The following is a 57,671-nucleotide window of genomic DNA, read 5'->3' as shown; positions in this document are numbered from 1 at the left end:
CTCTTGGAAGTGGTGCTGTAACCCACCTGCACCTGCTTCTGCGCGGCGGCCCGCGAACCCACGTTGGAGGTCATGATGATAATCGTGTTGCGGAAATCGACCTTGCGGCCCGAACCGTCGGTCAGGTGCCCCTCGTCGAAAAGCTGCAACAAAGTGTTGAAGACCTCGGGGTGGGCCTTTTCGATTTCGTCGAACAGCACCACCGAGTAGGGACGGCGGCGCACCGCTTCGGTCAGCTGCCCGCCCTCGCCGTAGCCGACGTAGCCCGGGGGCGAGCCTATCAGCCGCGCAACATTGTGCTTCTCGCTGTACTCGCTCATGTCGATGCGGATCAGCCCCATGCGCTCGTCGAAGAGCCACTTGGAAACCTCCTTGGCCAGGAGGGTCTTGCCCACGCCCGTGGGACCCACGAAGAGGAAGACACCGATAGGACGGTGCTCGTCCTTGAGCCCGGCGCGCGAACGGCGGATCGTGCGCGAAATCTTTTCGACCGCATCCTGCTGCCCCACGACGCGGCCCGACAGGTGGTCGCAGAGGGTGCGGAGCCGCCCGGCCTCGCCGTCGGTGACCCGCTCGGCGGGGATGCCCGTCATGACGGTGATGACCTCGCGGATGTCCTCCTCGGTAATCTCCGCAGGATTGGTTTCGAGCGAACGCCGCCACTCCGAACGCGTCTCGTCGATTTTGGAGCGGAGCGCAATTTCGCGCATGCGGGCCGAAGCGGCCTTGTCGTAGGCCATCGCCCCGACCGCTTCGCGCCGCTCGCGCTGCACGTCGCCGGCGGCCGTCTCCATGCGGCGCAGCTCGTCGGGCTCGCAGGCCGAACGCAGATACACGCGCGACCCGGCCTCGTCCAACACGTCAATCGCCTTGTCGGGGAAAAAGCGGTCGGTGATGTAGCGCTCCGTCAGCGCCACGCAGGCCCGCAAGGCCCCGTCGGTATAGCGCACCTTGTGGTGCTGCTCGTAGTGGGGCGCGATGTTGCGCAGGATGGCGAGCGTCTGCTCGGCCGTGGTCGGCTCGACCACCACCTTCTGGAAACGGCGTTCGAGGGCCGAATCGCTCTCGATGTTCTCGCGGTACTCGTCGAGCGTCGTGGCCCCGATGGTCTGGAGCTCGCCGCGCGCAAGGGCGGGTTTGAGGATGTTGGCCGTATCGAGACTGCCCTGCGTAGACCCGGCGCCGACGATGGTGTGGATTTCGTCGATGAAGATAATCGTATCCTTGGCCTTGCGCAGTTCATCTAACAGCTGCTGCATGCGCTCCTCGAACTCGCCGCGGAACTTGGTCCCGGCCACGAGCGACGAGACGTCGAGCGAAAACAGCGTCTTGTCGGCGATGGTATAGGGTACCTTTCCGGCGGCGATGCGCAGGGCCAGCCCCTCGACGATGGCGCTTTTGCCCACACCGGCCTCGCCGATGAGGATGGGATTGTTCTTCTTGCGGCGCGAGAGAATCTGCACCACGCGCTCGATCTCCTCCTCGCGCCCGACGACGGGGTCGATGCGCCCCTCGCGGGCCATGCGCGTGAGGTTGACCCCGAACTTGTCGAGCAGGTGCGGCTCGTCCTTGGGCTCGGGCCGGCTGTCCGCCGAGAAATCGAGCATCTGCACCTGGATGCCGGAGCGGAAGTCGTCGGCGACGGCGAACTTCTGCAAATCGGCCGCGATGATTTCGGCCGTGACGCCGTACATCTCCAGCACGCGGGCCGTAATGGTCTGCGTGTCGGCCGCGATAAGCCGCAGGGCATGAATCGTCGAAATACTGCGCACGGCCCCCGACTTCTCGCACAGCTCCTCGCGGAAAGCGCGGAAGAACGTTTCGGGGTCGAGCTCCTCCGCGGGCTGCGCGGCGGCGATTTCGTGTTCGATGCGAAGACGTATCTGGTACACCTCCCAGTCCTTGAGACGCGACGAGAGGAGCTGGAAAGCCAGCGATCCCTCCTCGCGCAGCAATTCTACGGCCAGGCGGTCCTTGAGCGAATGGGTGATGCCCGCTTTAGCGGTGTCGAACGCCGCGCGAGCAAGGACGCTTTCGAGCGTCTTAGAAATTTTCATCTGCATGTTGCGTCGTTTTTGGTTGAATTCGCAGGAAAAACGCCGCGCAAAGGCCCTTTATTGTATGGGGCGGGAGCGTCGCGGATACGGTCCGGACGGATGCGCTGAACGTGCGCAGGTTACGGCCGAAAAGCCCACGAAGAAAAAAAGCAGCCGCAGATGCTGGACGCAGCGCACGGAGAGACCGTCCGCACGGTAGGTGCCGCTGAGCGGGCCCACGCTGGCCGACCAGAAGACCAGACAGCCCACGTAGAGACTGCCCGCGCAGTAGGACGACGAAGACCAGGAACTGCCCCCGGTGCCGACACTCGTCAAGGCTCCCGACTCACGGGCGCGGTAGCCCGCAGCAGGCGCTGAAGCAATCGCTCGGATGAATGACAGAAAAAATGAATAATGAATAGTTAATAGGGAATAATTGGCAAAGACATGAAAAAGCAATTATTCACTATTCATTGTTAATTATTCATTAACCCAAGTTTCCTGTCAGACTGGGATGTATAGCTGGCGGCGTGCCGTGACGTTTCAGCGGTTTGCTAAAACGTTTTAACGGCCCGGAAATCCCTGCCGTCAGCGGATTGCTGAATCTGCGTGGCCACGCTGGCAGCACCCTTTCGACGAACCGAAACGTCAAGGCGAAAAAGGGGCGTGAATGAACCGTAGCCCATGCCACTCCGGACCAAAACTGCCTGAATCTATGAAGTGAAAAACGATTTGCGGATGAACCGCCCGGCTATTTCGCCGGGACGACGTTGGCGAGAATGGTATCGGTGAGGGCACGGATGATGGAACTCTTCACATAGGTGCGCCGCACGGCGATGGCAATCTTGCGCGAAGTAGCCCCCTTGGCCAGCGTCTTCAGCCGGTCGCGCCGGTCGGCGGGGATATACTCGACGGCCATTTCGGGAATGATGGTCAGGCACGACGTGCAGTCGACGATGCGCATGAGCGTGTCGAGCGACCCCGACTCGAACGAATAACGGGCGGGCAGCCCGCGGCGCGCCTGGCACAGCTCGATGATCTGGTCGCGCATGCAGTTGCCGGGACTGAGGATGACCAGGTCCTTGAGGTCGATGTCCTCGATGCGGACGTTCTGCCGCTCGTAGAGCGGATTTTCGGGCGAGACGTAAGCGAAAAAACGGTCGTTGAACAGCTCCTGCTCCAGGATGCCCTCGCCGCAGGTACCGCTGGCGACCAGCGCGGCGTCGATGCGGTCGCGCTTGAGCGCCTCGATGATGTCGGCTGTGACCATCTCGGAAATCTCCAGCTCGACCTTGGGAAAATCGCGCACGAACGCGGGGATGAACTTGTGGAGCAGGTAGGGCGCGATAGTCGGAATGACGCCCAGCCGCAGCTTGCCCGCCGTTTCGCCCTTGAGCTCGGCCACAGCCTCCTTGATATAATTGTAGGCCGAGAGGGTCTGCCGGGCCTGCTCCAAAACCACCTCGCCCGCCTCGGTGGGGATGACGGGCTTTTTGGAACGGTCGAGCAACACCACGCCCAGTTCCTCTTCGAGCGACTTGATTTGCATGCTCAGCGAAGGCTGGGTGACGAAACAATGTTCGGCGGCCTGCGAAAAACTGCCGCAGTTGGCCACGGCGAGGAGGTATTCGAGCTGAATGATAGTCATAACAACGGTTTATTCCGACATGCAAAAGTATAAAAAAAAACGATATTCATCAACTTTATTAGGCCGCGCGCGCGGATTTTCGTAAGTTTGCGCAGATAAACCGCGCCGGAAAGGGTTCGGAGCGGGATATTCCCGACACAAACGAAGACTATGGGCAAAATCATACTGACGGGCGACCGCCCCACGGGGCGTCTCCACCTGGGCCACTACGTAGGCTCGCTGCGCCGCCGCGTGGAGTTGCAGAACTCGGGCGAATTCGAGAAGATATTCATCATGATCGCCGATGCGCAGGCGCTGACCGACAATGCCGACAACCCCGAGAAGGTGCGGCAGAACGTCATCGAAGTAGCGCTGGACTATCTGTCGGCGGGTCTCGACCCCGAGCGCTCGACGCTGTTCGTCCAGTCGCAGGTGCCGCAGCTGTGCGAACTGGCGTTCTACTACATGAACCTGGTGACCGTGCAGCGCTTGCAGCGCAACCCGACGGTCAAGGCCGAAATCCAACTGCGCGGATTCTCGGAAAACACCGCCGAAGGCGACACGACCCAACGCCAGGGCATTCCGGTGGGCTTCTTCACCTACCCCATCAGCCAGGCGTCGGACATCACGGCGTTCCGCGCGACGACCGTACCGGCGGGCGAAGACCAGGAACCGATGATCGAACAGACGCGCGAAATCGTCCATAAATTCAACTCGACCTACGGCCCGACGCTGGTGGAGCCCGAAATCCTGCTGCCGGACAACGCGGCGTGCATGCGTCTGCCAGGCACCGACGGCAAGGCCAAGATGTCCAAGTCGCTGGGCAACTGCATCTACCTGTCGGACACGGCCGACGAAGTGAAGAAAAAGGTGATGGGCATGTACACCGACCCGGACCACCTGCGCGTCGAAGACCCCGGCAAGGTCGAGGGCAACACGGTATTCACCTACCTGGACGCGTTCTGCCGCCCGGAACATTTCGGGAAATACCTGCCCGAATATGCGTCGCTCGACGAACTGAAAGCCCACTACCGCCGGGGCGGACTGGGCGACGTGAAGGTCAAACGGCTGCTGATTGCGGTGCTCAACGAAGTGCTCGACCCCATCCGCGAACGCCGCCGCCACTACGAAGCCCGCATCGGCGAAGTCTACGCGATGCTGGAGGAGGGCTCGCGCAAAGCCCGCGAAGCCGCGGCCGCAACACTCGACGATGTCCGCGAAGCCATGAAAATCAACTACTTCGACGACAAGGAACTGATAGCGGCGCAGACACAGGCGTTTGCAGAGAAAATTAAAAATCAAGAATGAAAAATTAAAAATTCCCGTCTCTGAAAATACCTGCCGCGAGGAGAGCTGCCCGCAAAATCCGTACATGAATCCGGCTCCCGACCGAGGAGGGTGACCTGCGGACTGCGGCCCTCGCAACACGCAGGAAACGACCGACTGCGATTTTCGATTCTTAATTTTTCATTTTTAATTCCGGCAAGCATGCGTCTGCGCACCGAACGAATCTACACCTACTTCCTGCACCTGACACGCAGGCTCTCGACGCGGCAAATCATGATGCTGCTGGCGGTGCTGGTGGGTGTGCTGGCCGGGGTGGCGACCTACCTCTTCGAGATGCTGCTCTACGCCATCAAGGGCGGGCTGACGCGCTGGTTCCCGGTCGAAAGCGCCCACCTGCTGTTCCTGATTTATCCGGCGGTCGGCATCATCCTGGCCTCGCTGTTCGTCAAATATGTCGTCCGCGACAACATTTCCGAGGGGGTGACGCGCGTATTGCAGGCCATGTCGCGCAAGAATTCGCGCATCGCCCGCCACAACTGCTGGACCTCGCTGGTGGGCGGCGCCACGACCATCGGCTTCGGCGGCTCGGTAGGCCCCGAGGCCCCCATCGTGCTGACGGGGGCCGCCATCGGCTCGAACGTGGGCAAGCTGTTCCGCCTCAACTACAAACACACCACCCTGCTGCTCTGCTGCGGCGCCGGAGCGGCCATCGCGGCCATTTTCAAGGCCCCGATAACGGGCATCGTCTTCGTGCTGGAAATCCTGATGCTCGACATCACCGCCGCCTCGGTCATCCCGCTGCTGATAGCCTCCATCACCGCCACGACCATGGCTTTCATCCTGCGCGACTTCGACCCCATTCTGGCCGTGACGCTGCGGCCCGAAGACGCGTTCGAGCTGTGGCAGATTCCGCTCTTCATCGTGCTGGGCATCTGTTGCGGACTGATGGCGTGGTACTTCACGTCGATGAACTCGCGCGTGGGCACGTTCTTCAAGGGGCTCGACAAGCAGTACAAGAAATGGATTGCGGGCGGCGCGGTGCTGGGCATTCTGATTTTCATCTTCCCGCCGCTCTACGGCGAGGGCTACGAGGGGATGACCGCGCTGATGCACGGCCACCCCGAAGAACTCTTCGACAGCTCGCTTTTCTACCGCTTCCGCAACATGGACTGGGTGGCGATTCTGTTCGTCGTGGCAATCATGTTCTTCAAGGTCATCGCCATGTCGGCCACCAATGCGGCGGGCGGCGTGGGCGGAACGTTCGCCCCGTCGCTGTTCGTCGGAGCCTTCACGGGCGCGGCCCTGGCGCTGACGTGCAACGCGCTGTTCGACTGGCACGTGTCGCTCGTGTCGTTCACGCTCGTGGGAATGGCTGGCGTCATGGCAGGCGTCATGAACGCCCCGCTGACCTCGATATTCCTTATCGCCGAACTCTCCAACGGCTACGGCCTCTTCATCCCGCTGATGATTACGGCCTGCATCGCCTTTGCGGTGGGCTACTGGCTCGACCCCGACTCGATCTACACCAAGCAGCTGCGCCTGCGGGGCGAACTGCTCACCCACGACAAGGACCAGTCGGTGTTCGTCTTTCTGAAACTCGACTCTCTGATGGAGACCGACTTCATCCGCATCCGCCAGCGCATGACCCTGGGCGACCTGGTGCACATCATCTCCACGGCGCGCCGCAACATATTTCCGGTCATCGACGAATTCGGACGCCTGCTGGGCGTGGTGCAGCTCGACGACCTGCGCGAAGACATGTTCAAGCGCGAGAAATACGGCCACCCCATAACGGACTACATGATCCAGCCGCCCGACCGGATTCTGGAACACGAAACCGTGCAGAGCATCCTGCCCAAATTCGAGGACAAACACACGTGGATGCTGCCCGTGGTCGACAAGCAGGGGCGCTACTTGGGCTTCATCTCCAAGTCGCGCATTCTGAACGCCTACCGCGAACAGCTGGTCCGCATCCAACAATAAAGAGATGATATTTCCGAAAATACGCGTACTGCACAGCCACGGCAGGCAGGCGATTCCCGACCTGGACGCCGTGGAACTGACCCCCGAATTCCGGGGACGGCCCGTGCTGACCTCCACCGACGACCTCGCCGAACTCGAACAGGCCGCGGCCATCTGCCCCACGGGCGCCATCACGACGGCGCCGTTCACGCTCGACCTCGGGCGCTGCGTCTTCTGCGGCGAATGCGCCCGCCGGGCCCCGCGCAACATCCGCTTCACGAACGACTACCGCATAGGCTCGCCCACGCGCGAGGGGCTGGTCATGCACCCGGGGCAGGAACGGGTGGAATTCGACCCTGCGGCCGTGCGGCCCGAAGTGCGCCGCTGTTTCGGCCGTGCGCTGCAGCTGCGCGAAGTCTCGGCGGGCGGCGACGCGTCGGTCGAAATGGAACTGGGCGCCACGGGCAACGTCAACTTCGACTTCGGCCGCTACGGCGTAGGCTTCACCGCCTCGCCACGCCATGCCGACGGCGTAGTCGTGTCGGGCCCGATAACGGCCAACATGGCCGAAGCGCTCGAAATCTGCTACGAAGCGGTAGCGGAACCCAAAATCGTGGTAGCCTGCGGCACCGACGCCTGCTCGGGCGGCCTGCTGGCCGGAAGCCGGGCGCTGGACCGCTCGTTCCTGGACCGCCACGCGGCCGACCTCTGGCTCCCGGGCGCCCCGACCCACCCGATGATTTTCATCGACGGCATCCGCACCCTCCTGGGCCACAAAACCCGCAAGTGACATGCAACGGCTGCCCATCATCTTCGGCACGTTCTTCAAAATCGGACTTTTCACCTTCGGCGGCGGCTACGCCATGATTCCGCTCATCGAACAGGAGGTCATCGACCGCCGGGGATGGGTCGAACGGCGCGAATTTCTGGACCTGCTGACCCTGGCCCAATCAGTGCCGGGCCCCATAGCGGTCAACACGGCGGTCTTCGTGGGCTACCGCATACGCGGCCTGCGGGGCGCACTGGCGGCGCTGACGGGGACGATTCTGCCCTCGTTCACCATCATCCTGCTGATAGCGCTTTTCTTCGCCGACATCCGGCAGAACCCGGTCGTGGACGCGGCGTTCAAGGGGATGCGCCCGGCGGTGGTGGCGCTTATCATCGGCCCGGTCATCTCGCTGGCGCGGGGCATGCACTGGACCATGTTCGCCGTAATCGCGGCGGCCGCGCTGGCCATCTGGGGGCTGGGCTGGTCGCCCATCTATGTGCTGGCGGGCGCGGCCGTAGCGGGCATGGCGTGGGAACTGGCCGCGGCTCACAGGAAAGGAGGCACCCGATGATAGTGCTGTGGCAACTTTTCGTCAGCTATCTGAAAATCGGATTCTTCGGATTCGGCGGCGGCTACGCGATGCTGTCGCTTATCCAGAACGAAGTGGTCGTGCAGCACGGCTGGATGACCAATGCCCAATTCGCCGACATCGTGGCCGTGTCGCAGATAACGCCGGGACCCATCGCCATCAACTCGGCGACCTACGTAGGCTATACGGTGGGCTTGCAGACGGGCTACACGTGGTGCGGCATCCTCGGCTCGGTCATCGCCACGCTGGCGGTGTGCCTGCCGTCGCTGACGCTGATGATGCTGGTGGCGCGCTTCTTCCTGAAGCTCAAGGGCAACCGCTGGGTCGAGGGGGCCATGCGGGGCATGCGGCCTGTGGTCATCGGCATGATTGCGGCCGCGGCGCTGCTGCTGATATTCCCCCGCAGCGACAACCCCGACGACCTCAACTTCATCGACGGCTGGAGCTGGGCGCTGTTCGGCGCCGTCTTCGTCGGCTCGTGGCGCAAGGTCAACCCGATTCTGCTGATATGCCTTTCGGCCGCGGCGGGAATAGCGATTTACTATCTGTTTTAGATACCGCTAAAACGTTTTAGCAAGGCGGGGATAAGGTGTCGTCTGAGCGAGAGCGAACCGACGAACGCAACATGACATTCTGCCGTTATTCCGAACGCAGTTAAGAATCTTTTCGCCCGTCTGCAGTCCACTCGCGGGCCCGGCTGGGGCGGTCGCGCGTAAGCGCGAGCCGGGCGCCGCGCAGGGCTATTTCACCGAATAATTAATAGTAAATAATTGCGGCATATGTCCGCAACATCTGTACAGGCACAATTATAGATTCTTCGCTTCGCTCAGAATGACAAGCGATTACGATGGGACCTTTCACCTTTAAGCCCTCTTCGAGGGCTTGACTTTGCTCCCGCTCGGCATAATCTACCTATGGTAGCTTCTGCCCTCGCTTACTCGCAAAGTTCACCTTGTAAACCGATAGTAAGTGCCCAAGGGCAGCTGCTTGCCGGCGCGGTCGGAGAAACAAAGCTCGCCCCACTGCTCGTCGCGCGGAGCACCGAAAGCCTGCCGCACGGCCGTGCGGGCCAGCGTGGACGAAAGCCCCATCGAATAGAGGTTGAGCACCAGAAAGGCCCCGGCAGGTTCCAGCAGCTGCGCACAACATTCGAGCATCTCGCAGATGTTGTCCTCCAAAATCCATTTTTCGCCGTTGGCACCGCGCCCGTAGGCCGGAGGGTCGAGGATGATGCCGTGGTAGCGGTTGCCGCGCCGGACCTCGCGCTGCACGAACCGGAGCGCATCTTCGACAATCCACCGCACACCGTCCAACCCGCTGGCCTCCATGTTCTCGCGCGCCCACGTGACGACCTGCCGCACCGAATCGACATGCGTGGTCTCGGCCCCTGCGGCCCGGGCCGCCAAGGTGGCGCCGCCCGTATAGGCGAACAGATTCAGCACGCGCGGCCGCACGCCCCCGCTCTTCAAACGCAGGCAGCTGTCGTAGATGAAATCCCAGTTGGCCGCCTGTTCGGGGAAGATGCCCACGTGCTTGAACGACGTGAGTCCCAGCCGCATGCGCAGCTCCGTACTGCCGAGCCGATACCCCACCGACCAGCGGTCGGGAACGCCGGGCCGCAGCCGCCACTCGCCCCGCTCGTCGCTGCGGGCGTCGCGCAGGAAAGCGGCATCGGCCCGCTCCCACTCCCCGGACGGGAGCGACGGCCGCCAGATGGCCTGCGGCTCGGGACGCCGCGTAACGAAACGGCCGAAACGTTCGAGCTTCTCGAAATGGCCGGTGTCGATGAGTTCGTAGTCCCCGAAAAGGGGTGTGAGTTGTTCCTGCATATGTTTTATTTATGGGCAGCTCCGAGAGCCATGCGTTATTTTTCGGCCGCTATCAGCTTCATCTCGCAATGCGCGCAGTCGAACTCCAACCGGTAACGCTGCGCACCGTGCTCTATATAAAGGTCGCCCTGCAGCCGCGGCCGCTCGCGCAGGCACTCGCCGATCTCGCGGCGGATGCAGTAGGCCGACCGCATGACGCACCGCCCCTCGAACGAGGGCGCCAGCTCCAGCGGCGGCTCGACATGCTGCACCCCGTGGTCGCGGTAAAAGGCTTCGGCAAGGCGGTTGGTCACATTCTCCTCGGCGGTCACCGTCGGCGACGGATAGCGGGCCGCGGGATTCTCGGGCAGGATACGATGACTGCGGGGACGGGCCGCACGCGCCTGCAACAGCTTTTCGAGCCCCTCGCGCCGCAACTCGGCCACCAGCGACGCCGGAACGAAGCGTTCCCCGCCGACCACCTCGACCCCGCCGACCGCGAAAATCGTATCGCCGCTCCGTGCCGCCTGCGAGCGGACAGCCGCCGCATTGGCATCGGGATTTTTAGCCGCGGCGAACTCTGCCGCACGCCCTACCTCCGCGGAAATGCCCTCGCAATCGGTAAAAACCAACCGGATGCCGGACGCCGTAACCTCGACTAAAGCCGTGACAGGTATTGCCCGGCGCATACGGCTGGCCGACAGCAGCTTGTTGAACCGATGGTCGTAATTGCGGAAGATTTCGGTCCCCGGCGCGATGCCGTCCATCCGGTTGGGCTCGACGCGCGGCCCCTCGGCGGCGTTGACATGGGTACCGACCAACTCGCCGTCCCGCACGAAACAGATGCCGTCGCCGGGCGCCAAATCGGCCGGGCGCTCCAACCGGAACCCCTTGGGCCCGACCTGCGCGACGCGGCCGATGCGCTCGCCGACCGACTTGGGCGTGTCGAACGACGCGACGCCCGCCCGCCTGCCGTCGAAGAAGAACTGCGATTCGCCGCGGGTGAAACTCTTGGAGGGGTCGGGCGCGAAATCGGGGATGCTCTCCCCCACCGACGACCGCCGCAGCCCGGGCCGCGCAGCCAACGCCTGGTCCACGGCCTGCCGATAGGCGGCCACGACGTTACGAATATAATTGACATCCTTGAGCCGCCCCTCGATTTTGAACGAAGTGACGCCCGCGTCGAGCAAGTCGCCGATGCGCTGCGACAGATTCATGTCGCGCACCGACAGCAGATGCCTGGATTTCAGATAGGTATGCCCTGCCCCGTCGGTCAGGTCCCACGGCAGGCGGCAAGGCTGGCTGCATGCCCCGCGGTTGCCGCTGCGCCCGGAGACCGAACGCGAGAGGAAACAACGGCCGCTGTAACCCACGCAGATGGCGCCGTGGACGAAACATTCGACCTCGGCGTCGGTCGCGGCGCAGACGGCGCGGATTTCATCGAGCGACAAGGCCCGTTCGAGGATGACGCGGGCGAACCCCGCCTCGCCGAGGAACCGGGCCATTGCAGGCGTACGGACCGAAACCTGCGTCGATGCGTGCAGCTCGACGGGCAGATTCATCCGCCGCAAAGCCATGTCCTGCACGATGAGGGCATCGACCCCGGCGGCGATCAGCTCGCGGGCCTGCGCCTCGGCATCCTCCAACTCACTGTCCCACAACAACGTATTGAGCGTAGCGTGAACCCGGACGCCGAACCGATGGGCGTAGTCCGCCACACGCGCAATCTCCCCGACGTCGTTGCCGGCGGCCTGCCGAGCCCCGAACCGGGCGCCGCCGATATAGACGGCGTCGGCCCCGCTGTCGACGGCCGCGACGGCGGAAAGGTAATCTTTGGCCGGAGCCAACAACTCGACGGTTTTCACGCAGGGAGGAATTTTTAGCAAAATTACGATAAAATCCGGAATAAGTTTTATAATTTTGCGATTCGTATAACAAACATTCCGAACCATGCTGACGATAAAACAAATCCGCGACGACAAAGCGGCCGCCGTGCGCCGACTGGCCAAGAAAGGCGTGGACGCCGCCCCGGCAGTCGACCGGATTCTGATGCTGGACGACCGCCGCAAGGCCATTCAGGCAGAACTGGACGCCACGCTGGCCGCCCAGAACAAGGCCGCCAAGGAGATCGGCGCGCTGATGGGCCAGGGCCGCCGCGACGAAGCCGAAGAACGCAAACGCTTCGTAAGCGACCTGAAAGAGAAGTCCTCGCAACTGCAAACCGAATCGAAAGAAGTGCAGGACGAACTCCAGGCGACGCTGGTGACGCTGCCCAACTTCCCGGCCGAAATCGTCCCGGAAGGCAAGACGGCCGAAGACAACGTAGTGGTGAAACTGGTGGAAAACTACACGGTGCTGCCGGAGAACCCGCTGCCCCACTGGGAACTGGCCCGCAAATACGACATCATCGACTTCGACCTGGGCGTGAAGCTCACGGGCGCGGGATTCCCGGTCTACAAAGGCCAGGGCGCCCGCCTGCAACGTGCGCTGATCAACTATTTCCTGGACTGCAACACCCGTGCGGGCTACTTGGAAGTGGAACCGCCCGTGATGGTCAACGAAGCCTCGGGCTTCGGCACGGGCCAGCTGCCCGACAAGGAAGGGCAGATGTACCACGCGACGGCGGACAACTACTATCTGGTGCCGACGGCCGAAGTTCCGGTGACCAACATCTTCCGCGACGTCATTCTCGACAAGAACGATTTCCCGGTGAAGATGACCGCCTACACGCCGTGCTTCCGCCGCGAAGCGGGCTCCTACGGCAAGGACGTGCGCGGACTGAACCGCCTGCACCAGTTCGACAAGGTGGAAATCGTACAGCTGTCGCTGCCCGAGACCTCGTATGAAGCGCTCGACGGGATGGTGGCCCACGTGGAATCCATCGTCCGGTCGCTGGGACTGCCCTACCGCATCCTGCGGCTGTGCGGCGGCGACATGTCGTTCACCTCGGCGCTGACCTACGACTTCGAGGTCTACTCCGAAGCGCAGAAACGCTGGCTCGAAGTCTCGTCGGTGTCGAACTTCGAGTCGTTCCAGGCCAACCGCCTGAAACTGCGCTACCGCGACGACGAGAAGAAGACCCAGCTGGCCCACACGCTCAACGGCTCGTCGCTGGCCCTGCCGCGCATCGTGGCGGCGCTGCTGGAAAACAACCAGACGCCCGAGGGCATCCGCATCCCCGAAGCGCTGATTCCCTACACCGGATTTGATATTATCAAATAAATCCGTATATTTGCTAACCGAACACACATTAACAATTTAATTCTTAACGAAACCATGGCTTACAAAATTACCGACTCCTGCGTTGCCTGCGGCACCTGCATCGGCGAATGCCCCGTCGAGGCCATCTCGGCCGGCGACATTTATGTCATCGACCCCGACAAGTGCATCGACTGTGGCACCTGCGCAGGCGTCTGCCCCAGCGAGGCGATCGTATCGGAATAAGTTCCGCCGAACGCATAAGCAAAAACGCTCCCGTGAAAGGGAGCGTTTTTTTGTGGAACGCAACGAATGCGAACCACGGAACGGAATCGCCGAAAACAGACGGCCGCCACACCCGAACGAAATATGATTGCGCCCGTATCTGTTAACAAAATAACACGTTACGGTCTTTTCACGGTTATTTTGGTCTGAAATTTGCGGGGGGGGGATTTTTTGTATCTTTACAGAAGATAGGCTTCGTCTCGGGAATGCCCAAATAAATTTGACATTCCACTCGGCTTATTCGTATCTTTGCACTGCCGGGCTGAAGCTGGATAGCCCGGTGCTGGGATGTTGACGCAACTCCACACCCTTCGGGGCACTGTCCGGAAATATTCGGACGGTGTTTTTTTATGCACCGAAAAAAAATGTTATCAGAAACCGAATTTCACCACCGAACAAGAAAAATCGTCACCATTGCGAGAACTTCACATCATAAGCCGCTTGCAAACTATGCAAAGAAAATGCAGTTTTTTTCAAGATATTGAAGGCGCCCCAGACTCGGCACCGGTGTTCTTTTGCCGCTTTTTGTTCCGGCAAAAAGCGGCGGAAAAACCTCTCCTCACAGACGTCTCCGCCTACTACGGACGGACTAAAAGCTACTTCGGGCGCCTGACGCGGGTTTGCAAGCAAACCGGCCCCTACGTCGACGCTTTTAATCCGTCCTACGCTTAACGGCTCCGACGTCGAGTGAGGACTTTTTCTTATTTCCGTTAGAAAGTATTTGAAGTACAATCAGAACGCGCGGACGCGGCTCTCCTCGCAATCCTTGTCGAGCTTGTCGTCCTCGTCCCAATCGAACCACCCGAACTCGCGGCGCCCGCCCAAGGAAAAGCGCGTATAGGTAATAGGAAGCCCCATTTTGAGGAACCGCTGCTCGTAGGCCGTCTTGACGGAAAGCACCTCGTCGGCGAAACCCGAACCGTAGATGTCGGGATTCGAGACCTCGCACGGCAAACCGTAACGACGGATGACCTCGGCGGTATAACCGTAGAGATGCTGGGAATCGGTCTTCAGATGGATCAACCCCTCGGGCCGCAGCAAACGGGCATAACGTTCCAGAAAGAGGGGCGAGGTGAGGCGCTTCTTGGCCCGGCGGTTCTTGAGCTGCGGGTCGGGAAAGGTAATCCAGATTTCGGAGACCTCGCCCTCGGCGAACAGGCCCCCGAGAAATTCGATGCGGGTACGCAGGAATCCGACGTTGGTCATCTGCCGCTCGGTCGCAGTCTTGGCACCGCGCCACATGCGGGCCCCCTTGATGTCGATGCCGATGAAGTTGCGCGAAGGGTCGCGCTCGGCCAGCGCCACGGTATATTCGCCCTTGCCGCAACCCAGTTCCAGCACGATAGGACGGTCGTTCTTGAAAAAATCGCGGTTCCAATGCCCTTTCAACGGGTGGTCGCAGCGGAACACGTCGTCGAACCCGGGCTGCACGAAACAGGCGAAACCGAGGTTTTCGCGGAATTTGCGGAGTTTGTCTTTTCCCATCTTACTTGGTCTCTACATACAGCCCCACGGCTTCGACGCCCACGACCCTGCGGGCAGGGGTCACCGAAAAACGGTAGTCGCCGCTGCGGCCGAAAACCGCCCGCCTGCGATAGACCGCCGCCGATTCGTGAAAAACCGCCGCGGGATGGCGCGCGTGCGTCGCACAAAAGAGAAACGGCTCGGCGAAAAGCAACGAATCGGGCGTGCGCACCTCGACATGCAAAGTCAGCGTATCGTCCTTGAACCGAGGGTCGAAGCGCAGGAAAAACGACAGGTCGCACCGGGCGAGCGTATCGGAATTCGGCACCGTCAACTCGGCCGCCCCGCTCCACCCCAACGGGTCGACGTCCGCCGCCACCGACCGATGGGGCGTCCGGCAGGCAGCCGAAAGCAATGCGACGACGGCCAACGCCGTCCGTATCCACTTAGTTCCCACCGCCGTCCTTTTCGTCCCGGCCGGAACGCATGCGCTCGCCCTGCTGACGATTGCCGCGGAAACGGCTGCGGTCGTTGCGACGGCCACCGTGGGAACGGGAACCGCTGTTATTGGAACGCAGAGCGTCGCCGTTATCGTGCGCCTGCCGACCGCTGTGCTGCCGCTCGCCGTCGGCCCCCTGCGGCTGCCCCGGCTGGCGCTCGCCCCGGCTGTTACGGCCGTGCCTGCGGCGCTTGCTCTTATCGAAACGGGTGATGCTGTCCTCGACCGAACCGGCCCCGTAGGTCGGCTCGCCGCTGGCGGCAGGAATGTCGTCGGCATGCTGCAGTCGGTCGACCTTCTTGCCCTCCTGGTTCAGCGCCATGATCTCCCGGACCCGCGGCACGGAAAGCGTGGTCAGATTGGCCAACGTATCCTTGGACGAAGAGAAAGTCATCGTCCCGGCCAACACGTCGGTCTTGACGAGGAACCACTCGCCGTCGATGGTCTGCAACGGCTCGCGCAGCCGCGGGAACGCCTTGCGGGCATCGACGTAGGTGTCGTACTCGTACATCATGCAGCACTTGAGCTTGGAACACTGCCCGGCCAGCTTCTGCGGGTTGAGCGAGATGTCCTGCGCCCGGGCGGCCCCGGTGGTGACGCTCGAAAAATTGGAAATCCACGACGTACAGCACAGCTCGCGGCCGCAGGCCCCGATGCCGCCGATGCGCCCCGCCTCCTGCCGGGCACCGATCTGCTTCATCTCGATGCGGATATGGAACCGCTCGGCGAAGACCTTGATGAGCTCGCGGAAATCGACGCGCTCGTCGGCGATGTAATAGAAGATGGCCTTGATTTTGTCGCCCTGGTACTCGACGTCGCCGATTTTCATGTTGAGCCCCATGTCGGCGGCAATCTGACGCGAGAGAATCATCGTCTCGTGCTCCAAGGCGATGGCCTCCTGCCACCGCTCGATGTCGTAGGGCTTGGCCTTGCGATAGATTTTCTTGTACTCGCCGTTGTAAGGAGTGAAGCCCGTGCGGCGCATCTGCCGGGCCACCATGTCGCCCGTGAGCGAGATGACGCCTATGTCGTGGCCGGGCGAAGCCTCGACCGCCACGATGTCGCCCTTTTTGAGGGGAAGGTTGTTGACGTTCTGGTAGAACGAACGGCGCGTATTCTTGAACCGGACCTCGAAGATGTCGGTCGGCACGTTGTCGGGATACTCCTCCAGCCAATCGGTCTCGTGCAACTTGAGACACCCGCCGCAAGGCTGTGCCTCGGGCTCGTCGCCCTCGTTGCAAAAGGCGCAGCCGCGGCCGATTTCGGGTTGGAACTTGCAGGTATGCTGTTTTTCGGAATCCATGGGACGATATTTTGTGTAAAGTTACACAAAAAAAGCGAACTGTGCAATTACGCCGCCTGCGTATAGAGCTTTCTGACGCTCCGCCGGATGCGCACGATCATCAGCAGGGCGGCCATCGAAAGCCCGAACGAGAACCCGAGGAACAGCCCCGACGGCCCCATGCCGAGCGTGAAGCCGAAAAGATACCCCACCGGCAGATTGAGCAGCCAATAGGAAATGAAAGCGATGGGCATGATGATTTTCACGTCCTGGATACCGCGCAGGATACCCACCGACACGTTCTGCACCCCGTCCGAAAGCTGGTAAAGCGCGGCGAAAATCAACAGCTGCGAAGTAATGGCGATGACCTCGGGGTTGGAAGTGAAAAGCGTGGGAATCCACCCGCGCAATGTAATGAAAACCAAGGCCGCAAAGAAATTCCACGCCAACACCAGGTGGTACGACGCCTTGGCCGCCAACGACAGCTCGGCGATGTTGCGGACGCCATAGCAGTGCGAAATACGGATGGTGGTGGCCGCGCCGATGGACATGACGATCATGAAAGCGCAGTTGCCCAACGTAATGGCAATCTGGTTGGCGCTGATGGCCTGCGTGCCGAACCACCCCATCATCACGCTCGTACCGACGAACGCCGACGATTCGAGGAACATCTGCAACGAAATGGGCAAGCCCATGCGAAGCAGCTTCCGCACCGTCGACCACGAATAACGCCGGGGCGAAAAACCCTGCAAATAAGCCCGATAAACGGGACGAGAACAGAAGTAGCCTATCATCAGCACGGGCGCAATCGTCCGCGAGAGCAGCGTACCCAATCCGGCCCCTTGGGCCCCCATTTCGGGAAATCCGTAACGGCCGTAGATGAAGACCCAGTTGAAAGCGATATTGGCCAGGTTGGCGATAATCGTGACGACCATCTCGACCTTGGTATTGCCCACACCCTCAAGGAATTGCTTGAACGCGAAGAAGAGCATCATCAACGGCATGCTGTAAACGAGCATCCGGTAATAAGGCACGGCCATATCGACCACTTCGACGGGCTGGCCGAGGTGGTAAAGCAGCGGAATTGCGGCGAACTGCACGAGCGACAACCCGACGCCGAGCAACGTATAGAACAGAATGCCGTTCTGCAACAAGGCCGCCGAACGCTTGTGCTCGCCCTGCACGAAAAGCTCGCCGACCAGCGGCGTCATACCCAGCGCCAGCCCGATGGCGGCGATGCAGAGGATGAAGAAGACCGAACCGCCGAACGACACGGCGGCCAGCGGCAGGGGGTCCTCGCCGCCGTAGCGGCCGACCATCAGGTTGTCGGCAACCTGCGTAAGGATTTGTCCCACCTGCGTCAGTACGACAGGCAGGGCCAGTTTCAGATTGGCTTTGTATTGTTCCCGGTATTTCGCAAAATTGTACAGCATAGGGGGACAAAGGTAGTGCAAGGCGAGCGCAATGCCAAATTTATTTGGGCATTGCCAAGCCGCCGCCTGCCTAAGCGAGAGTCCACCTCTCGCAATGTATGTGCAAGGCAAGAGGAAAAGCAAACGAAATATATTAATTCGCTGCCGACACAATCCATAAAACCCGGCTCTTAGCCGGGCCGAGCCGCAGCCTACCTAAACCAAGCGGAGCGCAGGTAAAGTGCAAGGCGAGAGGAAAAGCAAACGAAATATATTAATTCGCTGCCGACACAATCCATAAAACCCGGCTCTTAGCCGGGCCGAGCCGCTGCCTGCCTAAACCAAGCGAAGAATCTACCTGATCAATAGGGAAGATGTTTCGCTATCGCTCAACATGACATATCTTTCCAATTATTCCCTATTTACCACTATTCACTCCGAACAAAGCACGGAAGCCCCACAACCAGCCGAAACAACAAGTCGACGGCTACAACATCTTGGACTGACGGAAAGAGAAGTACCCCTCGCGGGCAATGATGATATGGTCGAGCACGCGGATGTCGAAGAAGCCGGCGGCGCGCAGAATGCGCTTGGTCAGCAGCTTGTCGTCGTCGCTGACCTCGGCGGAACCGGAGGGATGATTGTGGATAAGGACCAGCCGCGTGGCCAACAATTCAAGGGCGCGCTTGATGATGATCCGATGGTCGACAATCGTAGCCTGCACCCCGCCCTGGCTGATGCGCCAACTCTCCAAAATGCGGTTGGAAGAGGTCAGGTAAACGGCCCAGCACTCCTCGTGATCGAGCTTTTCGAGCCGGGGCCGGAAATAACGCACCACGTCCTCGGTGTTCGAGAGGGTTTCGGCTTCCTGCACCTGCATGGCGGCGGCCCGACGGCCGAACTCGGCGGCAGCCACCAACAACCGGGCCCGCCGCAGCCCCAGGCCGCCCATCATCCGCAGGCGCGCCAACTCCGCGGAACCCAGGCGCACCAACGAACCGCCCGAAGCCTTCAACAAAGCCTCGGCAGTCAACTCGTCGTCGGTCAGCAACGTGAGCAACTCCTTGTCGGTCAAGGATGCCGCACCGCGCGCCGCCAATTTGTCGTACAGATTTTTCACGACCGGATCAATTGGTAAGCCGGTCCACCCGGTCGAGCAACGATGCGCACTGCTCGTCGCTCATATACTCGGCCACGGAAAACGCCGCCTGCTGCTCAGCCTCCTTCTTGGAATCGCCCGACCCGTGGCCCACCTCGATGCCGTCGACCAACACCGTGGCGAAAAACACGGGATGATTGGGCGCATAACCCTTGTCGTGCTCGGTGCGGAAAAGCACCTGCCGATGATGCTTCTGGCACCACTCGATCAGACGGCTTTTATAATCGGTCTCGGAAAGGGTCAGTTCGTCGACATTGAGGAAACGCCTGTATATATTATTGATAAGCAGACGATTGACAAACTCGTAACCCTGGTCGAGGTACACAGCCCCCATCATAGCCTCGAACGCATCGCCGAAGATATGCTTCTGGATGAAAGCGACCCCGCCGTTGGAAATGACATGCCTGTCGAGCCCGACATGCACGGCCAACGCGTTGAGCGACTGCCGCGAGACGATGCGGGCCCGCATCTTGGTGAGGAACCCCTCGTCGTGGCCGGGAAACTCGATGAACAGGAAATCGGAGGTGACGGCCTCGATGACGGCATCGCCCAAAAACTCGAGCCGCTCGTTGTTGATGGACTGCCCGTCCTCCAAAACCAAAGAAGCTGACTTGTGAACCAAAGCCAGCTTGTAGAGTTCGATGTTGTGCGGGACGAACCCGAACATCTCATCGACCATTGTGTAATACGCCTTGTCCCGGCCGAAGCTCCTCCGCAGAGGACGCAGCAGAAAATCCAACACGGCGGGCGGGACGAGGGTTAGAACTTCCGGAAAACGACCGTAGCGTTGTGGCCGCCGAAACCGAACGTATTGCTCAGTGCGCACTTCACCTCGCGGTGCTGCGGCTTGTCGAGCGTAAGGTTCAGCTTGGGATCGATCTCCGGATCGCGGTTCTCGCAATTGATAGTCGGGGGAATGATTCCCTTGGTGATGGCCATGATGCAGGCCAGCGCCTCGACGGCACCCGTAGCACCCAGCAAATGGCCGGTCATCGACTTGGTAGAGGAGATGTTGATGTCGTAGACATGGTCGCCCAACACGCCCTTGACGGCCTTGAGCTCGGCGATGTCGCCCAGCGGGGTCGAAGTACCGTGCACATTGACGTAGTCCACCTCCTCGGGGCTGATGCCGGCGTCCTTGATGGCGTCGCGCATCGACTTCATGGCGCCGATACCCTCGGGGTGGGGAGCCGTGAAGTGGTGGGCGTCGGCCGACTCGCCGCCGCCGACGAACTCGCAGTAAATCTTGGCGCCGCGAGCCTTGGCATGCTCCAACTCTTCGAGCACGAGCGCACCGGCACCCTCGCCGACCACGAAACCGTCGCGGTCCTTGTCGAAAGGACGCGAAGCGTGCCCGGGATCGTCGTTACGGGTGGAGAGGGCCTGCATCGAATTGAAACCGCCGACCGACGGCTCGTTGACCGCAGCCTCCGAACCGCCCGTAATCATGACATCGGCCTTGCCGTAACGGATGGCCTCCAAAGCGGCGATAAGACCGTGGTTGGAAGAAGCGCACGCCGAGACGGTGCAGTAATTGGGACCCATGAAACCGTACTTCATGGAGATGAATCCGGCAGCGATGTCGGAAATCATGCGGGGAATGAAGAACGGGCTAAACCGAGGGGTCATACCCCCCTCGGCGTAGCCCAGACATTCGTCGAAGAACGATTTGAGTCCTCCGATACCCGAAGCCCAGATTACGCCTGCGCGCTCCTTGTCGAGCTTGTCGAAATCGAACGCCGCGTCCTCGACGGCCTGCGTGGCCGCGATGAGGGCATACTGCGTGAAAAGGTCGTACTTGCGTACCTCCTTGCGGTCGAAATACTGGTTCGGGTCGTAATTTTTCACTTCACAGGCAAAACGGGTCTTGAATTTTTCGGCATCGAAGTGAGTAATGGGCGCGGCACCGCTGACACCTTTCTCCAGATTCCGGAAATACTCCTCGATATTATTGCCGAGCGGGTTGATCGTACCGATACCCGTGACGACTACTCTTCTTTCTGCCATAAAACGAAAAACCTTATTGTCGTGTGAATTGAATTAAGCGGGGGAAATTATTTCTTGTGCTCCTCGATGTAGCTGATCGCGTCGCCTACGGTGGCGATCTTCTCAGCGTCCTCGTCGGGAATCTGAATATCGAAAGCCTTCTCGAACTCCATGATCAGTTCCACAGTGTCGAGCGAATCGGCGCCCAGGTGGTTGGTGAAGCTGGCTTCGGGTACTACTTCCGTCTCCTTGACACCCAGTTTGTCTACGATGATCTCGACAACTTTAGCTTGAACTTCTGACATAATTTTAAGTTTTTAGTTAAACAATTATTTAGGAAACAAAATTTTATTTCCGACGTAGTTGTGCGCAAAAGTAACACTTTTTTTATTACTTTTGACAAAACCCCGAAAATTTTTGTTCACAACAATTCGGACATTCAGCACAATTTCAAAATTAAGGGATTCAAAACCACCGCCTTATGAAACTTCTTCTGATTTCCAATTCGACCAACGCCGGCGAGGAGTACCTGCGCTATCCGCTGCCCGAAATCGGGCGTTTCCTCGACGATGTCCGTGAAATAGCGTTCGTGCCCTATGCCGCCGTGACATTCTCCTACGCCGAATACGAACGCCGTGTGGCCGCCCGCTTCGCCGAACTGGGCATCCGCGTGCGCTCGGTCCACCGGGCGGTCGACCCGGCCCGTGCAATCCGCCGGGCCGAAGCGATCTGCGTGGGCGGCGGCAACACCTTCGCGCTGGCCAAGAAGATGCAGGAACAGGGACTGATGCAGGTCATCCGCGACCGCATCCGGGCCGGAATACCCTACGTGGGCTGGTCGGCCGGAAGCAATGTCTGCTGCCCGACGATTTCGACGACCAACGACATGCCCATCGTCGAACCCCGCTCGTTCCGGGCCATCGGCGCCGTGAAGTTCCAGATCAACCCCCACTACCTGGACGCCAATCCCGCAGGCCACGCGGGCGAAACCCGCGAACAGCGCATCCTCGAATTCATCGAAGCCAACCCGCGCCGCTGGGTCGCAGGGCTGCGCGAGGGGTGCATGCTCCGCTACGAGGACGACCGGCTCGAACTGATAGGCCAACGGCCGATGCGCATTTTCAAGAAGGGTCAGGAACCGTTCGAGGTCAAGGCGGGCGACGACCTGTCGTTCCTATTATAAATAGGTATGACCTCCTCCGAAACGGGCCGGGCCGGCGAACAGGCCGCGGCGGACCATCTGCGCCGTGCGGGCTATGAAATCCGTGCGCTCAACTGGCGGCACGGACGCTACGAACTCGACATTGTGGCGCAGAAGGAGCTCACGCTGCACATCGTCGAAGTGAAAACCCGCCGCCAAGGCTCGCTCACCCCGCCGGAAGCCGCCATCACGCCGCAGAAATTCCGGGCGCTGCGCCGGGCCGCGAGCTGCTACATCACCGCGACGAACTGCGACATGGAGGTGCAGTTCGACCTCGCGGCCGTGGAACTGGCCCCCGACGGCACGGCCCGCGTGGAGCTGGTCGAACGGGCCATGGAATGCCATTGGTGAGAAACCGCCCGGCTATTTTGCATTTCCGACAAAATATGCTATCTTTGTTCTATATAAAAAACTTCGCAGCAGCGGAGCGGTCGCCGGACCGCCCGGCGCCGCAAAACGCACTACCGAGAAGCACCATGTTTTTCTACAATCTGGGACTGCGGATTTACGCATGGCTCATCCGTCTGGCCGGCCTCCGGATGCCGAAAGCCCGCCTGTGGACCGAAGGGCGCCGCGGCCTTTTCAAGCGCATGAAGCAGGCGATCGACCCCGACGCCCGCATCGTATGGCTCCACGCGGCGTCGCTCGGCGAATTCGAGCAGGGGCGCCCCATCCTCGAACAACTGCGCCGCGAACACCCCGAATACAAGATTCTGCTCACCTTCTTCTCGCCCTCGGGCTACGAAATCCGCAAGAACTACAAAGGGGCCGACTACATCTTCTACCTGCCCATCGACACGCCGCGCAACGCCCGGCGCTTCCTTGACATCGCGCACCCCGAAATCGCCGTCTTCGTAAAATACGAATTCTGGCTCAACCTGCTCAAGGAACTGCGCCGCCGCAAGGTCCGCACCTATGTCGTCTCGGCCATCTTCCGGCCCGATTCGATTTTCTTCCGCCCCTACGGCGGCATGTGGCGGCAGGCGCTCGAAGCCTTCGACGCCATGTTCGTGCAGAACGAGGAATCGAAACGGCTGCTGGGCGAACTGGGATTCGACAACACAGTGGTCGCAGGCGACACGCGCTTCGACCGGGTGGCCGAAATCGCCCGGGCGGCCCGCAAAATCGACGTCGTGGAGCGCTTCAAGGGCGACAAAAGGCTGTTCGTCGCAGGTTCGACATGGGGCCCGGACGAAGAACTGCTGATTCGGCTGATGAACGACAATCCCGACGTGAAGTTCCTAATCGCGCCCCACGAAATGGAGGAGGGCCGCATCGCCCGGCTCATGGAACAGACCCGCGGCGGCGCCCTGCGCTATACGGCCTGGACGCCGAGCACGGGCTACGGCTCGAAGCAGCTGCTGATTCTCGACACCGTGGGACTTCTCTCGTCGGTCTACGGCTACGCCGCATGGGGTTATATCGGCGGCGGATTCGGCGTAGGCATTCACAACACGCTCGAAGCCGCCACGTTCGGCCTGCCCATCGCGTTCGGCCCCAACTACCAGAAATTCAAGGAAGCCCGCGACCTGGCGACGCTGAGCGCCGCCTGCCCCGTCGAAAACTACGACCAGTTGCTCGCATGGTTCATCCCTCTGCGCGACAACCCCGGCTTCCTGCAGAAAACCAGCCGTATCGCCCGCGACTACACCACCAGCCACCAAGGCGCCACGGCCCTGATTCTCCGCACGATTTTCCAATAAACGTCCGCTTCAGCCACAAAAAAAGTCTCCTCCGTCGCGCGGAAGAGACTTTTTTCTGTTTCAGCGTATCGCTCAGCACTTGTTGGTCATGATATTCAGCACGAGACGGTCGGTTTCGTTCATGCCGTCGCGCCCGATGTCGGTCAGATTGCGGATGCAGCGGTCGACGTCCTCGTCGATGATACCCTCCACGGGCGTCACGCAATGGCCGTCCATCGCCATCAGGGCCGACAGAACCGCCGTCGAAACGCCGCTCGTGAGCTTCATGGCGCAGCTGGGTTTGGCTCCGTCGCAAATCATGCCCGTCAGATTGGCAATCATGTTCTTCACGGCGGCCGCAGCCTGCGCATAACCGCCGCCCATCAGATAGACGATGCCGCAGCTCGACCCGGTAGCCGCGACCACGCAGCCGCACAATGCCGACAGGCGGCCCAAACTCTGCTTGATGTAGATGACCGTCAGATGACTGAGGGTCAGCGCACGAATCGTCCGCTCCTCGTCGGCCCCCGTCTCCTCGGCGTAAACCACCACCGGAAGCGTTGCCGCGATGCCCTGGTTGCCGCTGCCCGAATTGCTCATGACGGGAATCATCGCCCCGGCCATCCGCGCGTCGCACGCAGCGGAGGTGTAGGAAAGAATCCGCGAGAAAATGCTGTCGCCGATGACTTTCAGTTCGCGCTCGCGCCGCAGGGTCCGGCCGACGCAATGGCCGAATTCGCCGCTGAACGACCGTTCGGCCGCCGCCTTGTTGAGCCGCCGCGTTTCGAGGATGAAACGAATTTCGTCGAGCGGTGCCGTCATGGCGAAATCCCACACCCGCTGCAACGACAGCGGCACCCCGTCCGTCTCCTGCTCCGCCGCTCCGGACCTACGCTCGTCGAGCTCCGCCACCCCGTCGCGCTCCAGATAGACGAACCGGGTATGCCCTCCGGCAATGACAGCCACGGCCCGGTGCCCGGCAGCTTCGGCCTCGATTTCGATATAGAGTTTCTCGGCGATGCCCTCCTTGAGACCGATTGAAATGCGCTTTTCGTCGATATAGGCACGCCCCTGCTCCACGGCTTCGGGCGTCACGTCGCGCAGCACCTCCAACCCGTACTGCGAACGTCCGACCGAAGCGCCCAGCGCCACGGCAATCGGCAGGCCGATCATCCCCGTACCGGGAATCCCCACGCCCATGGCGTTCTTGAGGATGTTGGCGCTCAGCCGCACCGCGATTTTTTCGGGCAGCGCACCGAGCAGCTCGGCGGCCCGGGCGGTGCAAAGAGCCACGGCGATGGGCTCGGTGCAGCCGATGGCCGGAACGACTTCGCGGCGGATCAGGTCGATGATTTGTTGGCGTTCGGGTTGCGGAATCATGGCAGCTGTGTTTGCTTTTTGCCGAAAAAAACGAATCTTCGGCAAAGTCAAAGATACGAATAAGCCGAGCGGAATGCCAAATTTATTTGAGCATTCCCGAGGCGTGAGTATCTTCGGCGAAGCCAAAGATACGAATAAGCGAGGGCAAAAGCAAATTCATTCGCATTTTGCCGAGCGGGAGTATCTTCAGCGAAGTTAAAGATACGAAATAATCCGCAGAAACCGTATCTTTACGGCGAAAAACCGACGACCATGCAACCCTCCGAACTCCGCACGCTCTTTTTTTCGCCGACAGGCACCACCCGCCGCGTAGCCGATGCCATTGCGCAAGCGGCCGCAGACGGCTCTCCCGTCGTCGCGACCGACCTGACCCACACCAAGGCACCGGCTCTGACGTTCGGGCCCGACACGGTCGCCCTCCTTGCGGCACCCGTCTACGGCGGCCATATTCCGCCCTTGGCTTTCGAGCGGCTGGCCGAAATCCGTGGCAACGACACCCCTGCAATAATCGCAGTCGTCTACGGCAACCGCGATTTCGGAAAGGCCGCCGTCGAACTGGCGGAATTCGCCCGCCACCACGGATTCCGCCCCATTGCCGCGGCGGCATTCGTGGGCGAACACTCGTACAGCAGCCCCGCCGCTCCGATTGCCGCCGGACGCCCCGATGCCGACGACATGGCCGTCGCAACCGCATTCGGCGCAAACATCCGGGCCAAACTGCGCGCAGAACAGCCTGCAACCGTCGACGCTGCCCGGCTGAAAACACCCCGAACGTCCCTGCTCTCCCTGCTGCGATTTATCCGCTTCGTGCTGGCCTATCGGCGCCGGCAGCGCAAAAATCCGGTTGTACGCATCCCCGTCGGCGACGCCGCACGTTGCACCCGGTGCGGCCGCTGCGCAGCACTCTGCCCGACGCAAGCCATCGCACGCGGCGACGAACTGCACACCGACCCGCAGCGCTGCATCCGCTGCTGCGCCTGCGTCAAAGGCTGCCCGACCGGAGCTCGGAGCTACGAAACGTCCTTCGCCGAGGCCCTGGCCCGCAATTTCTCCCGGCGCAAGCCGCCCGTCACTCTGCTATGAAAACAACTTCGATAGAACGCCTTGCCCGTCCCACAGCCGTGGAACTCGATGTGCTGACTGCTTGACACCTCCGGCAAGCCCTACCCCATCCTCCACATGGCGCTCGCCGACGAGTAAACGAAAAAGCCGCCTACTTTCGTAAGCGGCTTTCGGCTGTGGTACCACCGGGAATCGAACCAGGGACACAAGGATTTTCAGTCCTTTGCTCTACCAACTGAGCTATGGCACCATCCGGATAAGAACGGATAACCGTATTATCGTGGCACAAAGGTAGGAATAAATTTTGAATTTGCAAATCGCCGCGCAAATTTTATGCACTTTTTTCGCACGACCCTCCCGGCCCTCCCCCCGAAAAAAATCGGCACCCCTCGCGAAAAAGGGTGCCGACCGAAAGGATATCCGAAAGACGAACCTGCCTAAAGGAACCGCAGCGTCTGCTCCGACCGGGCCTGCAAAGCGGCAGCCTCCAACTCGCCGGAACGAATCTCTTCGGGAATCGGAGCCCGAGCGAACACCGCGACGTCGGCGGTACCGGCCACTCCGATGAGCGTCATCTGCGAACCGTCGCCATTGAAAGTCACCTTGTAACTGTTGCCCCATGCGGCATTGTCGCTGTATAAGCCGCTGAGCTTACCGCCCGCATAGGAATAGGTCCCGCTGAAATGCTCGTAGGTCGGTCTGGTATAACGCTGGTAGAGGTCGAACGCCCCTGTCTCGTCGAACGACAGATAGACATCGGCCGCCGCGGGCGCACTGCTCCACGACAACATGTGCCATTCACCCACGACATTCCCGTTTCCGTTGCCGGGCTGTCCCGGGTCGTCAGACGAGCCGCCGCAGGCGGTCGTCAGGCACGCCGCGGCCAAAGCAATCAATAACCATTTGATATTTTTCATAGCTGCATGCTGTTTTATAACCAACCTCCGTTCGCCGACCGGCTCTCGCGGGCGATGAGCGCGAATTCGCGGGTAATCGTCATTCCGTTCATGCCGCTGCCGCTGTTCGTTCCGGCTTGCAGGCGGATACGGATGATGGCCGAACCGGGTTTCGTACACTTGAAGAGCACCTGATTGGAGAAAATCGTCGGCGCCGCCCCGATGCCGAGCCGGGCCCGGTCCTCGTCGGAAATTTCGACGCTCGCAATCGTCAGAGAGGCATTGCCGTCGCCCAGGTACTCCAGCGGACGGACCGTAGCCTGCGAACCCACGGGCACCTGGATGCAGGTGATGCCGCGCACGTTCATCAAAAGCTGGAAAGCGTCGATATAACCGCTGCCCATCTGCTTGGCATACTTGGCATCGACGCCCGTACAATATTGATTGATGTTGTTGACCGACGTGAGCAGGAGCGCCACGAATTCGCTCTGAGTGAACGTTTTGCCCAACTGCAACGCATAGGAAAGACCCAGCGCAGCCACGCCCGAAACGTGGGGGCAGGCCATCGAAGTGCCCTGCATATACCCGTACTTGCCGCCGTTGATGGTCGAAAGCACCTGCGACGTAGCCTGCGGATAGGACTGGTAGGCATCGCCGCCGGGAGCCGCGATGTTGCAGCCGGGGCCGTAATTGGTATAGTAAGCAGGCGTATAGTCGCACGATATGGACGTAACGGAGACATAATCGCGGTAGGCGCCCGGATAGCTCGCCATCCCTTTCTCGTCGTTGCCGGCCGCGAAGATGACCACGCCGCCGCCCACAGCCGGGCAGTTCTGCGTGGCGATGAAGTAGTCGATGGCCTGTTTCTCGACGCTGGCATTGCGGACATACGCGTCGTCCGAAGTGATGCCGCCCGCTTCGTAACCGAAACTGCACTGGGCGATGGTCGCCCCGTTGTCGGCCGCATACTTGAACGCCCGGGCCGTCTGCTCGGCGGAACCACCCCGGTCGTCGCAGAAAATCTGGCACGACATGATTTTCACGCCGTCGTTGTTGCCCGAACCTCCGGCAACGCCGCAGACACCCCGGCCGTTATTGTTGACGGCAGCAACCGTACCGGCCACATGGGTACCGTGGTCGGCGTCCTTGATGGTGCTGATGGTCAGCTCCTTGTCGTCCACGAAGTTATAACCGTGAATATCATCGGCATAACCGTTCCCGTCGCTGTCGGCACCGTTGAGCGTCTCGTCGGAATTGATCCACATGTTGGCGGCCAGGTCGGGATGGTCCCACTGCACGCAATTGTCCAGCACGGCAACCACCACACGGGGATCGCCCGTGCAGAGACGCCAAGCCTCGGCGCAGTTGACATCGGCACCCACCTTAATTCCGTCGTACAAAGTCGTGTTGCCCGTATTGATATAATGCCACTGACGCTCCAAGTAAGGGTCATCGAACTGGACGGCAGCCCGGGTCGGAGCCACCACAGGGGATTCGGTCAGCGGCACGACCTCGCCGCAGGCCACATGCCTGAGCTGCTGGTTGAACTCCACCTTGCTGACCTCGGCGACTGCGGCCATCTGCCGGGCCACGAAGTCCAGGTCGGCATCAGCGTCGAAACCGACGAAATACCAGCGGTGCAGCCCTGCGGCCCGCGTACGCTCCTCATGGCGCGAATCGACCGGAAAAAGGCGCCGGAGCGTCTTCACCCCGATGCCGTCGAGCACGGCATCGAAATCGCCGATACCCGAACGGGTGGCGATGCCGCACGCACGCGTCATAGCGCCGACCGCCGATTCGATCCGATCCGCAGCATCGCTGCTGAAGCAGACCAGCAGCTCGCCCTGCCGGGCATTATCGGCCGAGAAAACGAGTTTGGCGGAGAGCCCGTCATCGGGCGCGGTCTCCCCTGCTTGCCCGAGTTCGTCCTTGGCGCACGACCCGGCGAGGACCGCGGCGGCGAGCAACAGGCTCCAGAAAGTTCTCATTTTTGTCATAGTCCTATAATCATCAAGTTATGCGCCGTTACGACGCGTCGGTACCTAAAGGGCACAAACCCGGCACAGCAATTTGCATACTGTGTCGGGTTGTGCGGAGAACATGGCGACAATTACTTCGCCAAACGTGCGTTGCTGTCGACGAGCTTGAACGTTGCGACGCGGCCGAAAGTCTTCGGCGACGGCTCGCAGCGCTCGGGCTTCACGCTGAGCGTCCGGACCGGACAAGCCCAACCGTCACCAGCCGGAACAGCGTTCGACTTCAAGAGATTGCGGCCGCCTGCGAGCTTCATACCGGCAACGCTGCTGAACGGAATCGCCGCGCCGATACCATGCGTCCTCAAAGTAGCGGACGATGTGCCGGCATTGCCGGTCTGAAAGGCGATAGTCGTACCGTCAGCGTTGAAAATAGCTACAAGCTGCGGATTTGTCACAGACTGGCCCTCGATCGTTCCTACCTGAACTTGAAGGTTCGTATTCAGTTTCACCAACTGCTTGGTCGCAGGATCGACCTTGAAAACAATCGGATCACCTCCTTTAGACTGGTCATCGGAAGGGTTTTTCGAGATGAAAGCCACGGCCTCGGTCTCGGAAATCCCTATCCATCCACCCAGCACACTGCCAAGATTTTCATCACCTTTCCAGATACCGCTGAGCGTCAAGGTCGAAGCCGCGGAATCATAGGCTGCATACCAAGATATGCCGCTGATTTTAGTCCCCAAGTTCGAGACAAAGAAATCGACATCGTTTCCGGCTTCCTGAGGAACTATGGTAAATTCATTTTTAAGGGTAGTGCTTCCGCTCGGTCCTGTTAATTCATACTGCATCAGATAATTGCCGATGACGAGTTCACCCGTATAATCGATCTGTGCAGTCGAACACTCGGCCGTCACGACCTTGCTTTTGCCGTAGACGTTGGTAGCCTTGACAATCAGCGTGTAGGAAGTATCCGGATCGAGTTCGATAAAAATATTCGCAAAGCCTGCGCCGTTGGCTGCGGCGAGCTGAGTGGCACCCATGTCGTTACCATAGCTGTCCACGATTGCCTCGGGCTCCATCCCAGCGCCCTCGATGACCGCGGTCTTATTCAGATAAAGTTTCACGGACTGAAGCTCCGAACCCTTGACCAAATAAGCCAGGTTGTTCTGATCAGGATATTTAGCAGCATTTTCCGGCACCAGCGCACTGGGCAAACCGAGCTGAGCCTGCACCTCGCACTCGGGCGCCGCGGCGCCACCCGAACCCGGGAAGAAGAAGTTGATCGCTACGAAATCGGCCGTAAGGGGCTGACCGTTCTTGTCATTGGCCACAGCCACAACGGTATGAGCGCCGCTGCCTGCAAGAACGAACTTCTCGGTTACGGAACCCGAACCGTCGAGGTTCTCGATTTTGTTGAGGTCCTTGGCCGAACCGTCAGCGATGGCGGCAGCGAGCGTTGCGCGCTCCTCAGCGGAAATATTGCTGGGAACGACCACATAACCGATACCCGTGACATCAGCGCCGTAGTTGAACGTCAGCACCGCCGAGGTAGCCCCATCGTTATCCACACGCATGCTGTCGTACTCGACCGCAAGCGAATAATCCACGATTTCGGCACCGGGCAACAGAATCCGGAAATTGCCGTTTGAATTGGCATAATACGATTTCTGAGTTCCAAGCATGCCGCAAGACATACCGTCTTTGGGGAATGTAACAACGCCATCGACCAACGTTCCCGGTTCATCGGACCAAATAAGGAAATCGCCGTATCCGTTGGTACTCTCGGTGATACCGGTCCACTGGCGTTCGAGGTTCACAGCATTAGGATCGGAACAATCGATGACGATATTGGTAGGAGTAATACTCCATTGTTTGGAAAGCTGAGCCTGGGTGGCCCCGAAAACTTCTGTCAGATAATTCCAACCGAACATGTCTTCGACCATATAAATCCCCTCGCGCGACTTGTGCTTGTGAATCGGCACCTCGATTTCAGGAGAAGCCGCACCGAACAACGGACCCAAATAATCCTCGCGGAACAGACCCGTGCCGAGCAACTCCCACGGCCACGGAGTGACCGTGATAGCGAGCTGGCTATTGCCGTAAGGCGTGGTGTTCTCCTCGTCGTTCAGCAAGAAACTGATAGGATAGTCCGTACCGTCTTCGAGCTGCGTACGGTCGAACGTCATGAGCAGTTCGGCTTTCTTCTCGCCGGCAGCGAAGCTGACCGACGCAGGGATGGAGAACAAGCCCGACTTGTCATCGGCAAGGACAGCGACCGTCTGCGCCTCGGTGCCGACCACACGCATCACCGGAATGACGATTTCGCTGACATCGTCGCCGATGCTGTACTCGGCCGCGATGCTCTCGGGGAAATAGACCTGCGTACCGGAGACCGCGGGCCCGGCCTTGAAGTCATCGTCGCTGCAGGCCGCGAAGAGCCCCGCCACGATGGCAACAGCCGCCAGAATGAATATCTTCAGACTTTTCATATGCCGTTTTATTTTACAGACTTGTACGTATAGGTTGCGTTGGGATTGTTTTTGCCGCTGAGGGCCTTGTTCTGCTGAACGGCCGAAAGCGGAATTACGCAGTTCCACCAGGGAGCACGGCCGTCCGTGGAGATTTGGGCCATCGACGGAGCGTTGGTGCCGCTCTTACCGTTCTGCATGCTCATGTTCAGACGCTTCAGGTCGTGGAGAATGATACCCTCGCCCCAGAACTCGATGCGCTTCTGGAAGATGATTTCCTCGACAAGGTCGTTGCCTGCGGGAATCGAATAGCCGGCGGCACGCGTAGCCATGAACGACTGGAGCAGCGGACGGGCCGCAGCCGCATCGTAATGGGCCGTAGCCTCGGCCTCGATGAGGTACATCTCCTCGACGCGCATCAACGGAATACTCGTCACGTTGCCGAGCGAGTAGTTGCGCTTCTCACCGCCGTTGGTGTGGAACTTGAACGAAGTGAAGGGAGCGATCGGCGCCATGGCATCTTCGCCCTCGAACTCGGCCGCGGTAAGGTTCGTGTAGGGGCTGATAGCCGCATAATTGCGGTCCGGGCCTACAAAAATCTTCTTGCGGAAGTCGGTTGCGGCGATACGATTGTAACTGAAGACCGAAATACCGGGCTGGGCACCATTGCCGTAACCCCAGATGGCGTCGGGCGACATGTGGGCCGTCCACGACAAGAGGTTATTGAGCACCGTGTCGGTCGACTGAATCATGGCCCACATCCACGAAGAAATGACGGTGTTGAATCCGGTCGTCTTGTCGAGCCACTGAGCCTCGGAAGTAATCGGGGCGCCCGAAGCGACGATAGCCTTGCGGGCATACTCGGCAGCCTTGCGATAAGCGGCCTCGCCGGTCGGAATCGCAGCGTACTGCTCGTCGAAACCGCCCAGCCACAGATAAGCCCGGGCCTTGAGACCGTAAACCACAGCCAGCGAAGGCAGGTTCCGGGTCGCGGGAGTATAATCGGCCATCAATTTCTCTGCGGCGTCGAGGTCCTCGAAGATGAAGGTGAACATCTCTTCACGCGTAGCACGCGGGTTGTTCTCCAACTCCTCCATGGTCATACCCTCGCGAGCGATGGGCACCGTCAGACCGGCAACGGCCGAGACGTCGTACGACCCTATCGCAGCCTTGGCGGGCAGCGGGTCGTAGAGACGGGCCATATCGAGGTAGAAGAACGCACGGAACGCCTTGGCTACGCCCAGATTCTGAGCCGAATCCTCGTTCTGGCTGAACAGCGTGATAGCCTCGTTGGCCGCATAGACGAACTGGTAATAATTCTTATAGAAGAACGGAGCCACATAACCATTGGCATCCAATCCGTCCGAATTGCAGGGATAAAGATACGCCTGCCAACGGTCGTAGTACTGGTTGCCGCCCGGCAAGTTGCCGGCCACGGGAAACACCTCGCCGGCCAGACGGTCCATAGCGCCCAACATACCCGGATAACCGAAATCGAAGTGCTCTTCGATGTCGACATAATTGGTAATGAGAATCGTAGGCATGGCGGAAAGAACCCCGTCCTGCGCGAACGGCGATTCGGCAATCTGCCCGCCCGTAGCGTATCCGCTCTCGGGGAAAGTCTCCTCGATACACCCCGCGAACACCACGGCGGAGCCGAGAAGAACGGCCGTGAATTTTATGATCTGATTCATTTTCATACTGATTCGTCGTTAAAAATTTAGAACGTTACCGACAGACCGCCCGAGAAAGTGCGGATCGGGGCGTAGTAGTAGGGATTCGATATGCCGCCGATGCTCTGACGGGGATCGAGACCCTGACGCTGCGACCAGTACCATACGTTGTCGCAGGCCAGGTAAACGCGCAGCTTCTCGACGAGGAACTTGCGGGTAATGCGCTGGGGCAGCGTATAGCCGAGCGTGATGTTCTGAATGTTCAGGAACGAAGCGTCGGTCAGGAAACGGCTCGATGTGCCGTTCTGATTGGGGTCGCCATAGGCGAAACGCGGAATGTTCGAGCCCTTGTTGTCTTCGGACCACGATTTGAGCAGGTCGCGGTGGTAGTTGAATCCGGTAGAGGTACCCCCGGGCGAAGCCATGTAGGCCTGATAGCCTTGGTCGAGCACCTGACCGCCGATCTGGTAGGTAAAGCCGATCGACAGATCGACACCGTAGAAACGCAGCGACGTGTTGAAACCGCCATAGAGGTCGGGCAGTGCATCGCCCTGCAATTCGCGGCCCTCGGCCGAAGCGGTCGAGTAGTCGGTGGTCGTCACACGCTCCAATTCGCCCGTCTTCTCGCTGGTCCGATAGGTATACCACATGGATTTACCCGTCTTTTCCTCCACGCCGGCATAGGTGGGCAGGTAGAACGAGAAGATGGATTCACCCTCGGTGTAGAAGCGGCTGCTGGTCTGACGGCCCACATGACGGCCGTCGGCGGTGGTGTTGTTCTTATACTGATCGGGCAGCTTGACCAACTTGTTCTTGTAGTGTGTCATGTTGACCGAGAAATCCCATACGAGGTTCTTCGTGCGGATGAGGTCGGCGCCCAACTCGATTTCGACACCGCGGTTGACCATGTCGCCGATATTGGTCCAAATCGAAGTGTAGCCTGCCTCCACCGGCGTTGCGAGCTGGAAGAGCATGTCCGAAGTCTTGCGGTTGAAGAAGTCGATGCCACCGCGCAGACGGTCGTTCCAGAAACCGAATTCGATACCGACGTTGAGGTTGGAGTTGGTCTCCCACGTAATGTCAGGATTGCCTTTCTGCTGAAGCACGCTCGTCACGCCGCCGTTACCGTCGCTCTCGATGCTGTAATAATCGGCATAACGGAAATAGGTTTCGGCTTTGGTGCCGAGATTGTCGTTACCCTGCGAACCGTAGGATACTTTCAGCTTCAACATGTTGAGCCAGCCTTTCGTACCGTCCATGAACCCTTCCTTGGAGATGAGCCATGCGGCGCCTGCCGACCAGAAGTTACCCCAACGGTGGTCGGGATGGAAACGCGACGAAGCATCGCGGCGGTACGAACCCGAAACGAAATACTTCTCGTCGTAGTTGTACTGGGCACGGAAGAAATAACCCTCGTTGTTGTATTCGAGTACCGAAGAACCCGAACGCGACGAATCGACCGTAGCACCGCTCAACTCGAAGTTGTCGGGCGAGAACATGACGGTTTTGCTGCCGTAGAGGCTGTACTGCTTGCGGTTGTACATTTCGTGACCGACGAGCAGGTCCACGTTGTGCTTGTCGGCGAACGTCTCGCTGTAAGAGAGCAACTGCTGCAAGTTGTAGGCGATGTCGCGCGCATGGGACTTGAAGACCGCACCGCCCGACGAAGCGAACTGACCGTAGAACGGATTCTGCACCTCCGTGCCGCGCGTCTCGTCGAGCGCCACGTTGCCGTTGAGCGTCAGTTTCAAACCTTTGTAAAGATTGAAATCGAGGAATCCGCCCGCCATCATGGCGTTGCCCTCGTTGATATAGCGGTTCAGCTGGATGTTCTGCAGGTCGTTGCTCACACCGCCGTTGGAACGCAGGGCACCGCCGTTGCGACCGTCGCCGGTATCGTAGAGTTTCATGCCGTACTTGTCGATCATGATGTTGCCGTTGCCGTCACGCATGTAGACGGGATAAATCGGCGCCATCCGAACGGCAGTAGCGAATGCGTTGCCGCCGTCGGCGTTACCTTCGCCCTGACTTTCGCCGTCGTCATTGGTCTTGTTACCATTGTTCCACACGAAATGGGTATACGACATGTTACCGCCGATCTTGAGCCACTTTTTGGCCTGATAGTCAGCGCGCAGACGGGCCGTATAACGTTCGTTGCTCGAACCGTCGATGATACCCGTGTTGTCCAGGTAACCCAGCGATGCGTAGAAGTTGGAACGGTCCGTAGCTCCGGAAACGCTCACGTTGTACTCCTGGCGGAACGACGTCTTGTAGATTTCGTCGAGCCAGTTATCGGGCTTGAGCAAATACTGCTGGCCGTTATAGTCGACCAGACGGCCCTCCGTAGCGAGCGGGTTCAGACGACCGTTCGTACCGATGAGGTTCTGACCCTCGGGCACCGTCATCACATTGTAGCCCAGACCTCCGGCGATGTTCGACGTCAGCAGCTGGTTGGCTGCGATGTTGGCCGCCGCAGGGTCGTAACCCTGGTCGAGGGTATAATAATTGTACAGCGCCTTGTAGTGCATTTCGTAGTATTCGCCTGCATTGTCCGCAATGTCGTAGGTACGCAGAGCGCGGGTGTTGAGACCCCATTTGCCGTCGAACGACACGACTGCATCGCCTACCTTGGCGCGCTTGGTGGTCACCATAATCACACCGTTGGCACCGCGGGCACCGTACAGCGCATTGGATGCGGCGTCCTTGAGCACCGAAATCGACTCGATGTCGGCCGCATTGATGTTATTGACGTCGCCTTCGTAGGGCACGCCGTCGACCACCCACAGCGGGGTGTTCTGCGCCGACATGGAGCCGTAACCGCGGACGTAGATTTTCTGACCCGAACCCGGACGGCCCGATTCCGAAGCGAACTGCACGCCGGAAACCTTGCCGACGAGTGCGTCCTGCACGTTCGAGGACTGGGTCTTTATCAGGTCGTCCGACTGAATCATCTTGGCTGAACCGGTAAAAGCCTCCTTGCGGGCCGTACCGAACGCCACCACGATGACGTCGTCGATGGCCTGCATATCTTCGGCCAGCGCAATGTCGATATGCGTTTTGCCTGCTATGGCAACCGTCTTGGATTCATATCCGATGAACGACACGGTCAGCGACCCGTCGGCAGGCGCCGAAAGCGAGAACGAGCCGTTCGCACCCGAAGTGGTACCGATAAGTGTACCATCGACCATGACGGTCGCACCTACTACCGGCGCGCCGTCGGGGCCCGACACCGTACCGGACACCTGCCGGTTCTGAGCCCCGACGAACAACGCTCCGGCTCCCAGAATCGCAATTAACGATAGTACAAGTTTTCTTACCATAAACGTTAATTTTAATTGGTTTTTAAAATAAAAAGCTCATGGCAAAGATAGGAAACGGAAAGCCGAAAAGCAAGAATATTTATAAGAAAATTTAGCAACATGGCGATTATTTTGCGAAAAGTAAATTTTCGATTACATTCCATTTGTTATTTTAAGAAATAGCTTTCAATCCGTAACCAAGCTCCCCGCGCAACTTTCGGCCTTTATTGAAAAATAAATCAAAATGAACGAATTGATAGCAAATAAGGGCTCCCAGTAACAAGATGAAAGAAGAACCCCCTTTCCGGCCGCCGATTTATTCGCAAAGCTCCGCGACAGCCGCCTGCGGATAGAGCGCGTCGATGCGCCGGGAAAGGCGGTTCATTTCGCCGTCGAGCGTCGAGTGCGTAATGACGGCATAAATCTGCGTGGTGCGGATATTCTTGTGTCCCAGCAGTTTGCTGATAGTTTCGATGGCCACCCCCTGCGAGAGGGTCATCGTCGTCGCAAAGGTGTGGCGGGCCGTGGGGAAAGTGACCCGTTTGGAAATGCCCGCCGCGGCCGCAAGCTGCTCCAGCCGCTTGTTGCACCAGCCGTTGCCGGGCAACCCGAATATCGGTTCGTCGCAGTCTGCGGGCAGATAGCGGCACAAAATAGCCTGCGGCAAAGCGAAAAGACGCACGCTGACTTCCGTACCCGTTTTGCGGCGGGTCAAGTCGACCCATGTCTGGCCGCCGTTCTGCTGAATCTGCCGCCGGGTCAGGTTGCAGACGTCGACATAGGAAAGCCCCGTGAAGCAGCTGAACACAAAAGCGTCGCGCACCAGCCGCAACGCTCCGGAGGGCAATTCCAGCCGCATCATTCTGTTTATCTCCGCTTCGTTCAGATAGTTGCGGCTGACGAATTCGCTGTGCAGCTTATACCCGGCGAACGGGTCGTGCGTCAGACAGCCTTTGCTTCGGGCCACCATCAGCACGTGCTTGAGCGCAATCATGTAAATCCAGGCCGTGTTCTTTTTGCGGCTGCACTGCTGGACGATATAGGCATGGAATCCCGTCACGAATCCTTTGTCGAGTTCGGAGAAAGCCAAATCGTCCCGCCGATAGGTCTGCCGCACGTAGCGCTCCAAGTGATGGCAGACACACCTATATTTATTATAGGTAGCCGCACTGCGGCTGACACCCACCATGCGGCGGAACTCCTCGTTGTGGCGACGGAAAAATTCGAGCAGGCAATCGCGGTGCGTAACGCCCAGATAGGCTTCCTTGACCATCGCCGGAGTGACCGCCGAACCGTTCAGAAACAAGGTCCGGTAGCATTGTTCGATCCGGAAACGGATGTCGGCAAGCTGGCGGTTGATTTCGTCGGCGCACCGCCCGCGGCCCGCCACCTGCCCCGTCGCGGCGCACCAGGTTTCCGGGTTCACACTCAGATGCGTCGACAGCTGTACGCGCTGGCCGTTCAGCGTGACACGCGCCATAATCGGCACCCGGCCGTTCTTGAGCGGCGCATTCCTCTTGAGGTAGAAAAGTATTCTGAACGTGCTTCTCATCCGTTTTCTGCTTGGTTTAAGTTCGATTTGCCGCTAAAGGTAACGATTAAGCGACCGCCTTTCGGTGCATGAACCGGACTAAACAGCTTATTTCCGGACGGTTCGAGCGGTCGGCAAGGTTACTTTTTGGCGACTTGTGCGCGCCGGATTCCGGCGCAGACTTCGCCTTTTGTCGCTGAATTTCAAGGGACTGTCCTTTTTTCGGGCCGCCGGGCTTCGGCTTGCATACAAATATCTGAGCAGCAAATGATTGCATCCGTCAATCGGCCCTCTGCGTTTTTTATTTTAAAAACCAATTAAAATTAACGTTTATGGTAAGAAAACTTGTACTATCGTTAATTGCGATTCTGGGAGCCGGAGCGTTGTTCGTCGGGGCTCAGAACCGGCAAATATCCGGTACGGTTGCCAACCCCGAGGGTCAGCCGATCGTCGGAGCGACCGTCGTGGTCGACGGTACGTCGGCAGGCACCACCACCGGCTCCAACGGTAAGTTCACCTTGACGGCTCCCGCCGACGCTACGCTGACCGTTTCGTTTCTCGGTTACGAAACCCAGAGCGTTCCGGTCGGCGGCAAAACCTGGCTCGACATCGAGCTCAAGGAGGATTCGCAGTCCATCGACGACGTGATCGTCGTGGCTTACGGTACGGCTTCCAAGGCATCGCTGACGGGTTCGGTAGCCGCCGTCAAGGCCGCCGACATCGAGAAGCGCACCACGACCAGCGTCACGGGCGTCATCGAAGGTGCCGCCCCCGGCATCCAGGTCAACAACACCTACGGCGAGCCGGGCCACGACCCCGAAATCCGTATCCGCGGTTTCGGGTCGGTCAACGGTACCAACAAGCCGCTTTACGTCGTGAACGGCATGGTCTACAACGGCAACATTTCCGACCTCAATTCGGCCGACATCGAATCCATTTCGGTGCTCAAGGACGCCGCATCGGCCGCCCTCTACGGCAACCGTGCCGCCAACGGCGTGGTGGTCATCACGACCAAGAAAGGCCGCAGCGAAAAGGTCAGCGTCACCGCCAGCACCACCCACGGCATCTACAACCGCGGTATCGCCGAGTACGAACGTCTGAAGGCCGACCCGTGGATGGAAACCATGTGGACCGGATTCAAGAACTACGCGATGACCAGCAAGATGGGGCTTGCCGAAGACGCGGCCCGTCAGTACGCTTCGTCCAACCTGATCGCTGCCGTCGTCAAGCGCAACATCTACGATGCGGCCGACAACGCGCTGTTCGACGCCAACGGCAAGCTCGTCGCCAAGCAGCTCGGAGGCTATACCGACCTCGACTGGAACGACGAGGTCGAACGGCTCGGCTACCGCCAGGAGTACAACCTCTCGGCCGACGCCGCAGGGGAGAAGTGGGACGTCTATTCGTCGTTCTCCTACCTCTCCGAAAAGGGTTACATCGTCTCCTCGGACTTCTCGCGTTTCACCGGACGCCTGGCCGCCAACTTCAAGCCGGTCAAGTGGTTCAAGACCGGGCTCGACCTCTCCGGTTCGTCGTCCAAGCAGCATTATTTAGACAACGCCGAGGGCGAATACTTCGCCAACCCGTTCTACGCGGCGCGCATGATGGCTCCGGTCTATCCGGTCTACCTCCACAACGCCGACGGTTCGTTCCTGCTCGACGAAAACGGCAGCAAGCAGTACGACACCAGCTCGTCCTATCTGGGAAACCGCAACATCGCCTACGAACTGCGCAATGACGAGGACCTGATCCGCCGCATGACCCTCAACGGGCAGATTTACGGCACGGTCACTTTCCTCAAGGACTTCCAGTTCACCGTCCGCGGCGACATGAACCTGCGCAACAACAACGAACGCGTGTTCAACAACCCCAATATCGGCGACGGCGCTTCCAACAACGGACGCGCCACCAAATATCACAGCCGCTATCTGAACTACACGTTCCAGCAGCAGCTGACATGGAACCACGATTTCGGCCTGCATCATGTCGACGCCCTGCTCGCCCACGAGAATTTCTCCTACGAATTTGAAACCGACTACATCCTCAAAAGCGGGCAGAAACTCTCGGGCGACAACCACGAGCTCTCCAACTTCTCCGAGCTGGTCTACGGCGAGGGTGCTTCCACCGCCTACAAAACCGAATCCTACCTGGCCCGCGCCCGTTACAACTACGACAACCGTTACTTCGTCGAGGGTTCGTTCCGCCGCGACGGCTCTTCGCGCTTCCATCCCGACCACCGCTGGGGCAACTTCTGGTCGGTGGGCGCCAGCTGGATAATTTCGGGCGAGAAGTTCATGCAGAACGCCTCGTGGGTCGACAACCTCAAGCTCCGTGCTTCCTACGGCGAAGTCGGCAACGACGCAGGCGTCGGTTACTACGCCTACATGGCTCTCTACGCGCAAAACATGAACGGCGGTATGGGCACGCTCTTCAAGTCGCAGAACCTGGCCAAGGACATCAAGTGGGAGACCTCCGCATCGTTCGACGTCGGCATCGACGCCCGGCTGTTCAACCGCTGGAACCTCACGCTCGACTACTTCGACAAGCGTTCGCGCGATCTGCTGTTCAACGTTTACCTGCCCCTGTCGGCCGGTGCCACGGACATCTACAACCATGCTGACGGGACCTCGGCCACGGGTATGGCTTCCATCACCAAGAACATCGGTTCGGTCAGCAACTACGGTTTTGAAATCGCCACCGACGTCGACGTCATCAACCGCCGCGACTGGCACTGGAACATCGGTCTGAACGCCACCTTCCTCAAGAACAAAATCAAGAAGCTGCCCGACGGCAAGGACATCTCGCTGGGGGCCCTGCGCACCTACTCCGAGGGCCACGGCATCTACGATTTCAAGACCTACAAATTCGTCGGCGTCGACCAGATGACGGGCAACTCGCTCTACCGCATCGACTTCGGCAGCTATTACGTCGACGGCGAGGCCGACGGGCGCAAACCCATACCGGCCGACAAGTACGTGCAAATCGGCGACAGCTACTACACCACCGACACCACCTACGGCGTGCGCGACTGGAGCGGCTCGGCCATTCCCGACGTCTACGGCAGTATCTCGACTTCGCTGAGCTGGAAGAACCTGACCCTCTCGGTCCTCTTCACCTACTCGCTCGGCGGCAAGGTCTACGATTCGACCTACGCTTCGCTGATGTCCATGTCGGCCAACAGCGCATCGGCCCTGCACAAAGACATGCTGAAGTCATGGTCGGGCGTACCCCAAGGCATGACGGCCGATTCGCCCGACCGGATCGACCCCAACGGCATCCCCGTCGCCGACATGAACCTCAGCACCGACAACAATGCCGCTTCGGACCGTTGGTTGCAGGACGCATCGTACTTCGTCATCAAGAACATCAGCCTGTCGTACAACTTCCCCAAGACCGTTACCCGGAAGATGGGCATCGAGGGGCTGTCGGTCAACGTCGGCATCGAGAACGCCGCTACGTTCACCTCGCTCAAGGGCATGAATCCGCAGTACAGCTTCACCGGCGCCATGGACAACACCTACGTCACGGCGCGTATCTTCTCGCTGGGTCTCAGCATCAAACTCTAATATCGTTCATTCAAGAGAGGTAAATTATGAAAACGACTTTCAAATATATGGCGGTGCTGCTGGCAGGTTCGCTCGCGCTGGGTTCGTGTTCCAAGGATTATCTGGACACCGTTCCCACCGACAGCACGTCGCCCACGACGGCATTCGCCACCACTGAAAACGCCGCACAGGCCATCAACGGCATCTGCGAGATGATGACCACGCAGCACCAATACTACCAACAGGGATTCAACGGCGAAGGGACCATCAAGCTCATCTACGGCGAGTATCCCGGCAACGACTTCTGTTTCCCGCAGTATGCTCCCGGCTGGTCGCCCATCATGAATCAGACGTACATGCAGCGTACGACTTCCATGTATCTGCACTACCCGTGGTATTACTACTATATCCTCGTCAGCAACGCCAATTCGGTCATCACCCATATCCATGAGGCCGCAGGCGAGGAGGCCGACCGCGAGTTCATCAAGGCGCAGGCGCTGACATTCCGGGCCTATGCCTACACCATGCTCGTGCAGCTCTACGCACATCGCTGGTGCGATTCCGACAACGGAGCTTCCGACGGCGTCGTGCTGCGGCTCGACGAATCGACGGGCGGCCTGGAGCTCTCCTCGCTGGCCAAGTGCTACGAGCGGATCTATGAGGACCTCGACGAGGCCATCGAACTCTACACCTCCTCGGGCCGTTCGCGCTCGAACTTCTGGGAGCCCGATTTGTCGGTAGCCTATGCCGTCTACGCCCGGGCCGCCCTGAACCGCGAGGACTGGCCCACGGCGCAGGCCATGGCTCCCAAGGCCTACGCCGCCCACCCGTTGATGAGCGTAGCCGAATACCGTTCGGGCTTCTGCGAACCTAACGACGAGTGGATATGGGGCACCTATGGCAGCGCTAACGAAAACATATGGTATTATGCTCACGGTGTGACAATGGGTTACAACGGTTATAACGCCGGAAAAGGCTACGGAATCATCGCCAACCGCGAGTTGATCGACCTCTTCCCCGCCACCGACATCCGCAAGAACCTCTTCCTCCATCAAGAACTCTTCCCCGAATTCAATTTCACCGACAATTCCGAAACCGGACCGGTCGAGGGTTTCTACGGAATCGTAACCGACGAATCCGCCTATGGACCGGACGCATCCGAATCGGGCAAAGCCCTGCGTAAGGCCATGAGCGAATATGCCAATTCGGTCGCTGCCTACAAACCTGCCTACGATGCGGCTTACTACTACATCTATGGACACCTGAAGTTCGCCGTCACGGCTCAGCCGGGCGTCTCCAACATCAATCACTTCCGTTCGTCGGAGATGTATCTGACCGAGGCCGAGGCTGCCTACCACAACAACGACATTCCGGCTGCGCAAGCCGCCATGAACGCCCTCAACCGCGACAGCCAGCGCGACCCGTCGTACAGCTGCACGGCCACCGGAGAGGCTCTGCTCACCGAAATCCGCAACTACCGCCGTCTGGAGTTGTGGGGCGAGGGCTTCAGCTGGTTCGACTACAAGCGTTGGAACCTGCCCATCGAGCGCAAGTCGTTCGAGAAAGGGGGTACGTTCCAGTCTTCGATTGCCGTCACCATTCAGCCCGGCGACGCCAACCAGTGGACCTGGGACATTCCGCTGCGCGAGGTCGACTACAACGACGTCATCAAGTAGCAAGGCCGTTAGCTCCATCGCTTTGTTTCCGGCACCCCTTTTCGCGAGGGGTGCCGATTTTTTTCGCGGGTTGCGGCACAAAACATGCGGACAACGAATTATTTCGTACCTTTGGTTTCGCCGAAGATACTCCGTCTCGGCATAATCAAACCGTCGTTTGCTTCTGCACCCGACTTTTCGTACCTTTACAACCGCAACCGCAAAACAACCTCATCATGTCCATCGCAGAAATACGGCCCGGCATCCGCTACGTGGGTGTCAACGACCGCACCACCACCCGTTTCGAGGCCCTGTGGCCCCTGCCCGCAGGCGTTTCGTACAACGCCTATCTGGTCGTCGGCGAGCGCATCGCCCTGGTCGACACCGTCGAAGAACGCTTCGGCGGCCGCTTGTTCGAGAACATCCGCCGCGAAATCGGCGACCGCAAAATCGACTACTTGGTCATCAACCACATGGAGCCCGACCACTCGTCGTCGATCGACGCCCTGCGGCGGCGTTATCCCGACATCCGGCTCGTCGGCAACGCCAAGGCCCTGCAAATGGTCGAGGGCTTCTACGGCATTGCAGGTCCTGCGCTCGAAGTCAAGGAGGGCGACACGCTCGACCTGGGCGGGCTGTCGCTCGCGTTCTTCATGGCGCCGATGGTCCATTGGCCCGAAACGATGGTCACCTGGTGTCCCGAGCGGCGCACCCTCTTTTCGGGCGACGCATTCGGCACGTTCGGCGCGCTCGACGGCGGCATCACCGATTCGCAGCTCGACCCCGCGCTCTATTGGGACGAAATGCGCCGTTACTACGCCTCCATCGTCGGCAAGTACGGTTCTCCCGTGCAGAAAGCGCTGCAGAAAGTCCGCGGACTCGACCCCGCCGTCATCTGTTCCACCCACGGACCCGTCTGGCAGGAGCAGATTCCGCAGGTGCTCGACCTCTACGACCGCATGAGCCGTTACGAGGGCGAGCCGGGCGCGGTCATCGCCTACGGGTCGATGTACGGCAACACCGAGCAGATGGCCGAGCGGCTGGCCCGCCACCTGGCCGAAGCAGGCGTGCGGCACATCGCCGTCCACAACCTCACCTACTGCGACCTGTCGTTCGTCCTGCGCGACATCTTCCGTTACAACACGCTCGTCGTCGGCAGTCCCACCTACAATGGCGCCCTCTTCCCGCCCGTGGCCCGATTGCTCGAAGCGGTCGCCGCCCGGTGCATCCCGCAGCGCAACTTCGCTTTCTTCGGGTCGTTCTGCTGGGCCGGATGCGCCGTGCGCAGCATGGCCGAGTTCGCCCAGCGCATGAAGTGGGAGCCCCTTGGCGATGCCGTCGAGATGAAGCAGGGTTTCTCCGACGATGCCGACGCCGCCTGCCAGGCCCTCGCCCGGCAAATCGCCGGCCGCATCGGGCAGTAAGCCCGCCCGCAACAAAGAATCCCCGGAGCCTTTCGGTTCCGGGGATTTTTCTTGTCGCTGAAGATTCTTAGCGGCGTACCTTGACAATGACCTTGCGCACTACGCCCTCGCCCACCATCGGGGCATGGCCGTCCTCGGGAAACAGCACCGAGAACTGCCCCGGACGCATCGTGTAGTAGGTCTGCGGCTCGTCCTCGAAGAACTGGATGTCCTTCTCCGCGTTGAACGCTCCCTGCGGCTGGCGAAGGTCCTTGCGCTCGCTCCAGCCGAAAGTCTCCGCTTCGCCCGTTACGAGCAGCTGAATGTCGATATAGGCGTCGTGCACCTCCAACTTCGCGTCGCCTTTCTTCTTGAGCTCGCGCTCCATGACGTTGGCATAAATGTCGCGGCCCTCGATTTCGTGAATGCCCGGCTCCATGGCGGTCCAGTCGGTGGCGGCAAGGAATTCAAAAGCGCGCTTCATGCGCGGGTGCACGTTTTCGTAGCGTGCGTAGTTTTTCAGTGAATCGAAAATCATGGTTGTATTCGGGTTTAGTTCTTGTCTGCCAGTATCTTGAACCGCACGGCCACCGGGTAGTGGTCCGAGCAGCCGAGGTGCGGCACCTCGTAGGAGAGCATTTGCAGGTCGGGCGACGCCAGCACATAGTCGATGCGCAGCATGTCGAAAAATCCGCGGTAGGTGTAGGAGTAGCCCTCGCCGCACTCGGCAAAGGCGTCGTTCATCCCGCGCGCCATCTTCCGGTAGACGTAGGACATCGGCGTGTCGTTGAAGTCGCCGCAGACGATTTTACGCCGCTGCGGCATGCCGCGCATCGCCCCCGCTATCGAGTCGACCTGCGCCGCCCGCAGCACTCCGTTGTAGCGAAGCCGTCCGGCTATGCTCCGGAACTTCGTCTCGCGCGCCGTGTCGCCGATGAATTCGTGGCCCGTTATGTAGTCGTTGTCCGCCGCCTTGATCGAGGTCGACCGCAGGTGGTTGTTGAACACGCGCACCGTGTCGTCGCCCACCGCCAGGTCGGCCCATACCGACGATTCCGGCAAGAGCAGCACTCCCGACCGCACGATGCGGTACTTGCTCAGAATCATCTGGGGCGACCGCTTGTCGGCCGGCAGCCCGAAACGGGCCGCGTGGTATTTTTCGCTCACCGCCGCGAACCGGTCGCTCAGCTCGGCCAGCCGGGGGTTGAATTCCTGCAAGCAGATTATGTCGGGGGCAAGGCTGTCTATCAGCGCCGCCACCTGGTCCACGCTGCTCCCGCCCTCCACATCGTAGAAAGAGCGGACGTTGTAGCTCAGTATCTTGACAGCACTGCGGCCGTATTTCTGTTCGCCATACACGCGTCCGAACTGGGGTTTCCAGAAAAGCGGCACCTTGAAAAGCCCCACGGCCAGCAGCAGCAACAGCAGTCCGGCGCGCACAAGCCGCCACCGCACAATCCAATAGCAGGCCAGCACCGCCGCCAGCACATAGAGCGCCGGAACCGCCAGCGCCATGACCGGGAAAAGCCACATGCGCGCCGGAGCCACATAGGGGACCAGATAGACCATCGGCAGCACCACCGCAAGCCCCAGCGTCGCCAGCGCCAGCAGCGTGTCGAGAAACCACATCAGCGGGCTCCGTCCACGGCGCAGCGAGCCGCCCTTGTATTCGACGTATTTTTCTTCGGACATCTCAGAAACGGATTATGCCGCACCGGCGCCACCAGTAGAGTAGCAGCAGGCCCCACAGCATGCCGCCCACATGGGCGAAATGGGCCACGTTGCCCCCGCCACGCCAGCCGAGGAACAATTCGATGACGCCGTAAATGATGACAAACCACTTGGCTTTCATCGGGATAGGCGGGAATATCAGCATGATGACCGCATTGGGATGCAGCACGCCGAATGCCAGCAGCAGCCCCATGACAGCACCCGAAGCGCCCACAAGCGTCATCGGTTCGTGCATCGCCCACGCGATTCCGGCCTGAATCAGCGCCGCCCCCACGCCGCAAATCATGTAGTAGACCAGGAAGCGTTTCGGGCCGAGTTCGTATTCGAGCGTCCGGCCGAACATCCACAGGGCGAACATGTTGAAAAACAGGTGTTCCAGATTGGCGTGCAGGAACATGTAGGTCACGAACTGGTAGGTGCGGAAAAGCGGCATCCCCACCCACAGCGCGCACCAGCGCTCGATCTGCGGCCCCACGGGCAGCAGCATCGTCGCCATGAAGACCAGCAGGTTGATGATTATCAGATTCTTGACGACCGGGGGCGTCTGAAAGTAGCGGTTCATGCTCGGTGTTCTCTTTTTGCAAAGGTAGCGTTTTCCGGCGGATTATCCCAGCCGGGTACGTATATCTTCCGGCGGGATTTCGGCAAATATGGCCTTGCCCGAGGGCGAATAGCTGAAATTGTCGCTTCCGGCGAGCTGTTCCAGCAGCGCCGCGGCTTCTTCGCGCGTGAGGGTGCGCATGGCTCCCCGCACGGCTCCGAGGGCCATCGCCGCCGCAATCCTCTCGCGCCGCACGTCGCCCGCCGCCACCGGCAGCGAAAAGGTTTGCAGCAGGTCGTAGAGCATGCGGTCGATTCCCTCGGCCGGGAGGTCGGCCGGGGCCCCTCTGACCTCCACCGCTCCGTCGCCCAGATAGTCCAGGTCGAAGCCCAGCGCCGCCACGTCCACCGCATTTTCTTCCAACAGGGCGTATTCGTCGCCCGAAAATTCCAGCCGCTCCGGAAACAGCAGCTGCTGGCTCACCGACGAGCCGTTGCCCAGCATCCGCAGGTAGTTTTCATAGAGGATGCGTTCGCGCGCGCGCCGCACGTCGACCACCACCAGCCGTTCGCCCAGCAGCGCCGCCACATAGCCGCCCGCCAGCGGCAGCGGGTCGGTGAACGAGGGTCGCGATTCGATTTCGAGGAACTGCTGTTCGGCGTCTTCGGCCGAGGGGATGAATTCCAGTTCGCTCTCCGCGTGCTGCACTCCGCCCGAAACATACTCCTCGAAAGTCTCGCCCTCGTCGGACAAGGTGAATCCGCCGCCGAAAATCCCGGTTCCCGGGCTCCCCGTCCGGCTGCTCCCGTAGGGCGCCGCCGTGGCATCGGAAACCCGCGACCCGCCGGCACGATAGGGTACGTCGAAGCCCGTGAAATCGGTGTCGGGTTCGGGCGCCGAGGGGTCGACGTATTCTTCCCGGAACGGGTTGTAGCTCTCGTCCGACATCGCGCGCGGTTCGCTGTAAACCGCCCCGCGCTCCAGCACCGGAATCTCCACCCCGCCCTCGCGGTCGAAATCCATCAGCGGCACCGCCCCCGTCTTGGCCAGCGTCTCGCGCACGGCCGCGTTGACTATCTGCCACACCGCGTCCTCGTCGGCGAACTTCACCTCGGTTTTCTGCGGGTGCACGTTCACGTCTATGCGCGAGGGGTCGATGGTCAGATAGAGGAAATACGAGGGGGTGCAGTTCTCGGGAATCAGTTTTTCGTAGGCTTTCAGAATCGCGCCCGTCAGGTAGGCGCTCTTGAAGAAGCGGCCGTTGACGAACAGATATTGTTCCGTGTTGCGCCGTTTGGCCGCCGCCGGACGGCCGATGAAACCCTCCGCACGGGCTATCGACGTGTCGGCTTCGACCTCCAGCAGGTTCTGTTTGATGTGGCGCCCCACCACGTCGACGATGCGCCCGGCCAGCGACGACGCGGCCAGCGTGTAGACCGGAGCGTCGTTCGAGTAGAGCTCGAAACCGATGTGCGGGTTGCACAGCGCCACGCGCTGGAATTCGGTCCGTATCTGCGCCGCCGAGGTCGTGCTTTTGTCCAGGAAACGGCGGCGGGCCGGCACGTTGTAGAACAGATTGCGGACATAGAACTGCGACCCCACGGGACACATCACCGGGGTCTGCGAGACGAACTGCCCGCCGTTGATTTCGGTGCACGTGCCCACGTCGTCGCCCTCCTGCCGCGTGCGCAGCTCCACCTGCGCCACCGCCGCTATCGACGCCAGCGCTTCGCCGCGGAAGCCGAAGGTCGACAGGGCATAGATGTCCTCGACCGCCGCTATCTTGCTCGTCGCGTGACGGTCGAAGGCCATCCGTGCGTCGATGGGCGACATGCCGCAGCCGTCGTCGACAATCTGTATCAGGTCGCGTCCGCCGTCGCGGAAGTTGACCTGCACGCGCGTCGCCCCGGCGTCGATGGAGTTCTCCATCATCTCCTTGACCACCGATGCGGGGCGGTTCACCACCTCGCCCGCCGCAATCTGGTTGGCGACGACTTCGGGTAAGAGTCGGATCCGGTCGGCCATTTTATTCTTCGTAATCGTTGGGGACCACCACTATGGACTGTTCCTGCCACTCCACGTCGCTCACGTGCGACTGGTCGAGCCCGTCGCGCGGTTCGGCCCGGTCCGGCGCCGCAGTTTCCACCGCCGCAGGCGCCGTGCGGGCGCGCAGGAAAGCATCCGCCAGCCGCGGATAGAGCAGATAGATGAACAGCAACACCAGCACGGCCCCCGCCGCCATCTTCCAGATGCGCATGCGGCCCCTCTCCCCTTCGCGCGTGCGCCGCGCGGCCCGGGCTTCGCGCTGCGTGCGGATATACTGGCCCGGGCGGTATTCGCGCCCGGCGTCTTCCGCCCGCTCGCCCCGCAGTTCAGCACGGCGCTGTTCGCGCGCTTCCTTTTCCGGGTCGTAGTAGCGCGGAATGTAGTTGAATCTGTTCGCGTGTTTCTTGAATGGGGTGAAACCCAGCATGGTTTTGTTATTTTCTGTAAAGATAGCGCAAACCGGGCGCAAAAGCAAACGGCAATCAGCCCGAACTTTTCTTTGTCATTCTGAGCGCAGCGAAGAATCTGTCTTGCCGGAACAGCGGATGTTGCGCTGCGTCCGGCAGGAAAATTTTTCACTTCTCACCTCATCGGAAGAAGCTCTTCATCCGCTCGAAGATGTTCTGGTTCTTGACCGATTCGGCTTTCTGGAAGCCCGGCTGCTGGGAGAGCTGTTCCACCAGCCGTTTTTCTTCGGCGCTGAGTTTCGAGGGAATGGTGATGTCCACCACCACCAGTTCGTCGCCGCGGCCATAGCCGTTGACGTCCGGTATGCCCTTGCCGCCCAGACGCAGGACCTTGCCCGCATGGGTGCCCGGCGCTATCTTGATTTTCGCACGGCCGTCCACCGTCGGCACTTCCACCGTGCCGCCCAGCAGGGCCATCGTCACCGTGATGTTCAGATTGTGAATCAGGTCGTTGCCGTCGCGGATCAGTTCCGGATGAGGTATCTCCTCGATCAGCACCTGCAAGTCGCCGTTGATGCCGCCGTGACGCGCCGCGTTGCCCTTGCCCGTCACCGTCAGCGCCATTCCCTCGCCCACTCCGGCCGGGATGGCGATTTCGACCACTTCCTGCCCGCGCAAGGTGCCTTCGCCCTTGCATTCGTCGCAGGGCGAGGTGATGACCTTGCCCGTGCCGCCGCACGTGGGGCACACTCCCTGGGTCTGCACCCGGCCGAAGAACGAGTTTTCCACCCGCACCACATAGCCCGAGCCGTTGCAGGTCGAGCACGTCGCATAGGAATTGGCGTCCTTGGCGCCCGAGCCACCGCACTTGCCGCACGCCACGGTCTTGTTGATTTTGAGTTTCTTCGTCACTCCCGTGGCTATCTCGGCCAGCGTAAGTTTGACCTTCACCCGGATGTCCGAGCCGCGGTTCACCCGGCGGCCGCCGCCCGACGAGCCGAACCCGCCGCCGAAATGGCCGCCGAAGATGTCGCCGAACTGCGAGAAGATGTCTTCCATCGAGAATCCGCCGAACCCGCCGCCGAATCCTCCGGCGCCGCCCGCCGCGCCGCTCATGCCCGCATGGCCGAACTGGTCGTAGCGGGCGCGCTTGTCGGGGTTCGACAGCACGTCGTAGGCTTCGGCCGCTTCCTTGAACTTCTCCTCGGCCTGTTTGTCGCCCGGGTTCTTGTCGGGATGGTATTGGATGGCCGCCTTGCGGTAGGCTTTCTTTATCTCGTCGGCGTTGGCGTTCTTCGCGACGCCAAGTACTTCGTAGTAGTCTCTTTTTTCTGCCATGGCGCTATTCTCCTACAACCACCTTTGCAAAACGCAGTACCTTGTCGCCCAGCATGTAGCCCGTCTGCACCACGTCTATCACGCGGCCTTTCTTCTCCTCGCCCGCCGCAAAGCGCGCCACGGCCTCCGCTTCTTCGGCGTCGAATTCCTTGTCGAGCACCTCGATTTCGGTCACCCCTTTCTGGCGCAGGGCTTCGGTGAATTTCTGCGAAATCAGCTGCACGCCCGCCCGCAGGGCTTCCAGGTCGTCGCTCTTTTCCATCGCCGTCACGGCCCGCTGCACGTCGTCGCGCACCGGCAGCATCGCCAGCAGCACGTCGCGGCCGCCCGTCTGCACCAACTCCATCTTTTCGCGGAGCGTGCGTTTGCGGTAGTTGTCGAATTCGGCCTGCAGGCGCAGGAACTTGTCCTGCCACTCGGCTGCCTGCGCCTGGGCGTCGTCGGCAGGTTCTTCCTGCGGCGCCTCCCCGGCTGACAGGTTGTCAGTCGCAGCTCCGGATTCGTCTGCCACATTGGCACACGAATCCCCTTCGCCCGCAGGCTCGGCGCCGCCCGCAGCGAAATTTTCGTCGCCTTCAACTGCTTCGTTATAAGCCTTTTTGTCTTTCATGGTATCTGTTTTTTCGGTATTTCCGCCTATTATTCGCACAAATTGCATACCAGCCCCCGGCGCGTCAGCCGACGATGAAAATCGCCGGGCGTTTCTGCATTTCGGGCAGCCGGCTGCGCCGCCATTCCTCCACCGTGCGGGTGGCTATGAATTCGCCCGGCGCCGTCAGGTCCATCGCCAGCGTCAGCCGCGTCGCAGGCGCGAGCACCTGCAACAGCTGCTCCATGAGCTTCGCATTGCGGTAGGGCGCTTCGATGAACATCTGCGACTGCCCCTCGCTGTGGGCCCGCCGTTCCAGCCGCCGGATCGCCTGCGCCCGTTCGGGCGGCTTCACGGGCAGATAGCCGTTGAACGCGAACGACTGGCCGTTGAGCCCCGAAGCCATCATCGCAAGGACAATCGACGACGGGCCCGTCAGCGGCACCACCCGGATGCCGTGGCGATGGCACGCTTCGACCGCCAGCGCTCCCGGGTCGGCCACGCCCGGCACACCCGCCTCCGAAATGACGCCCGCCGAGCGGCCCGCCAGCAGCGGCGCTATCAGTTCTTCGACTTCGCGGCCCGCCGCCGTGTGTTCGTTCAGCTCGCGGAATTCCAGTTCGTCGATAGGCCGCGCCACGCCCGCTTTCGACAGGAAGCGCCGGGCCGTGCGGGTGTTCTCCACGATGAAGTAGTCCAGCCCGTCCATCACGGCCTTGTTCGCCGCAGGCAGTACGTCCCACGGCGCCGTCTCGTCCGAAATCGGACACGGAATCAGGTATAGGGTTCCTTTCACTATTCTTTCAGATAAATTCGCTTCACCCGTGCCGAGACCGAGGTCATGATTTCATAAGGAATCGTGTCGAGCACTTCGGCCATCGTTTCGAGGTCGTTGCCCGGCGCAGGCGAGAAGATGACCGCTTCGTCGCCCTCCCGAACCCCTTCGATGTCCGTGATGTCTATCATGCAGCTGTCCATGCAGATACGGCCCACTATCGGCGCCGGACACCCCGCCACCAGCACCGACCAGCGGCCGCAGCCCAGGTGGCGGTCCAATCCGTCGGCATAGCCCACCGGGATGGTCGCCGTGACGGTCGGGCGCGTCAGTTTTCCGGCCCGGCCGTAGCCCACCGCGTCGCCCGCAGGCAGATGCTTGATTTGTACGATGCGTGTCTTGAGCGTCGCCACGGGTTGCAGGCCCGCGTTGTGCTGCCACCCGAAGCCATAAAGCCCCAGCCCCAGCCGGCACATGTCGAACTGCGCTTCCGGAAAGCGGTCTATCGCCGCCGAGTTGGCCGTGTGGCGGATGACCGGGTAGTCCAGCGCGTCGGCCAGCGTCCGGCTCATCCGGTCGTAGCGGGCTATCTGTTCGTGCGTGTAGGCGTCTTCGCAGGGCATGTCCGAGCAGTTAAGGTGCGAGAAAACCGTCGCGACCTTAACTTCTCCCATCGTCGCCAGTTTCTCGGCCAGCGGCGCGATTTCCTCCTCGACGAATCCCAGCCGGTGCATCCCCGTGTCCAGCTTCACATGAATCGGATAGTGCCTTTCGCCCGCATGGGTCGCAGCCGCCGCAAAGGCTTCCAGCGAATGGAAGCTGTATATTTCCGGTTCCAGCCGGTTGGCAATCATCAGCTCGAAGCTGTCGGCATCGGCGTTGAGCACCACAACGGGCATCGTGATGCCCCGTTCGCGCAGCAGCACCCCCTCGTCGGCAAACGCCACCGCTAAGTAGTCCACTCCCTGGTGCTGAAGCAGCTGCGCCACCTCGAAGTCGCCCGTCCCGTAGCTTCCGGCCTTGACCATCGCCACCAGCTTCGTCCCGAAGCGGAGTTTCGAGCGGAAATAGTTAAGGTTGCGCATCATCGCGTCGAGGTCCACTTCCAGCACCGTCGTATGACTCTGCCGCGACAGCGCGTGGGCCAGCTTCTCGAAACGGTAGTCGCGGGCCCCTTTCAGCAGCACCGCACGCCCCGCCACCGCATCGCGGCCCAGCCGCTCGATGCACTCGTCGGTCGAGGCATAGAACGATTTGTCGCAGCTGAAAAGCGGTGCGTAGCGCCGGAGCTTCGGGCCGATGCCCACCAGGCAGTCCACCCCTGCGCGGGTCACCATCGCCGCCACCCGGCTGTAAAGTTCGTCGTCCGACAGGCCGCTTTGGGCAATGTCCGACAGCACCAGCGTCTGCCTGCGGCCCAGCGCCACGTTGTGCAGGTAGTCGAGCGCCAGCGCCAGCGAGTTGAGGTCGAGGTTGTAGGCGTCGTTTATCAGGATCGAATCGTTGATGCCGTCCTTCACCTCCAGCCGCATCGCCACGTGGGGCGCCGCCGAAAAGGCCGGGGCCGCGTAGCCCATCGCCGCACAGAACGCCTCGACAATCTGCGCGTTGCGGCGCGACGCGGCATTGCCGATGACCGCCTCCGCCACCTCCGGGAAGCGTGCCGCGTCGATGGGCTTGCGGTCGGCGTAGCGTGCCGCCGCCATCCGCCCCAGCGGCTCGTAGTAGCTATGATAGATGATTTTCGACGCGCTGCGCGCCAGTATCAGTTTTTCGTCGCACTTCTGTTCCAGGTTGAGGAAATGTTCCTGGTGCGCGTCGCCTATCGAGGTGAATATCGCCACGTCGGGGCGGATGATGCGTTCCAGGCGTTCCATTTCGCCGGGCTGCGAAATCCCCGCCTCGAAGATGGCCAGCTGCTCGTCGCCCTCCAGCATCAGCACCGAAAGCGGCACCCCCAACTGCGAATTGTAGCTCTTGGGCGAGCGGTAGAACTTCATGCCCGCGGGCAGTTCTTCGGCTATCCATTCCTTGATGACGGTCTTGCCGTTCGAGCCCGTGATGCCTACCACCGTGCCCTTGAACTGCGCCCGATGATAGGCCGCCAGCGTCTGCAAGGCTCCGATGGCGTTCTCCACCACTGCATAGCCGCAGTCGGGCAGCATGTCGACTTCGTGTTCGACCAGAAAGGCCCGCACGCCGCGTTCGTACATCTCCCGGATGAAGCGGTGCGAATCGTGGTTGGCTCCGCGCAGAGCCACGAACATCGGGCTCCGGCCCATCTCGCACGAGAGCGAGCGGCTGTCGGTCACCACCGAGCGTACTTCGGTGTCGCAGCCCCGGAATTTCCCGCCGCACAGGGCGGCTATCCGCGAAAGTCTGTATTCCATACCTCTAAGGTTTCTTGCTTCGGAAGCGTGTTGTTCGTTTGCCGTTCGCCCGGGTCGGCTGCGGGGGCGCATCAAAGATGCGGGCCGACCCCGGGCGGACAAGTTTCTTTCTGCAATACGCAGAAAAAGGCCTACGCCAAGGTCACCACCGTGATGCCTGCCCCGCCCCGGTCGGCATGTTCGTCCACGGCCGATTCCACTTCGGGCACCGTGCGCAGATAGCGGCGTATCTCCTCCTTGAGCGCTCCCGTACCCTTGCCGTGGAGAATCGTCACCGAGCCCACGCCGACCATCAGCGCGTCGTCGATGAACTGCTGCACCGCGTCGAGCGCTTCGATGGAGCGCATGCCCCGCACGTCGATGTGATCGCGGAACGCAAGTTTGCGGGCCGATATGTCGGCCGAAACGACGGTGCGCACCGTCGTCGGGCGCGTCGCTTCGCGGTATTCGTTGTTCGAGACCACCGTCAGCAGCGCTTTGTCCACGGTCGTCAGTATCTGCCCGAATGCCACCTGCGCTTTCTTGCCTTTCACCGCGCGCACTTCGCCGACCATCTCCTGTCCCAGCATCCTCACTTTCGAGCCCGCCTCCACCTCGCGTTTCTTCGGCGGTTCGGGGGCGCTGCCCGGCGCTGCCGCTTCTCCGCGCTGCGCCTTGCGTTCGGCCCGGCGCTGGCGGCGGCGTTCGATGCGTTCGATTTCGCGGGCTATCTCCGCGTCGCGTTCCGCCGCGTCGGCTTGCTCGGCCGCCGCACGGAAATCGTCGAGTTCCTTGCGTGCCAGCCGCGTAGTCTCCTTTTCGGCCTGCGTCTCGCGGATGGTACGTATCGTGTTCTCTATCTGGCGGTTGGCATCGGCAATAAGGGCCTGCGCCTCCTGCTTGGCCTTTTTGAGTATCTCCTGCCGTTCGGCGCGGATTTTGGCCAGCTGTTCCGCATAGCTCTGTTCCAGCTCCTCCACCTTGCGGTCGGTCAGGCGGATGCGGTCGCGCTTCTGCTCCCAGTAGTGTTTGTCGCGCGCGATTTCGCGCAGCTGCTTTTCGAGGTTGATGTGTTCCGACCCCGCCTTTTCCGCCGCCGAGCGGATAATCTCCTCCGGCAGTCCTATCTTGCGGGCGATTTCCACGGCGAACGAGCTGCCGGGCTTGCCCGTTTCGAGCCGGAACAGCGGCCGGATGTGCTGCACGTCGAACGTCATCGCGCCGTTGGCGATTCCGTCGGTGCTGGCCGCGTAGTACTTGATATTGGCATAGTGGGTCGTGATGACGCCGTAGCACCCCCGTTCGAGCAGCCGTTCCAGAATCGCCTCGGCTATGGCGCCGCCGATGGTGGGCTCCGTGCCCGAGCCGAATTCGTCGATGAGCACCAGCGTCCGGTCCGACGCACCCGAGAGCATGTTCTTCATGTTCACCAAGTGCGACGAGTAGGTCGACAGGTCGTTGTCGATGGACTGTTCGTCGCCTATGTCGATGAATATCGAGCCGAAGACCGGAAGTTCGGATATTTCCGACGCAGGCACCGGAAATCCGCATTGGAACATGTACTGCACGATGCCCGTAGTCTTCAGACAGACCGATTTGCCGCCCGCATTGGGGCCCGATATGACCAGGATGCGCTTGCGTTTGTCGAGCTGCATGGTCAGCGGCACGATTTCGCGCCCCTGCGCCCGCAGGGTCTGTTGCAGCAGCGGATGGCGCGCATCCTTGAGCACCAGCCGGTCGTCGGTCGAGACGATGGGCTTCACACAGCCGTTCGCCGAGGCCCAGCGGCCCTTGGCCCGCAGCATGTCCACCTCGGCCAGATAGTCGCCCGAAGCGGCGATAAGTTCGGCGTCGGGGCGCACCGTCTCGGTGAATTCGGTCAGTATGCGGACGATTTCGCGGCGCTCGGCATATTCCAGTTCGCGCAGTTCGTTGTTCAGCTCCACCACCTCCACAGGCTCCACATAGAACGTGCGGCCCGTGGCCGATTCGTCGTGGATGAAGCCGTTGAGCTTGCGTTTGTTGGCCGCCGAGACCGGGATGACGGTCTTGCCGTCACGGACCGACAGCTGGGCGTCGGCGTCGACGATTCCGGCGCTCTTGGCCGCGGCCAGCACCTGCTGCAGGCGTTTGGCCGCCTGGCCCTCGCGTTCGCGGATGGCCCGCCGGATTTCGGCCAGTTCGGGCGACGCGCCGTCCCTCACGGCACAGAACGGGTCGATGATGGCGTCGATGCGCTGCACGATGGCCGGAAAGGCTTCCACCCCTCGCGTAAGGTCATAGAGTGCAGGATATTGTTGGCCGCGCGCTCCGATGAAGGCGACCAGCTGGCCCACCATCGCCAGCGCCCGGCGCAGGGTCACCACCTCCTCGACATCGAGAAACGCCCCCTCGACCCGCAGTTTGGCCACCACATGGTCCATGTCGGGGTAGTCGCCGCCCGGGAAATCGGGGTTCATTTCCAGCAGCAGGCGCATCTCGTCGGCCAGCGACAGCCGCCGCACAATCTCCCGCGCCGAGGTCGTGAAGCCCTCGGCCGCAAGCAGTCCGCGGGCCGCGCGCATCGTGCACAGCGCCGCCACCTGCTCCCGCAGGCGGTCAAACCCGATTTTCTGCTCGAAAGTAGGCGGATAGATCATCGCTTATTCGGCCCGTTGCGCCGCCCGGAGCGAATCGCGTTCGGCCTTGGCCGCAGCCTTGGCTTCGCGGCGCTCGGCCCGCTCCTTCATCTTCTCCGGGTC

The 57,671-nt window shown here is 60.6% G+C and carries 44 protein-coding genes and 1 tRNA gene (2 of these 45 running past the window's edge); 14 read left to right on the top strand and 31 right to left on the bottom strand.

Annotated features, from left to right (window positions below; translation table 11 throughout):
* Together QVG21_RS02395 and QVG21_RS02390 are read right to left on the bottom strand one after the other, a co-directional pair.
* Window positions 1-2,063 carry the 5' portion of an ATP-dependent Clp protease ATP-binding subunit gene (locus tag QVG21_RS02395; protein ID WP_287921838.1) on the bottom strand. It extends 391 nt beyond the left edge of the window, so 2,063 of the gene's 2,454 nt are visible here — the first part of the coding sequence; its start codon is at window positions 2,061-2,063; its stop codon lies off the left edge, out of view.
* Window positions 2,064-2,787: 724 nt separating this feature from the next.
* Window positions 2,788-3,684, bottom strand: a complete 897-nt coding sequence (locus tag QVG21_RS02390) for a hydrogen peroxide-inducible genes activator (protein WP_251214631.1) — start codon at window positions 3,682-3,684, stop codon at window positions 2,788-2,790.
* Window positions 3,685-3,834: 150 nt separating this feature from the next.
* Between QVG21_RS02390 and trpS the strand changes: the two genes are divergently transcribed.
* The 5 genes from trpS to QVG21_RS02365 all read left to right on the top strand — a co-directional run bounded on the left by trpS (window position 3,835) and on the right by QVG21_RS02365 (window position 8,824).
* Window positions 3,835-4,971, top strand: a complete 1,137-nt coding sequence (trpS, locus tag QVG21_RS02385) for a tryptophan--tRNA ligase (protein ID WP_287921836.1) — start codon at window positions 3,835-3,837, stop codon at window positions 4,969-4,971.
* Between the two features lie 180 nt (window positions 4,972-5,151).
* Window positions 5,152-6,933, top strand: a complete 1,782-nt coding sequence (locus QVG21_RS02380; RefSeq protein ID WP_251214629.1) for a chloride channel protein — start codon at window positions 5,152-5,154, stop codon at window positions 6,931-6,933.
* Window positions 6,934-6,937: 4 nt separating this feature from the next.
* Complete coding sequence (locus QVG21_RS02375; RefSeq protein ID WP_251214628.1) at window positions 6,938-7,702, top strand: NADH-quinone oxidoreductase subunit B family protein; 765 nt, start codon at window positions 6,938-6,940, stop codon at window positions 7,700-7,702.
* A 1-nt stretch (window position 7,703) separates the two neighbouring features.
* Entirely contained in the window at window positions 7,704-8,252 is a 549-nt protein-coding gene (locus QVG21_RS02370; protein ID WP_251214627.1) for a chromate transporter, read from the top strand.
* Complete coding sequence (locus tag QVG21_RS02365) at window positions 8,252-8,824, top strand: chromate transporter (RefSeq protein ID WP_287921853.1); 573 nt, start codon at window positions 8,252-8,254, stop codon at window positions 8,822-8,824. The genes QVG21_RS02370 and QVG21_RS02365 overlap by 1 nt, the downstream gene beginning before the upstream one ends.
* A gap of 393 nt (window positions 8,825-9,217) precedes the next feature.
* On the opposite strand, the gene QVG21_RS02360 is transcribed toward QVG21_RS02365, so the two are convergent.
* Window positions 9,218-10,099 (bottom strand): class I SAM-dependent methyltransferase, encoded by an 882-nt coding sequence (locus tag QVG21_RS02360; protein WP_287921833.1) that lies wholly within the window; start codon window positions 10,097-10,099, stop codon window positions 9,218-9,220.
* A 35-nt stretch (window positions 10,100-10,134) separates the two neighbouring features.
* Window positions 10,135-11,943, bottom strand: a complete 1,809-nt coding sequence (locus tag QVG21_RS02355; protein WP_287921831.1) for a peptidase U32 family protein — start codon at window positions 11,941-11,943, stop codon at window positions 10,135-10,137.
* An 85-nt stretch (window positions 11,944-12,028) separates the two neighbouring features.
* On the opposite strand from QVG21_RS02355, the gene serS reads away from it, so the two are divergent.
* Together serS and fdxA are read left to right on the top strand one after the other, a co-directional pair.
* Window positions 12,029-13,300, top strand: coding sequence for a serine--tRNA ligase (gene serS, locus QVG21_RS02350; protein ID WP_287921829.1), 1,272 nt, complete (start codon window positions 12,029-12,031; stop codon window positions 13,298-13,300).
* Window positions 13,301-13,354: 54 nt separating this feature from the next.
* Window positions 13,355-13,522 carry a 4Fe-4S ferredoxin gene (fdxA, locus tag QVG21_RS02345; protein ID WP_087260820.1) on the top strand — a complete coding sequence of 56 codons (168 nt, stop codon included), beginning with the start codon at window positions 13,355-13,357 and terminating at the stop codon, window positions 13,520-13,522.
* A 771-nt stretch (window positions 13,523-14,293) separates the two neighbouring features.
* Here fdxA and trmB read toward each other — a convergent pair.
* From trmB to QVG21_RS02305, 8 genes are all read right to left on the bottom strand, one after another.
* The gene (gene trmB / locus QVG21_RS02340; protein WP_287921820.1) at window positions 14,294-15,046 is read right to left on the bottom strand and encodes a tRNA (guanosine(46)-N7)-methyltransferase TrmB; all 753 of its coding nucleotides are present in this window, start codon (window positions 15,044-15,046) and stop codon (window positions 14,294-14,296) included.
* 1 nt (window position 15,047) lies between these two features.
* A complete protein-coding gene (locus QVG21_RS02335) occupies window positions 15,048-15,482 on the bottom strand; it encodes a hypothetical protein (protein ID WP_287921818.1) in 435 nt (144 codons plus the stop codon).
* A complete protein-coding gene (locus QVG21_RS02330) occupies window positions 15,472-16,827 on the bottom strand; it encodes a PSP1 domain-containing protein (RefSeq protein WP_287921815.1) in 1,356 nt (451 codons plus the stop codon). Before QVG21_RS02330 ends, QVG21_RS02335 begins: the two co-directional genes overlap by 11 nt.
* A 47-nt stretch (window positions 16,828-16,874) precedes the next feature.
* Window positions 16,875-18,236: an MATE family efflux transporter gene (locus QVG21_RS02325; protein ID WP_251214702.1), complete on the bottom strand. Its 1,362-nt coding sequence runs from the start codon at window positions 18,234-18,236 to the stop codon at window positions 16,875-16,877.
* 469 nt (window positions 18,237-18,705) lie between these two features.
* On the bottom strand, window positions 18,706-19,338 hold the full coding sequence (locus tag QVG21_RS02320; RefSeq protein WP_251214620.1) for a JAB domain-containing protein: 633 nt from the start codon (window positions 19,336-19,338) through the stop codon (window positions 18,706-18,708).
* Window positions 19,339-19,345: 7 nt separating this feature from the next.
* Complete coding sequence (gene rnc, locus QVG21_RS02315) at window positions 19,346-20,044, bottom strand: ribonuclease III (protein ID WP_251214619.1); 699 nt, start codon at window positions 20,042-20,044, stop codon at window positions 19,346-19,348.
* A gap of 92 nt (window positions 20,045-20,136) precedes the next feature.
* Window positions 20,137-21,384, bottom strand: coding sequence for a beta-ketoacyl-ACP synthase II (gene fabF, locus QVG21_RS02310; RefSeq protein ID WP_251214618.1), 1,248 nt, complete (start codon window positions 21,382-21,384; stop codon window positions 20,137-20,139).
* A gap of 47 nt (window positions 21,385-21,431) precedes the next feature.
* On the bottom strand, window positions 21,432-21,668 hold the full coding sequence (locus QVG21_RS02305; RefSeq protein WP_251214617.1) for an acyl carrier protein: 237 nt from the start codon (window positions 21,666-21,668) through the stop codon (window positions 21,432-21,434).
* 176 nt (window positions 21,669-21,844) lie between these two features.
* Here QVG21_RS02305 and pepE point away from each other — a divergent pair, with 176 nt between their 5' ends.
* From pepE to QVG21_RS02290, 3 genes are all read left to right on the top strand, one after another.
* Window positions 21,845-22,546, top strand: a complete 702-nt coding sequence (gene pepE / locus QVG21_RS02300; protein ID WP_287921810.1) for a dipeptidase PepE — start codon at window positions 21,845-21,847, stop codon at window positions 22,544-22,546.
* Window positions 22,547-22,552: 6 nt separating this feature from the next.
* The gene (locus QVG21_RS02295; protein ID WP_287921808.1) at window positions 22,553-22,915 is read left to right on the top strand and encodes a YraN family protein; all 363 of its coding nucleotides are present in this window, start codon (window positions 22,553-22,555) and stop codon (window positions 22,913-22,915) included.
* A 125-nt stretch (window positions 22,916-23,040) separates the two neighbouring features.
* Window positions 23,041-24,267 carry a 3-deoxy-D-manno-octulosonic acid transferase gene (locus QVG21_RS02290; protein ID WP_287921806.1) on the top strand — a complete coding sequence of 409 codons (1,227 nt, stop codon included), beginning with the start codon at window positions 23,041-23,043 and terminating at the stop codon, window positions 24,265-24,267.
* Between the two features lie 72 nt (window positions 24,268-24,339).
* On the opposite strand, the gene QVG21_RS02285 is transcribed toward QVG21_RS02290, so the two are convergent.
* Complete coding sequence (locus QVG21_RS02285; protein WP_287921805.1) at window positions 24,340-25,626, bottom strand: L-cysteine desulfidase family protein; 1,287 nt, start codon at window positions 25,624-25,626, stop codon at window positions 24,340-24,342.
* 252 nt (window positions 25,627-25,878) lie between these two features.
* On the opposite strand from QVG21_RS02285, the gene QVG21_RS02280 reads away from it, so the two are divergent.
* Window positions 25,879-26,709 (top strand): 4Fe-4S binding protein, encoded by an 831-nt coding sequence (locus QVG21_RS02280; RefSeq protein WP_287921802.1) that lies wholly within the window; start codon window positions 25,879-25,881, stop codon window positions 26,707-26,709.
* 156 nt (window positions 26,710-26,865) lie between these two features.
* Here QVG21_RS02280 and QVG21_RS02275 read toward each other — a convergent pair.
* From QVG21_RS02275 to QVG21_RS02245, 7 genes are all read right to left on the bottom strand, one after another.
* A tRNA-Phe gene (locus QVG21_RS02275) sits at window positions 26,866-26,938 on the bottom strand.
* Window positions 26,939-27,125: 187 nt separating this feature from the next.
* Window positions 27,126-27,605 (bottom strand): lipocalin family protein, encoded by a 480-nt coding sequence (locus QVG21_RS02270; protein ID WP_287921800.1) that lies wholly within the window; start codon window positions 27,603-27,605, stop codon window positions 27,126-27,128.
* A gap of 14 nt (window positions 27,606-27,619) precedes the next feature.
* Window positions 27,620-29,581 carry a S8 family peptidase gene (locus QVG21_RS02265; RefSeq protein WP_287921798.1) on the bottom strand — a complete coding sequence of 654 codons (1,962 nt, stop codon included), beginning with the start codon at window positions 29,579-29,581 and terminating at the stop codon, window positions 27,620-27,622.
* Between the two features lie 113 nt (window positions 29,582-29,694).
* A complete protein-coding gene (locus tag QVG21_RS02260; protein ID WP_287921797.1) occupies window positions 29,695-32,049 on the bottom strand; it encodes a hypothetical protein in 2,355 nt (784 codons plus the stop codon).
* An 8-nt stretch (window positions 32,050-32,057) separates the two neighbouring features.
* Complete coding sequence (locus tag QVG21_RS02255) at window positions 32,058-33,722, bottom strand: RagB/SusD family nutrient uptake outer membrane protein (RefSeq protein WP_287921795.1); 1,665 nt, start codon at window positions 33,720-33,722, stop codon at window positions 32,058-32,060.
* Window positions 33,723-33,748: 26 nt separating this feature from the next.
* A complete protein-coding gene (locus QVG21_RS02250) occupies window positions 33,749-37,021 on the bottom strand; it encodes a SusC/RagA family TonB-linked outer membrane protein (protein ID WP_287921792.1) in 3,273 nt (1,090 codons plus the stop codon).
* Window positions 37,022-37,316: 295 nt separating this feature from the next.
* The gene (locus QVG21_RS02245) at window positions 37,317-38,552 is read right to left on the bottom strand and encodes a site-specific integrase (protein ID WP_287921789.1); all 1,236 of its coding nucleotides are present in this window, start codon (window positions 38,550-38,552) and stop codon (window positions 37,317-37,319) included.
* A 311-nt stretch (window positions 38,553-38,863) separates the two neighbouring features.
* Here QVG21_RS02245 and QVG21_RS02240 point away from each other — a divergent pair, with 311 nt between their 5' ends.
* The 3 genes from QVG21_RS02240 to QVG21_RS02230 all read left to right on the top strand — a co-directional run bounded on the left by QVG21_RS02240 (window position 38,864) and on the right by QVG21_RS02230 (window position 45,155).
* Complete coding sequence (locus QVG21_RS02240; protein WP_287921786.1) at window positions 38,864-42,097, top strand: SusC/RagA family TonB-linked outer membrane protein; 3,234 nt, start codon at window positions 38,864-38,866, stop codon at window positions 42,095-42,097.
* Window positions 42,098-42,123: 26 nt separating this feature from the next.
* The gene (locus QVG21_RS02235) at window positions 42,124-43,752 is read left to right on the top strand and encodes a RagB/SusD family nutrient uptake outer membrane protein (RefSeq protein ID WP_287921784.1); all 1,629 of its coding nucleotides are present in this window, start codon (window positions 42,124-42,126) and stop codon (window positions 43,750-43,752) included.
* Window positions 43,753-43,967: 215 nt separating this feature from the next.
* The gene (locus QVG21_RS02230) at window positions 43,968-45,155 is read left to right on the top strand and encodes an FprA family A-type flavoprotein (RefSeq protein ID WP_287921781.1); all 1,188 of its coding nucleotides are present in this window, start codon (window positions 43,968-43,970) and stop codon (window positions 45,153-45,155) included.
* Window positions 45,156-45,222: 67 nt separating this feature from the next.
* On the opposite strand, the gene QVG21_RS02225 is transcribed toward QVG21_RS02230, so the two are convergent.
* The 11 genes from QVG21_RS02225 to QVG21_RS02175 form a co-directional block, all read right to left on the bottom strand.
* Window positions 45,223-45,672: a NanQ anomerase/TabA/YiaL family protein gene (locus QVG21_RS02225; protein WP_251215127.1), complete on the bottom strand. Its 450-nt coding sequence runs from the start codon at window positions 45,670-45,672 to the stop codon at window positions 45,223-45,225.
* 14 nt (window positions 45,673-45,686) lie between these two features.
* Window positions 45,687-46,826 (bottom strand): endonuclease/exonuclease/phosphatase family protein, encoded by a 1,140-nt coding sequence (locus QVG21_RS02220; RefSeq protein ID WP_287921778.1) that lies wholly within the window; start codon window positions 46,824-46,826, stop codon window positions 45,687-45,689.
* 1 nt (window position 46,827) lies between these two features.
* The gene (locus QVG21_RS02215; RefSeq protein ID WP_287921775.1) at window positions 46,828-47,427 is read right to left on the bottom strand and encodes a rhomboid family intramembrane serine protease; all 600 of its coding nucleotides are present in this window, start codon (window positions 47,425-47,427) and stop codon (window positions 46,828-46,830) included.
* A gap of 42 nt (window positions 47,428-47,469) precedes the next feature.
* A complete protein-coding gene (gene mutL, locus QVG21_RS02210) occupies window positions 47,470-49,431 on the bottom strand; it encodes a DNA mismatch repair endonuclease MutL (protein WP_287921773.1) in 1,962 nt (653 codons plus the stop codon).
* 1 nt (window position 49,432) lies between these two features.
* Window positions 49,433-49,879, bottom strand: coding sequence for a hypothetical protein (locus QVG21_RS02205; RefSeq protein WP_287921770.1), 447 nt, complete (start codon window positions 49,877-49,879; stop codon window positions 49,433-49,435).
* A 160-nt stretch (window positions 49,880-50,039) separates the two neighbouring features.
* Window positions 50,040-51,197, bottom strand: coding sequence for a molecular chaperone DnaJ (gene dnaJ / locus QVG21_RS02200; protein WP_251215132.1), 1,158 nt, complete (start codon window positions 51,195-51,197; stop codon window positions 50,040-50,042).
* A gap of 4 nt (window positions 51,198-51,201) precedes the next feature.
* Window positions 51,202-51,807 (bottom strand): nucleotide exchange factor GrpE, encoded by a 606-nt coding sequence (locus tag QVG21_RS02195; RefSeq protein ID WP_287921743.1) that lies wholly within the window; start codon window positions 51,805-51,807, stop codon window positions 51,202-51,204.
* A 64-nt stretch (window positions 51,808-51,871) separates the two neighbouring features.
* On the bottom strand, window positions 51,872-52,582 hold the full coding sequence (locus tag QVG21_RS02190) for an SAM-dependent methyltransferase (protein ID WP_287921741.1): 711 nt from the start codon (window positions 52,580-52,582) through the stop codon (window positions 51,872-51,874).
* Window positions 52,582-54,951, bottom strand: a complete 2,370-nt coding sequence (gene alr / locus QVG21_RS02185) for an alanine racemase (RefSeq protein ID WP_287921738.1) — start codon at window positions 54,949-54,951, stop codon at window positions 52,582-52,584. The genes QVG21_RS02190 and alr overlap by 1 nt, the downstream gene beginning before the upstream one ends.
* 131 nt (window positions 54,952-55,082) lie before the next feature.
* Entirely contained in the window at window positions 55,083-57,569 is a 2,487-nt protein-coding gene (locus QVG21_RS02180) for an endonuclease MutS2 (RefSeq protein ID WP_287921735.1), read from the bottom strand.
* Between the two features lie 3 nt (window positions 57,570-57,572).
* Window positions 57,573-57,671, bottom strand: the 3' end of a protein-coding gene (locus QVG21_RS02175; protein WP_287921732.1) for an MlaD family protein. It continues 912 nt past the right edge of the window; only the last 99 of its 1,011 coding nucleotides appear in the window; the start codon falls outside the window, past its right edge — the gene reads right to left on this strand; the stop codon is at window positions 57,573-57,575.

This window comes from Alistipes sp. UBA6068 (assembly GCF_949428155.1).
Lineage (GTDB): Bacteria > Bacteroidota > Bacteroidia > Bacteroidales > Rikenellaceae > Alistipes > Alistipes muris.
The sequence above is the reverse complement of the archived record's forward strand: the minus strand, read 5'-3'. Positions and strand labels throughout refer to the sequence as shown.

Bases quoted from the DNA above. Each gene is read 5' to 3' on its own strand.
- QVG21_RS02390 (WP_251214631.1), bottom strand. From the start codon at position 3,684: ATGACTATCATTCAGCTCGAATACCTCCTCGCCGTGGCCAACTGCGGC.
- trpS (WP_287921836.1), top strand. From the start codon at position 3,835: ATGGGCAAAATCATACTGACGGGCGACCGCCCCACGGGGCGTCTCCAC.
- QVG21_RS02380 (WP_251214629.1), top strand. From the start codon at position 5,152: ATGCGTCTGCGCACCGAACGAATCTACACCTACTTCCTGCACCTGACA.
- QVG21_RS02375 (WP_251214628.1), top strand. From the start codon at position 6,938: ATGATATTTCCGAAAATACGCGTACTGCACAGCCACGGCAGGCAGGCG.
- QVG21_RS02370 (WP_251214627.1), top strand. From the start codon at position 7,704: ATGCAACGGCTGCCCATCATCTTCGGCACGTTCTTCAAAATCGGACTT.
- QVG21_RS02360 (WP_287921833.1), bottom strand. From the start codon at position 10,099: ATGCAGGAACAACTCACACCCCTTTTCGGGGACTACGAACTCATCGAC.
- serS (WP_287921829.1), top strand. From the start codon at position 12,029: ATGCTGACGATAAAACAAATCCGCGACGACAAAGCGGCCGCCGTGCGC.
- fdxA (WP_087260820.1), top strand. From the start codon at position 13,355: ATGGCTTACAAAATTACCGACTCCTGCGTTGCCTGCGGCACCTGCATC.
- trmB (WP_287921820.1), bottom strand. From the start codon at position 15,046: ATGGGAAAAGACAAACTCCGCAAATTCCGCGAAAACCTCGGTTTCGCC.
- QVG21_RS02330 (WP_287921815.1), bottom strand. From the start codon at position 16,827: ATGGATTCCGAAAAACAGCATACCTGCAAGTTCCAACCCGAAATCGGC.
- rnc (WP_251214619.1), bottom strand. From the start codon at position 20,044: ATGTTCGGGTTCGTCCCGCACAACATCGAACTCTACAAGCTGGCTTTG.
- fabF (WP_251214618.1), bottom strand. From the start codon at position 21,384: ATGGCAGAAAGAAGAGTAGTCGTCACGGGTATCGGTACGATCAACCCG.
- QVG21_RS02305 (WP_251214617.1), bottom strand. From the start codon at position 21,668: ATGTCAGAAGTTCAAGCTAAAGTTGTCGAGATCATCGTAGACAAACTG.
- pepE (WP_287921810.1), top strand. From the start codon at position 21,845: ATGAAACTTCTTCTGATTTCCAATTCGACCAACGCCGGCGAGGAGTAC.
- QVG21_RS02295 (WP_287921808.1), top strand. From the start codon at position 22,553: ATGACCTCCTCCGAAACGGGCCGGGCCGGCGAACAGGCCGCGGCGGAC.
- QVG21_RS02290 (WP_287921806.1), top strand. From the start codon at position 23,041: ATGTTTTTCTACAATCTGGGACTGCGGATTTACGCATGGCTCATCCGT.
- QVG21_RS02285 (WP_287921805.1), bottom strand. From the start codon at position 25,626: ATGATTCCGCAACCCGAACGCCAACAAATCATCGACCTGATCCGCCGC.
- QVG21_RS02280 (WP_287921802.1), top strand. From the start codon at position 25,879: ATGCAACCCTCCGAACTCCGCACGCTCTTTTTTTCGCCGACAGGCACC.
- QVG21_RS02270 (WP_287921800.1), bottom strand. From the start codon at position 27,605: ATGAAAAATATCAAATGGTTATTGATTGCTTTGGCCGCGGCGTGCCTG.
- QVG21_RS02265 (WP_287921798.1), bottom strand. From the start codon at position 29,581: ATGACAAAAATGAGAACTTTCTGGAGCCTGTTGCTCGCCGCCGCGGTC.
- QVG21_RS02260 (WP_287921797.1), bottom strand. From the start codon at position 32,049: ATGAAAAGTCTGAAGATATTCATTCTGGCGGCTGTTGCCATCGTGGCG.
- QVG21_RS02255 (WP_287921795.1), bottom strand. From the start codon at position 33,722: ATGAATCAGATCATAAAATTCACGGCCGTTCTTCTCGGCTCCGCCGTG.
- QVG21_RS02250 (WP_287921792.1), bottom strand. From the start codon at position 37,021: ATGGTAAGAAAACTTGTACTATCGTTAATTGCGATTCTGGGAGCCGGA.
- QVG21_RS02245 (WP_287921789.1), bottom strand. From the start codon at position 38,552: ATGAGAAGCACGTTCAGAATACTTTTCTACCTCAAGAGGAATGCGCCG.
- QVG21_RS02240 (WP_287921786.1), top strand. From the start codon at position 38,864: ATGGTAAGAAAACTTGTACTATCGTTAATTGCGATTCTGGGAGCCGGA.
- QVG21_RS02235 (WP_287921784.1), top strand. From the start codon at position 42,124: ATGAAAACGACTTTCAAATATATGGCGGTGCTGCTGGCAGGTTCGCTC.
- QVG21_RS02230 (WP_287921781.1), top strand. From the start codon at position 43,968: ATGTCCATCGCAGAAATACGGCCCGGCATCCGCTACGTGGGTGTCAAC.
- QVG21_RS02225 (WP_251215127.1), bottom strand. From the start codon at position 45,672: ATGATTTTCGATTCACTGAAAAACTACGCACGCTACGAAAACGTGCAC.
- QVG21_RS02220 (WP_287921778.1), bottom strand. From the start codon at position 46,826: ATGTCCGAAGAAAAATACGTCGAATACAAGGGCGGCTCGCTGCGCCGT.
- QVG21_RS02215 (WP_287921775.1), bottom strand. From the start codon at position 47,427: ATGAACCGCTACTTTCAGACGCCCCCGGTCGTCAAGAATCTGATAATC.
- mutL (WP_287921773.1), bottom strand. From the start codon at position 49,431: ATGGCCGACCGGATCCGACTCTTACCCGAAGTCGTCGCCAACCAGATT.
- QVG21_RS02205 (WP_287921770.1), bottom strand. From the start codon at position 49,879: ATGCTGGGTTTCACCCCATTCAAGAAACACGCGAACAGATTCAACTAC.
- dnaJ (WP_251215132.1), bottom strand. From the start codon at position 51,197: ATGGCAGAAAAAAGAGACTACTACGAAGTACTTGGCGTCGCGAAGAAC.
- QVG21_RS02195 (WP_287921743.1), bottom strand. From the start codon at position 51,807: ATGAAAGACAAAAAGGCTTATAACGAAGCAGTTGAAGGCGACGAAAAT.
- alr (WP_287921738.1), bottom strand. From the start codon at position 54,951: ATGGAATACAGACTTTCGCGGATAGCCGCCCTGTGCGGCGGGAAATTC.
- QVG21_RS02180 (WP_287921735.1), bottom strand. From the start codon at position 57,569: ATGATCTATCCGCCTACTTTCGAGCAGAAAATCGGGTTTGACCGCCTG.